The sequence below is a fragment of the Lysobacter sp. 2RAF19 genome (genome assembly GCF_052115395.1).
GTDB lineage: Bacteria > Pseudomonadota > Gammaproteobacteria > Xanthomonadales > Xanthomonadaceae > Noviluteimonas.
The window spans coordinates 167,201-221,811 of the sequence record NZ_JBFRGO010000001.1 but is presented as its reverse complement, the minus strand read 5'-3'; the positions used below and the strand labels follow the sequence as shown (position 1 = coordinate 221,811).

Sequence of the window (54,611 nt, the reverse complement as noted above, 5' to 3'; positions counted from 1 at the left end):
TGCCAATCGCGTCATGACCTCGACCGGCGGCGGATCCCTGAATTACAACCTCTACACCGCCGCAACGCTCGGCACGGTGTGGGGCGACGGGATCGCGGCAGGCACCGGCTCGGTCCAATGCACGACGGGCAACGACGGTCCCGGTGAATGCACGGGGAAACCCGGCATGTATTTCACGGCGACCTACCCCGTGTACGGCCGGATCAACGCCACGCAACCCAACGCCGCCGTCGGGTCTTACACCGACGACGTCGTGGTCACGATGACCTTCTAGCGAGGGTCACGGACCCTCGTACCACGCCCCCGCTTCGGCGTAGCCCGCAGGCAGCGCCTTCAGCGCACGCGTGTTCGCATCGATCATGCGCAAGGCGAAGATCGGCTGCGTCAGGCTGTCGTCGGTATACGTCCGGCGATTGACCAGCACGTGCACGTTGTCGCGCGACCACTGCGCAGCGGTGTACGCATGGTCGGCCACGCGCGAATCGGTGATCCGGCGCACGCCCGAGCCGTCGGCATTCATCACGTACAACGGTTCGTAGTAGCGCGTCTGCGGGCCCACTTCGTAGATCTCGCCGGTGAAGGCGATGCGGCGGCCGTCGGGCGAGAACAAGGGCGCGTGGCCGCGCATCGGCAACGTCTTCGCCGCGCCGTTGCGGAAGTCCACCATCGTCATGTCGTTGGCGACGATGTCGGCATAGATGCCGCGATTGCCGTCCGGGGAAATCGTGAGATCCAGCGGCTGCTCCATCACGATGTCGCTGAGCAGCTTCGTCGATCCGGTCGCCACTTCGATGCGATAGGCCTGCGCGTGCCACACCGGTTCCAGGCGCCCTTCATACGCGCCTGCACCGACGAACAGGCGCGTGCCGTCCGACGACCACTTGGGCTGCGCGAATTCGGCCGGTGCCGAAACGCAGAACAGGTCGCGACGATTGCGCCCGGTGACATCGACGATCGACACGCACTGCCCGCTCGAGTTCTGCGAAACGAACGCGACGCGGTTGCCGGGCCCGTACGCGGGCTTGGAGAACTGCCCTACCCCGTGGATCAACGCGTGCGGACGCTGGTTGGTGGTGGTGGAAACCACTTGCAGAGTATGGCGCTGGCCGTCGCGCACCAGGTCCACGCCGCGCTCGAAGACCAGGGTCGAGCCGTCCGGCGACCACGTCACCGACATGTCGTACACGCGGTCGGTCGCCGTCGTGAGCGCGCGCACCTGCCCGCTGCCGACATCCAGCAGCCACAGGCTGCGGCTTGCGGGCGTGCTCGTCGGGGTCTGCGTCGAGCGCGAAAACACGATCTTGCCGGTGGGCGTGGCGGCCTGCGCCGACAAGGCCGACGCGACCGAAGCGGTGGCGACCACGGCGGCCACGGCCGCGCGGCGGATGGGTTGCGTATTCATTCGACCCCCTGATTTCGACGACTGCGGAATGCAACTTCACAGTGGGCGAACACTTCTCAAGGGCAGGTGAAAAACGCGCGCGTTCAGCCACGCCCACACGAACTGATCAATGCGCGTTGTCGCGGATGGCTTCGATCTCCGATTGCATCAGCTCGTGGCGCTCGGACAGGTTCAGCATTTCCAGCAGGAGTTCGGCACCGACCGATTGCGCGCGGACGAGCGAATCGCGCGCATGCGACATGCGCCGCGCGACCTCCGCGGGGCTCATTCGGTCGTTCTGCGCGAGGAGCACGTCGAGGTCGTCGACGGCGTCGGCGATGTGCTCCATCACGTCCAGTGCAGCGGGGGACGGTCGGGCCATGGTCGGGATTCCGTATGCGGCGTATGACCCGACCCTGCGCGTTGCGCGATCAACGTCAGGTCAACTCGCGCGCCGGCTGTTCATCTCCCGCCACGCGCCGGTCGCGAAATGAACGAGCAGCACGATCAGCCAACTGACCCAGATCGACCACAGCGTGTGCGACAGGAAATGCGCCCCGCGCATCTGCTGGACCCAGCCCAGGCCGAAGGCCCATGCCAGCGTGAACAGCCCGATGCCCACGCTCAGGCGCCGTCGCTCGGGAAACCAGAGCCAGGCGAAGGACAGCATCCACGAACCGCTCGCGACGAAGGCGGCGGGAAAGCAGCGCCCCGCGCGCATGTTCGGCGGCGCGGCCTGGAACAGATCGAAATAGGGCGCGTAACCACCGAAGTCGACCACGTCCCACGGACAGTGCATCGGACTGAAGCGACGCAGCGCCGCGATGATGATCGGCACGAACACGAACGACAGCGCCACGCACCACAGGCGCCGGCGATGCGTCGCGAAGAACCCGTTGCGCGCGCGCAATGCATACAACGCGGCCAGGCACATGCACACGCCCAGCACGATCTGCGCAACCTTCAGGTGGCGATGGATCGCGTACTTGGTGATCCACGCATAACGCCACGGGAAGGTGTGGTTGACCGAGTCGTACCACGGCGCGGCGAGCCGCAGGTCCAGCGTCGTGAAATGGAACAGCACGGCGAGCACGAGCGCGCTGAAAGCGAGCATCGCCAGGTGCGGTGCGTAAAGTCGGGCGGCGGGGTTCACGCCTTGGAGGTTAGCGTGCCGCGCGCTGGGGGAACAAGGCGACGCAGGCCGCGATCGCCACGCAGATCACCGCCGAGGCGACATAGCGGCTCAAGTTCAGGCCGCCGTGGTCGAAGGGTTTGTCGAGGAAATCGCCGACCACCGCGCCGAGCGGACGGGTGAGGATGAAGGCCGCCCAGAACAGCGCCACGTGCGAGACCCGCGACTTCCAGTACAGCAGGGCGATCAGGACCAACAGGCTGCCGAACACCGCGATGCCGCCCAGATACCCGATGCCCGCCGTATCGGCGACCCAATCGCCGAGCGCCGTGCCGAGGGTCTGCGACAGCATGATCGTGAGCCAATAGAAGCCTTCGGATTTCGCATCGCCCACGCTGTCCACGGCGATCGTGCCCAGCGTGCGGTACCAGGCATACAACGATGCGATCACCAGACAGGCGAGCAAGGTCGCGCCGCCGGTGTACCCGATCCCGAGCGAGCGGTCGGCGAAGTCGGCGAGCGTCGTGCCGACCGTGGTGCTCGCCACGATCGTGGTCCAGTAGACGGCCGGGTGGAACTTGCGGGCACGGATCTGCACGAGCACCATCGCGATGAAGATCGCCGCGAAGATCAGCGTGCCGGTCAGATAGCCCAGGCCCATCGACATCGTCACCGCATCGCCGCCGGTTTCGCCCAGCGTGGTGGCGAGGATCTTGATCAACCAGAACGATGCCGTCACCGCCGGCACCTTGCTCGACACGCGTCCGTTCATGCCTTGCGCCTGTGTTCGATGAAGAGCAGCGCGCCGTTCACGGCAGCCGCGACGAGAAGACCCGCGCACGCGGCCGCGAGCACGTCGGTCGGCCAGTGCACGCCGAGGACCAGGCGCGACAGCGCCACGGCCACCACCCACGCGATGGCCAGCGAAACAACGGCGGTGTGCCAAGCGGGCCGCACGCGCGCGACGATCAGGCACGCGGCGGTCGCGATCGCCGCCGCGCTCAGCGTGTGTCCGCTGGGAAAGCTCGAGCCCCAATACCACTGCGTGTCCCACAGATCCGGGCGCGCGCGGCCGAAGGCCGTCTTCGACCAATACACGACCAGCGAGGCCAGCCCCGCGGATACGGCGAGCAACAGGGCTTCATGGCGGCGCCGCGCCAACGCCAGCGCGATCGACACCAACGCGACTGCGGGCAACAACACCTTGACCGATGCGCTCAGCGTGGCCAGGTCGAACACGCGCACCCAACTCGACGGAACGCCATCGTGGATATCCACGAGCAAGGTGCGGTCGACCAGGGCACTTTCGTTGCCCAGGACTTCCTCGGTCACCTGCGCCAGGACGACCGCGGCCGCGAGGCACAGCCACGCGAATCGGCGGCGGATCATCCCGCCGCCCGCGGGCGTTGCTGCGGGTCGGGCACCTGCACGGTGGGGGTTGCGTCGTCGGGGCGTGCTTCGCGCGGCTCGGGTGCAGCGCGCTCGAGCTTGCGCATCGCGCCATCGCGGAATGCATGCGCCGCCGTCTCGTAGTAACTCACCGCCTGCAGGGTCGAACCCGGATCGTCGGCCATCTCCGGTTGCACGAGGTCGGCACGCATCGCCGGTTTCAGCGAGGCGACGCGACGATGCGGCGCAAGCTGCACGAGGCGATCGTCGCGCAGGTAGCCGAGCAACTGGTAGGTGCCGAGGAAGGCGCGGTTGGGCGCGTGCTCGAACACGTCGACGCCGTAGAAGCGACTGTCGTAATCCATGCCGAGCAGGCCGAGCACCGTCGGCGCGATGTCGATCTGCCCCATCAGCCCGTCGAAGGTGCCCGGTGCCACGTGCCCAGGCGCGTACACCCACAGGGGAATGCGATAGCGGAACGCCGGCAGCGCCGCCTTGCCCGCGCTCATCGCGCAATGGTCGGCGGTGAAGACGAACACCGTGTCCTTGAACCAGGCGTGCTTGCGCGCGCGCGCCAGGAAATCGCCGATGGCCCAGTCGGTGTACAGCACTGCGCTCTGGCGTTTCTTCTGCGGCCACGGCCCGCGGTTGGCCGGGAAGGTATACGGCCGATGGTTCGACGTGGTCATCAGGTGCGCGAAGAACGGCTTGCCCGCCGCGTGCGCACGGTCGAAACGATCCAGCGCGAGCGTGTACAGATCTTCGTCGGCCACGCCCCACACGTTTTCGTGGTGGATGTCCTTGGCGGCGATTTCGGTGCGGTCGTGCACGCCGTATCCGTTGCCGGCGAAGAAGGCGTTCATGTCGTCGAAGGCGCCGTAGCCGCCGTACAGGAACTCCGAGTCGTAACCCTTCGCGTTGAACACTTCGGCCAGGCTGAAAAGGCCGGTATTGCCCGGGCGCTTGACGATGGATTCACCCGGCGTCGGCGGCACCGACAGCGACAGGGCTTCGAGCCCGCGCACGGTGCGCGTGCCCGATGCGTACAGACGGGTAAAAACCAGGCTGTCCTTCGACAAGGCATCCAGCTGCGGCGTCAGCGACGGCCCTTGCGTATAGGTCCCGCTGTAATCGGCCGACAGGCTTTCCACGCTCACCAGCACGACGTTGAGCCGACGTTCCGGGCGCGCGTTGTGGATGTGGCGGTCGATGCCGGTCGCCGACAGGAAGGTGGCGTCGGGCGTGGCGAGCGAGCGACGCACCTGCGCCACCGCTTCCTCGGCCGGCACCGTGCGATAGAAACGGTCGTAGTCCAGCGAGGCGTTGCGATAGGCGGCGAAGAATTGATAGATGCCGTTGCCCGCCAGTTCGTCGGCGTAGGTGTTGGTCCCGCGATCCTTCATTTCGCTGTCGACGAACCACGTTCCCGCGAGCGTGAGCAGCAACCATCCGGCGACGAAAGCGCTGCGCCATGCGAAGGGCATCGCGTCGCCCGTCGCACGCCGGCCGCGCCGGGTGAACCACGCGATCGAAACCGCGACGACCGCCAGGCCCGCGAGGATCTTGCCGACCGGATAGGACTGCCGGATGTTGCCGAGGACTTCGGTGGTGTAGACCAGATAGTCGACCGCGATGAAGTTGAAGCGCGTCTGGAACTCGTCCCAGAACGTCCACTCGGCCACCGCGACGAACAGCAGTACGCAGAGCAACGCGAAGCACAGTGCTTCGACCGGCCAGCGCCCGCGCCGTTTCTCCAGCCAGCCCTTGGGGAACAGCCACAGCAACAACACCAGCGGCCAGGCGAAATACAGGAAGGTCAGCAGGTCGTAGCCCAGGCCGAGTGCGAAGACCCGCACCTCGCCCGGAACGCCGTCGAAGGCGGCCGCGCCGGCGTGCAGCCGCAACGCCAGCCGCGTCAGCGTGGAAACGAACAGGAAGCACGCACCGAGCCACGCAAGCGGCCGCAGGCGGGCGGGAATCGAAGACCGGAACGACAAGGCAGCTCCACGCGGGGCACGGACAGCCCGCAGGGTGCGGGGTCGAAATGTAATGGCTGCTCAGCCGTGGCTCAGCCATTCGTTAACCCACCGGCGCGCGCCCATGGCACGCTTCGCACATGCCTTCCCCACCCGCCGCCGGCATGCGCGTGCTCCTGATCGAGGACCAGCACGACATCGCGGCCAACATCTGGGATTTCCTGGAACGGCGCGGGCACGAAGTGGACCATTGCGGCGACGGTGCGACCGGCCTGGCACGCGCGCGGCAGGGCGGATTCGATGCGATCGTCCTGGACCTGGGCCTGCCGCGGCTCGACGGCCTGGACCTGTGCCGGATCCTGCGCGAAGCGGGCCACGGCGTGCCCGTGCTCATGCTCACCGCCCGCGACACGCTCGACGACATCGTGCGGGGCTTCCAACACGGTGCCGACGATTACATGGTCAAGCCCTTCGCCTTGCGCGAGCTCGAAGCCCGCCTGCGCGCCCTGCACCGACGCATCGCGCCCGCGGTGCAGAAGACCGGCGGCGCCCTGCTCGCCTACGACGCCGGCACGATGACGGCGACCCGGGGAGGCCAGCAGATCCCGCTGACCCGCTTGCAGGGTCGGTTGCTCGAAACCCTGTTGTCCGAATCCCCGCGCATCGTTCCGCACGATAAACTGCTGCGCGCCGCGTGGGGCAGCGACGCCACCGACATGGGCGCGCTGCACACGCAGATGTACGAGCTGCGCGCGCTGCTCGACAAACCCTTCGGCACGGCGCTGATCCGGTCGGTGCGCGGCGTGGGCTACCAGGTTCCCGCCGCATGAGCGCCTCGCCTGCCTCGCTGCGCCGACGCGTCACCTTCGCCTGCGCGATGCTCGGGCTGGTGATGACGCTGCTGTTCTCCGCCGCGGTGATCGCGATCACCGAGGATTACGAGCACATCATCGCCAAGGAGGTGCTCCGCGGCCAGGCCGAGGACTACAGCCTGCGCATCGCCAACCGGCTGCGTGTCGAATTGCCGCGCACGCAACGCCTGAGTGGTTACCTCACGCGGCCGCCGGCGGACCTGGCGCGCTTCGGCCCGGGCGTACACGAGGACGATCGCCACGAAGGCATCCACGTCGGCGTGTTCGACACCGCGGCCGGCCGCATGTGGTTCTCCATCGACCTGGGCGACATCGAAACGCTCGAAGTGCACCTGCGCATCCTCCTCGCCGGGATGGTGCTGGCCGGCGTGGCGCTCGGCGGCGGCCTGGGCTGGATCTTCGCCGGGCGCGCACTGGCGCCGGTCAAGGCTTTGTCCAACGCCGTCGATGCACTTCCTGTCGCACCCTCGCCCACGCGCCTGGGCGAAAGCGCGCCCAACGACGAACTGGGCCATCTGGCGCGTGCGATCGACGCCTACCAGGCGCGCCTGGTCGATGCCGACGCCCGCCAGCTCGCGTTCTTCGCCGATGCCAGCCATGCCTTGCGCACGCCGATCGCCGTCGTGCAGGGCGTCGCCGAAGTGCTGCTCGACGAACCGAACCAGGACCCGGCGAACATCGCGCGCCTGCAACGCCTGGACCGCGGCACGCAGGAATTGGCCGAGCTGATCGAATTGTTGTTCGGGGCCGCGCGGCGCGCGCCCGTGCAACGCGAAACGATGGAAACCGCCGCGTTGCTCGCCGAAAGCCTCGCGCCGTGGTCGGACATCACGACCATCGACGCCAGCGGTTCGTTCAACGTCGCGCGACGCGAAACCGCGCTGTTGCTGCGTGCACTCGTGCGCAAGCATCTGCGCGAGGCGACGCGCATCCTCGCCACGCGGAACAACGGGCAATTGAGCGTCGTCGATGCCGATGCCGTGCGTGATCCGTCGGCGCGACGCAGCGACGCAGGCGCGCTGTCACCGCTGCTCGCGCACGCCGCCGACCGCGCCGGCTGGATGCTGGAAGCCGAGCCCGGGCGCATCGTGCTCACGCATACGGATTGATCACCGGCGCGCCAGGCGCGCGAACTCGTCACGGGTGAGCAGTTCGATGCCGTCGGCGAGCCGCACTTCTTCCGCCGACAAGGTGCGCGCCGCATGCGCGAGCGTGTTGTACGCGTCCAGGTCGGCGGCATCGCGGAACACCGGGCCCCGCGCGTCGAAGGCCATCGCATCGGCATGCGACGACAGGAACACGACGATCTCGCCCAGGGCAACGGCCTGCGCACGCTGGTTTTCGCGCATGCGCTGCGCGTGCGCGTCGATGCGTTCGAGTGCTTCGCGCACGTCGTGCGTGGAGGCGCCGCCGCCGGGGATCGCATCGATCTGCTGCAACAGCGTCATGTCCGAGGCGTTGCGTGCGGCATCGAATTCGGCGCAGGCCAGGCGGAAGTGGTCGATCGCCTCGCGCGCCTGCGCCGCGCCGTCGGGCGCGATGATGCGCTCGGGATCCATCGCAGCCGAGTAGGCCGCGACCTTGCCGCGATAGGTCCGCAAGGCCTGGCGATCGCGTTCGGCCGCCGCCCACAACGCGGAGGCCACGCGCGAGGATGCGACGGCCTGCGCGGCTTCTTCGTTGCTGCGTGCCTCGCGCATCGAGGCCGACTTCGCCGCCAGGGCGAGGATCGCCAGCCCGACCACGAACACCATGACGCTCCAGGCCGCCTTGCGGGCGACCCCCGACTCACTCCCTGTCACCGCCATCCCTGCGCCCTCCCCCAAGGTCGTGCGGCGATCCTAAGCGGCCATTGGGCGAAAGGCCAATTGCCCGGTGCCGGGGCGGCTGGTCTGCTGCCCGCTCCCGGGCGAGTGGAGGCAGATCATGGCCGTGCAAGTGAAGACAATCGCGGTCCTCCTGGTCCTGGCGAGCGCGCCGCTGGCCGCCCAGCAGATCGCGACCACCGCCGCCGAGCGCTTCTCGCGCCTGGACGTGAACCACGATGGCGGGCTGAGCAAGTACGAAGTGGATGCGCAGGTCCTGATCGGCGCGCTCGACACCGACGGCGACCAACACCTGAGCGCCGCCGAACTCGCACCGCTGCTGGGCCCGAGCGTGACCCCCGACGATGCGCTCGACCGCGTGCGCGTGGCCGACCGCAACGCCGACGAACTATTGGACGCCGACGAACTCGATCGCGCCTCGGAGATGCGCTTCAAGTGGATGGACGTCAACGGCGACGGGAACATCGACCAGCAGGAGCTGACCGACCGTTTCGGCGTCAAGATGGTGCGTTGAACGCACGCCGCGCGCGGTCACGGACGTGAACATGGCGACGATTTGGCCTGTGCCAGACTTCCGCCGCATGCGCTACAAGAGCGGACAATCCGTCCTTCCCGGCGATCGCGTCGACGCCGATGGACTCAAGGGAAAAGTGGTCGCCGTCATCGACGACGGCCTCTACGCGCCCGATTACCCCGAAGCCGAGTGGTCCTACCTCGGCGCGGGCCTGGTCATCGAAACCGACGAAATCGGCGTGCTGCACCTGCCGACGATGGGCGAAGACATCGCGCTCATCGCGCGCCTGATGGAAGGCCCCTCAAGCGCCCGCTGATCGATCCAGGCGTTCGATCACGCGTTCCAGGGCTTCCACGCGCGCTTCGAGTTCGGCGACGCGCTCACCCAGCGATGCACCGCCACTCGCACTCTCCGCGCTGGCGGCAGGACGCAAGGCTTCGACATCGACCGGCCCGCACAGCAGATGCATGTAGCGATCTTCGCGCTGCCCGCCGGACCTGGGAACGCGCACGATCATCGGCGCGTCCTTCTGCTGCAGCCGATCCAGCGCGTGTTGCAAGTCGTCCTGGTCGGCGAAGGTCGCCATGCGATTGGTGCGCGTTCGGATTTCGCTCGGCGTCTGCGGCCCGCGCAACAACAGGATCGCGATGATCGCCAGTTGCTGCGGCGTCAGGCTGTAAACCTGCGCGGCCTTGTGTTCGAAACGCAATGCGCGCGCCGATTGCGTGTTGCGGACCAGACGGCGCTCTTCCATGCGCCGCACCGCATGCGCGACGTCGCCGGGCGAGACCTCCATGATCGGCTCGCGGTTGGTCTTCTGGTTGCACGCCAGCTGGATCGCGTTCTCGGTGAGCGGATATTGCTCGGGCGTGGTGGCCTGCTTTTCGATCAGGCAGCCGAGGATGCGCGCTTCGAGCGCATTGAGGACGGGGAACGGCGATGCCGAAGGTTCGGTGCTCATTGCATCCAGTCTAGCGCGGGTCTGGCTCATCCTCGCGCAGCCACAGGGGCACCAGGCCGACGACGAGCGCCGTGCCGATGCCCACCATCGTTTCCCATGCGCGGTCGAAAGCGTACAGCCACACATCGCCGCCGTGCGCGAACATCGTGATCGCGCAAACGTAGCCGGCCACGCGCGCGGCGGGCGTCTCGAAGCGACAGGCGTAGGCGGTCGCCATCGACACCAGGATCGCGAAGCCGAGCGCAATCGGGCCGCTGGGAAGGAAATGGACGAACAACGCACCGGCGCCTGCGCCGATCAGCGTGCCGGCCATGCGCTGGATCGCGAGCCGTCGTGTCGTCTTGGGAGACAAATCGGTGACGATCACCGCGCCGACCAACGCATAGATCGCGTAGTGCGCACCGAGCAGCGACGCGATCCAGAACGCGAGCCCCGCGGCGACCGCGGCGCGCAAGGACAGTTGAAGCGCGGTCGTGCGAAGGATCGGCATGTGGCCCCTTGCGCGTTGGTGCCCGGAGTGGGGATCGAACCCACATGACCTTGCGATCGAGGGATTTTAAGTCCCTTGCGTCTACCAGTTTCGCCATCCGGGCGGCGGCGCGGCGCAGCATAGCGTGAACTGCGATAACCTCGCCGCGGGCCGGCGGGGAGCCGGCGTGGAGACGTCAATGAACGAAACGATCGTTGCCCGCGCACCGAATACCGCGGGCAAGGCGGCATGGATTTGCCTGGGCATCGCGTGGCTCGCATTCCTCCTGCCCTTCCCCGGCCTGGGGCTGCTGGGCTGGTCGCTGAACCTGGTCGCCTTCATCCTCGCGATCGTCGCGATGTCCAAGCTCGGGGCGATGGCGGGGATCTTCCAATTGCTCTCGTCCCTGCTCATCTCGCCGTTCGTGTACGCGATCGGTTTGATCATCTTCTTCGGCTCGGTGAACGGCGCGCCGGATTGGGTGCAGTGGACGCACGGGCATGAAAGCTTCCAGCATTCGGGCAACGATCCGGCCGAAGAAGCCAACCAGGCCGCCGCCAACGACGCGCACATCGCGCGGATCGAAGCGCTGGCCGACGCCGCATCGGGCGCGCCGCCGGCGCAGGCATCGGTGGTCGCGCCCGCGGCGGCCTCCACGCGCTGAGCCGCGCTTGCTTCAACGGGCCCCTGACGCGGCCGTCCGCTAGAATGCGCGGCCGTTCCAGGGATTCACATGGAAGCCTTCCTCGTATCGACCGGCGTCGTCGCGCTTGCGGAAATCGGCGACAAGACGCAGTTGCTCGCCTTCGTCCTCGCTGCGCGCTTCCGCAAGCCGTGGCCGATCATCGCCGGCATCTTCGCCGCGACGATCTTCAACCACACCCTCGCCGGCGCGCTCGGCGCGTGGCTGATGCGCGTGGTCGGGCCCGAACCGCTGCGCTGGATCCTCGGCCTGTCGTTCCTCGCCATGGCCGCGTGGACATTGATCCCCGACAAGCTCGACGAGAAGGACGCCGATGCGAAGAAGCATTGGGGCGTCTTCGGCACCACGCTGGTCGCCTTCTTCCTTGCCGAGATGGGCGACAAGACGCAGTTCGCCACGATCGCCCTGGCCGCGAAGTACGCCGCGCCGGTGGAGGTCGTGCTCGGCACGACGCTGGGCATGATGATCGCCAACGTCCCGGCCGTGTTCCTCGGCGACAAGCTGCTCTCGCGCGTGCCGATGCGGCTGGTGCATCTCGTGGCGGCCGGGTTGTTCGCGGTGCTGGGCGCGTTGACGCTGTTCGGCGCGGGCGCACGCTTCGGGTTCTGAACACGCCGCCCGCCTGCGGCCGAGCTTGCCATCCGGCTCAGTAATTTTGCTGTCCCCCGTCGGTTGTTTTGCTGTGGCGCGGGCCGGGCATGGCGAACAGACTGCAAGCTCCCGTCGGGAGGCCTGCCATGTCGATGCGATGGATGCTGCCGGTCGTCGTTGTCCTCGCTTGCGCGTCGTGCAAGAAGGAGGAGGCGAAGGCGCCTGCTACACCGACACCCGCGACCGCAGCCGCCCCCGCGGCGCCTGCGCCCGCGGCCACCACCGCCGCGGCACCGGCCGCACCGGCTGCGCGCGATCGTGTGTTCACGCAGGAAGAGCTTGCGCAGATGCTCGCGCCCATCGCGCTGTATCCCGACCCCTTGCTCGCGCAGGTGCTGATGGCGGCGACCTACCCGGGCGATGTCGCCGATGCGGCCGCATGGTCGAAAGCCAATCCGACTGCCAAGGGCGACGCCGCGGTGCGGCAAGTCGCCGATCAACCCTGGGACCCGAGCGTGCAATCGCTCGTCGCATTCCCGCAGGCGCTGGCGACGCTCGGGCAGGATCCGGCATGGGTACAACGCCTGGGCGATGCCTTCCTCGCGCAGCCGGACAACGTGATGGATGCCGTGCAGCAGTTGCGCCACAAGGCGCAGGACGCGGGGAACCTGGCCAGCAACGAATACCAGAAGATCAGCACGCAACCCGCGCCCCCGCCTTCCGAGCCGGCGCCGGTCTATGACGAAAGCGGCAGCGGCGCAGTCACGACGGCCGCACCGGCTGCCTCGACCGATGTCATCGTCATCCAGTCCGCCGATCCGCAGACGGTCTACGTGCCCAGCTACAACCCGACCACCGCTTACGGCACGTGGGCCTATCCCTCGTATCCACCGCCCTACTATCCGCCGCCGTCGGCGTATTACCCGGTCGGCAGCGCGCTCGCGCGCGGCCTGGCGTGGGGCACGGGCGTGGCGATCGCCGATTCGCTGTGGGGCGACATGGATTGGGGCGGCAACGACGTGAACATCAACGTCAACCGCTACAACAGCATCAACACCAACCGGCAGATCAGCAACGGCAACTGGCAGCACAACAGCCTGCATCGCGACGGCGTGCCGTATCGCGACCAGGTCAACCGCGACAAGTTCTCCAATCGCCTGCCCGATTCGGCCTCGCGTGATCGCATGCGTGGCGATGATGCGCGGCGTGCGGAAGCGCGACAGTCGATGGAACGTCGCGGCATGGAGTCGCCGGCGCGCAACAATCGCGAAGCGCAGCAACGCGCGCAGACAGCGCGGCGCGATGTCGAGCAACGCGGTGGTGCCGATCGCGCGCGCGCCGATGCACGGGATCGCACGGCGGCGGGCGGAAATCGCGATGCGCAGCGCAATCGCGCGGCAGCCAGCGCGAATCGCGCAGGTGCCGGCGATCGTGCGAACGCAGGCAATCGCGCCAACGCAGGAAATCGACAGAACGCCGGCAACCGCCAGGCCGGTCAAAACCGGCAACCCACGCAACATCGCCAACAAGGCGCGAACAACCACGCCTCGCGCGATGCGGCGCGGCAACAGGCGAATCGCCAGCAACGCCCGCACAACGATGCCTTCTCGGGCGCGCGCCAACCACAGCAGTCGCACGCCGCCGCGCAACGCGGCCGCGCGAGCCAGAGCCAGTCGCGCCAGGGCGGTGGTCGACAACAAGCCTCCCACCAGGTCAACCGACAACCGCGCGGCGGTGGCGGCGGACAACAACGCCAGGCATCGCATCAACCGCAACGCGCCGCTTCCGGTGGCGCCCATGGTGGAGGACGTCGTCGATGAACAGGCTGCTTCCGATCGCAACGTTCGCCGCGCTCGCCTTCGCGATGCCCGCCTTCGCGCAGCAAGCCTTCCCGACGCCCGACGCCGCAGGCGACGCGCTCGTCAAGGCGCTCGGCACCACGCAGGCCGACGCGACGCAACTGGCCGCGTTGCTCGGCAAGGATTGGCGCACCTACATCCCGACCGGCAGCGTCGACCGCAGCGATGTCGATGCATTCCTGGCCAAGTATCGCGATCGCCATTCGTGGACCGACACCGGCACGGGCAGCAAGATGCTCGCGGTGGGCGCGGATGCGTGGACCCTTCCCGTGCCCCTGAAGAAGGACGCGAAAGGCTGGCACTACGACCTCGTCGCGGGCGCCGATGAAATCCGCGCACGCCGCATCGGCCGCAACGAGATCGACGTGATCGATGCCTTGCGCACCTACCACGACGCGCAGAACGACTACGCCGACGAAGATCGCGACGGCGACGGCGTGCTGGAATACGCGCGCAAGTTCATCAGCACCGACGGGCAACACGACGGCCTGTATTGGGCCGACGACGACAGCGGCGAAATCAGCCCGCTCGGCCCGCTGTTCGGCGACGACACGCCGAAGGGCGAATACCTCGGCTACCGCTACCGCATCCTCGAATCGCAAGGCCCTTCGGCGCCCGGCGGCGCGTACAAATACGTGCTCGGCGACAACATGAGCCGCGGGTTCGCCCTCATCGCCTGGCCGGCGAAATACGGCGATACCGGGTTGAAGTCCTTCATGATCAGCCACGACGGCGGCGTGTTCGAACGCGACCTGGGCAAGGACACCGATCGCGCGGTCGCGAAGATCAAGAGCTTCGATCCTGACAGCGGCTGGCAGGCGATCGACGAACCCAAGCCCTAGGCGGGCGCCGTGCAATGTCGGACGAATACGCGGTCAGCAAGGTGCTGCTCGATCGCCTCAATGCGCGCCTGCCGCGCATGCTGGAACTGCAGCAGCGCGTGGATGCCGGCACGAAGCTCGACGACGGCGAGTTCGAATTCCTCAAGGACCTGGTCGAAGACGCCAACCTGAGCCACCAGTACGTCGCGCGCCACCCGGAGCTGCAGCCGCTCGCGAGCCGCCTGGTGTCCCTGTACGGGCAGATCGTCGAGAAGGCGATGGAGAACGAATCCAGGGGGACATGACCCCAGCTTGTGGCACTGTCCGCGCCGCCCTGCCGATGGCCTGATCGCCCGTCCACCAGACGCCGACCCGGACCTTCGCATGCGCCTTCCGCTGACCCTGCTCCTCGCGCTCACCTGCGCGCCGGCCTTCGCCCAGACCGCGCCGCACGCCGAACCGCCGGCCAACCCGGTGGTCACGCCCATCCCGCCCGCGAAGGACGCCGACGTCGCCACGCTCGACGGCATCATCGCCGCGCTCTACGACGTGATCTCCGGCCCGCCCGGCCAGGCGCGCGACTGGAACCGCATGCGCTCGCTGTTCGTGCCCGGCGCGCGGATGATGCCGGTCGGCGGCAAGAGCAAAGACGCCATCGGCATCCGCCTGCTCAGCGTCAACGACTACATCGCCTCCTCCGGCCCCTTGCTGCTGGAGAAAGGTTTCCACGAACACGAACTGGCGCGGACCACCGATCAGTTCGGCAACATCGCCCACGTCTTCACGACCTACGAGGCGAAGATCGAAAAAGACGATCACACGATGCGCGGCATCAACACGCTGCAGCTGATGAACGACGGCAAGCGTTGGTGGATCGTGTCGTTGATGTGGCAGGGCGAATCGCCGGACTTGCCCTTGCCGAAGCAATTCCTGCCGAAGGGCAAGTAATCGCGAATCGCGCGCCGCCTCGCACGGAGGCGGCGCGTCGGTTATTTCGCTTTCTTTTTCGTGTTGTGCGCCGCCGCCGCGCGGATCAACGCACCCAGCGCCTTCTCATCGATCTGCTCGCCTTCCTGGAGGTCGATCGCGCGGCGCACGTTGCCCTCCAGGCTCGAGTTGAACAACCCTTTCGGATCGGCGATCGACGCGCCGTTGGCGAAAGTCAGCTTGACGTGTTTCTTGTACGCCTCGCCGGTGCAAATGATGCCGGCGTGCGACCACACGGGCACGCCCCACTTCCATTCCTCCACGACCTCCGGATCCGCGGCGAGGATGATCGAGCGCACCTGCGCGAGCGTCTTGCCGCGCCAGTCGTCCAACTCCGCGATGCGCGCGTCGATGTGGGCCGATGCGTCGCCGTTGCCTGCCTGCCGACTTGCCTTCTTCATGCACGCTCCTGTGCGCTCATTGCATCCATCCGGGCTGCTTGGCCGCCTGCGCGATCCATTGCGCGAGCCGGTGCTCGTCGAACGCATCGCCTTCGTGGATGTGGAAGTAACGCGTCTTCGGATCCTTCGAACCGATCGGCGGCTCGGGGTCCAGTGACGCGCCGTTGAAAAACGAAAGCTTGACGTACCGGGTGAAGCAGTGGACGCCGAGGAACCAGCCCTGCCCCTCCACGCCATACAGCGGCGAGTTCCACTTCACCGCCTTGCGCAGGTTGGGCACGGTGCGTTCGACCAGGGCATCGAGCCGGCGCCCGACCTCGCGTTTCCACTCGGGCATCGCGGCGATGTAAGCCTGCACGGGGCCGTCGCCATCGCCCTTGGCGATCTGCGGATTGCCGCCGGAAAGCAGGACGACCTGGGCTGCGGTCTTCGACAAGTCAGTGGGCCGATGCGTCGCGAAGCGCGAGCTTACGACGCCGCCCGCCGCGCAGTCGATCCGCTGCGATGCAGCACGCACGTCGGCCCACGGCGGTGACCAGCGTTCACCCGAGCGGGGGTTGCGCCATTCAGCGCGCGTGCGAACTCTGCGGTAATGCACGCGTGATTGCTTTGCACACCGTGCACACAGCGCCGAACGCAGTTTCCGCCCCCGCACTCACTCGAGTGCCGGGAGGGAGGAAGCCAATGTCCACGCAATCCATCGTGCGCGGGCTCGCGATCGCGGGCGCCGCGCTTTGCACGTTCGGCGTCTGGGCGCTGGGCACCGCGCAACGCGAGGCAACGCCGCGCACCGCACATGCATCGGTCGCGCCCCATGCGACAAGCGCGACGCACGCATCCAACGCCGAGCGCGCGCAACGCATCAACCTGTTCGCCGCTTCACTCCTGCCATCGGCGGCCGGCGCCGACCCGCTGCAGGTCGAACCCCGCGTGCCGCGCGCGTCGGGCACGCCGTGCGTGCAGACGATCTCCACCGAACGCGGGATTTTCCGCTTCGCCGAGACCGAACCCACGCTGATTCCCGCGACCACCTGTCCGGGCCCGTATTCGAAGATCACCCTGGTGGTCGAACTCACCGGCCCGCGCGAGAACGCCGATCCGGCCGGCAGCATCCAGTTGTATTACACCGACTTCGCGGGTCATGACGGCGGCACGCTGTGGGCGGGGTCGACGCAGATCTCCGACGACATCCCGGTGTGGCGTTTCGAACGCGACGTCACCGAGCTGCAGAATTACTTCACGCGCCCGGAGGGCTTCGTTTTCCCGGGCAGCTTCGACAACGACTATCTCGTTTTCGAAGGGCTGCAAGCACGCGTTTCAGCCGTGCGCCTGTTGTTCTATCGCGCCAACACCACCACGCCCGCGCAGCGCGTGGCCGATGCCGTCTTCCCGATCGCCTTCCCCGATGCCGCCGGCAACAACGCGTACTTCGAAGGCACGCTGCCGCGCAACACCATCCAGGCCTTCGTGGATGTGTATGCGCAGGTGCTCGGCACCGACCGTCGCATCTGGCCGCAATGCGCACCCGATGCCTCGTTCATTGCGTTCCCGTTGCTGCACACGCCCTTCGCGATGGGCGACAGCCATTCGATCTTCGGCGATCCGCCGCACGGTTGCCGCGGCGGCAGTTTCCGCGAAGTGGAAGTGCTGATCGACGGCACGCGTGCGGGCTTGGCGCCGGTGTTCCCGTGGTTGCCCAGCAACATGACCAACGCGTTGCGCAACACGGTGAACCTGCCGGCACCCGGCGTGCAGGCGAACAACTTCATTCCCTTCCGCGTGGATCTGACGCCCTTCGCGGGCCGGCTCAACAACGGCGCGACGCACACGATCATCCTGCAGGTGCTCAACGAGCCCGATAACCAGGTCTTCGTGGGCGGACAGTTGATCCTCTACACCGACCATGGCCGCGCGATCGTGCCCGGTGCGGTGACCGCCAACACGTTGGGGCCGGCGAGCCCCACGGAAACCAACACGCTCGCGCAAACCGACTTCACGCCGCCGGGCATGGGCCTGACCCATCACCTCACCGGCACGGTGACCACGCGCGCGCGGCGCGACTTCCACATCGACGGCTATGTCGATACCTCGCGCGGGCGCATCCGCAGCACCGTGATCCAGAGCAATCGCTTCACCGACGCGGTGACCTGGGACGTGACCGCGCCGGAAGACCGGACCGACGACTATTTCGGTTCCTTCCTGCAGAAGGTGCGCCTGGCCAGCAACGTCGACCGCACCAGCCGCCGCACGCTGGGCACGACCTTGTTGAGCGAAGACAAGCTGGCGACGAGCTACCCGTTGCTCATCGATTACTTCCAGGACGGGGAGTGGCGGAGTGTCGACGAGCAATCGGGCATCGTCGCGAACAACATCCAGATGACCGTGCACCAGGCGCGCAGCATCCGCACCTCGCAATTCCATCGCGGCACGGCGCGCTACGAGACCAGGTTGGCCGATGTGTTCGATGCCACGCGGCAGTACGTCGGCGAACCGACGAACGCGGAAACCGAATGGAATTCGAGCCGCGACTACCTGTTCACCGACAACCGCGGTGGCTGCTACGGCGCGGGCCTGACGACCTCCTTCGGCGTGCTGCAGACGCGCACGCGTGGCGACGGTTGCCCGGGTGGCGTCAGCGGCCTGCGGTGGTGGTCGCACCCGGATGGGTCGCCGGATTCGATGGGTTGGGCGCCGGCGCCGTAGTTGCGCGCTGTGTGAAGGGCCCCGATGGGCGCGGTTGGAGGCCGCGCCCATCGCGCATGGGCCGTTGCCGCCGGGGGATGACGTAGTAAGCAAGACAACCCCGGGGAAAGCCGATGCCTGCGCCCCTCTTTGAAAAGGTTTGGCCGCGCATGCTGATCGACGTGTACGTGCGCGTCGGGCTGGTGGTGATCCTCGCTGTCTGCTGCTACACCGTCTTCCGGCCGTTCCTGAACCTGATGGTGTGGTCTGTGATCCTCGCGGTCACGCTCTATCCGCTGCAGAGCAGGTTGCAAGGCCGATTGCATTGGAAGGACGGTCATCTGTCGGCGGCGATCCTCCTCGTGCTCATCGCGGTGCTGCTCGTTCCGCTGTATCTGATGGCCGCGTCGATCGCCGATTCGGCGGCCTACGCATTGGAGATGGCGCGCAGCGGACGCTTCCAGATTCCGCCGCCCTCCGATTCGGTCAAGACCTGGCCGATCATCGGCGAGCGCCTGCATGCGGTCTGGATGCAAGCCTCGACGCACCTGACCGACCTGGCGATGAAATTCGCGCCGCAGTTGCGCACGTTCACCTTCGCCGTCCTGGGAAAGACGGCCGGCGCCGCGGTCGGCCTGTTGATGTTCCTCGCCGCGCTCGCGATCGCCGCTATCTGGATGGCGTATGCGCAAGCCGCAACAAACGCGTCGCATCGCATCGCCGCACGCCTGTTCGGCGAGCAACGCGGCCTTCGCTTCGCAGAACTGTGCACGGCCACCATCCGCGCGGTGGCGCAGGGCGTGGTGGGCATCGCCTTCATCCAGATGCTGCTGATCGGGCTGGGCTTCGTGCTGATGGGCGTGCCGGCCGCGGGCGTGCTTGCGCTGCTGGTGTTGATGCTGGGTATCGTGCAGATCCCCGTCAGCCTGGTCACGATTCCCGTGATCGTCTACGTGTTCTCGACGCGTGGCTTCGACGCGGCGACGATCGTCTTCGGCGTGTACGTCTTCCTTGCGGGTCTCGTCGACAACGTGCTCAAACCCCTGCTGCTCGGACGCGGCGTCTCGGTGCCGATGCCGGTGGTGCTCATCGGCGCGCTGGGCGGCATGGTGTCGATGGGCGTCGTCGGTTTGTTCATCGGGCCCGTGCTGCTCGCCGTCGGCTACCGGATCTTCTGGGCGTGGGTGGACTCACCGCCCGAACTGCCGATGCAGCCGGAGCCGGTACCGGAGAGTCCACCGCCCGAGGCGTGAGCTATCGCTCGTACGCGCCGATGTCCGCACGTCCGTTCACCACGCGCGGAAATCCTTTCGCTGAGCACTACGGCGTGGTGCGACAACTGACGATGGACACATGCCTGCCCTCGGCACGCCACGCCGGCGCGAGGACATGCGCGCGCTTCAACGCGAGCGCGCTCGCGTTCGCACGGCGCGCACCGACCGTCGTCCTCGGCGGCTTCTGGCTCGACCGCCTGCCGCGACAGGATGGCCGCGACGATTTCCGTTCCGTGCTCGCGGCGCGGCCGACGAAGTGGCGCAATGCAAGATGTCACGCGCCGAGTTCGAACGCCGCGCCGCACCCGTGCGCGCGTTCATGCGCGCTGAAATCGCGATGCACCCGAATGTTCAGTACATCGAACCCGCAGACTACTTCTGCACGCCTGCCGTGTGCCCGATGACGAAGGACGGGAACTCGCTGTATTTCGATGATGACCACATCACGGTGAGTGCGGCGCGCGGGTTTTCGGAGACCGTGTTCCGCAGGTGACGTCAGGTGATCGGCGGGCTTGTCAGCTTCAACGCACTGCGCCCCGTTTCATCGAACTGCACATGCTCGACCGGAATGCATCCGACTGCGGGGAGTGCTGTGGGATCGGCTGCATGCCGTTCGAAGCGCTCGGTCGCTTCAGCCAAAACGCGCCCGGCATCATGGATCGTGTAGATGGTGGCGTGCGCGTCGTCGAAACCTGCATCCAGGATCCAGAAGGCGTCTTCGGTGGCATTGGTCGCGAGCAGGAAGCGCGGAACATCGCGGACGTCCCGGTACGCCACGATGCGGTACCACTCAAGCCAGTTCATGGGGCGGCTCCTCAAAGAAAAAGGGCTGCGCTTTCGCGCAACCCTTTGTCGTGATCTGGAGGCCGAGGTCGGAATTGAACCGGCGTACGCGGATTTGCAGTCCGCTGCATAACCACTCTGCCACCCGGCCGGATGACGTATCGGATTCAACCACATCCGACTGAAACAACGAAGCCCCGCGAACGGGGCTTCGACCTGGACAATCGAGTCCAAAACTTGGAGCGGGAAACGAGACTCGAACTCGCGACCCCGACCTTGGCAAGGTCGTGCTCTACCAACTGAGCTATTCCCGCATTGAGCCCGCCATTTTACGGGCGAATCATGGACTGTCAACACCTGCATGCGCTTGCTCACGCAATGCCGGCCAGGCCGCACGCAGATACTCGAATCCGCTCCACAGCGTCAGCAGCGCCGCGGCCGCCAGCATCCATTCGCCGATCGTGAACACGCGGATCCCCAGCAGCGGCTCGTGGTACAGCAGCAGCGTCACCGCCACCATCTGCACGATGGTCTTGATCTTGCCGATGCTGGCCACGGCCACTTTCTTGCGCTGGCCGATTTCGGCCATCCATTCGCGCAGCGCGGAAACCGCGATCTCGCGGCCGACGATCACCGCCGCCCACAGGGCCATCCAGCGCGTGGGGTGGCTCTGCACGATGAGGAACAGGGCCGTGGCGACCATCAGCTTGTCGGCCACCGGGTCCAGGAACGCGCCGAAGGCCGAATACTGGTTCCAGCGGCGCGCGATCCAGCCGTCCAGCCAGTCGGTCAACGAGGCGAAGGCGAAGACGAAGGCCGCCGCGAAATTGGTCCACTTGTAAGGGAGGTAGAACACCAGGACCAGCACGGGGATCATCACGATCCGGGCGATGGTGAGCCAGGTCGGTACCGTCATCTTCATCCGTCGCGTCCTGCCTGTGTTCCCGCCGCCGGCATCGGCAGCCCGTGCAGCGTGGCATAGATTCGTTCGGCGAGCGCGGCATTGACCCCTTCCACGCGCGCGATCTCCTCGGCGCCGGCCTGCTTCAGTCCGCCCAGGCCACCGAAATGCTTGAGCAGGCTCGCGCGGCGGCGCGGGCCGATGCCGGGGATGTCCTCCAGCCGGCTGGTGCTGCGCGCCTTCTGGCGCTTGCCGCGATGGCCGGTGATGGCGAAGCGGTGGGCCTCGTCGCGCACTTGCTGGACCAGTTGCAGCGCGGGGGATTCGGGCCCGGGGCGCAGTTCGCGCCCGTCGGGAAGGATCAGCGTCTCGTGCCCCGGGCGGCGTTCCTCGCCTTTGGCGACGCCGACCACGTACACCGACGAGACGCCGAGATCCTTCAACACCGCATTGGCCTGCGCGAGCTGGCCCTTGCCGCCATCGATCAGCAGGACATCGGGCAGCACCCCGCCCTCCTCGATCGCGCGGCGGAAGCGGCGCTCGAGCGCCTGGTGCATCGCCGCGTAGTCGTCCCCGGGTTCGATGCCGGTGATGTTGTAGCGGCGGTATTGCGCGCGCACGGCGCCGTTTTCGTCGAAGACGACCTGCGAGGCCACCGTCGCCTCGCCCATCGTGTGGCTGATGTCGAAGCATTCGATGCGCTTTGGCGCTTCGGCCAGGCCGAACATCTCGCGCAAGGCTTCGGCACGCGCGCTCTGTGCGGCGTGGCTCGCCAGTTCCGTCGCCAGCGTGAGTTCGGCGTTGCGCTTGACCAGGTCGACATAACCGGCGCGTTCGCCGCGCACGTTGCACTTGAGCTGGATCTTGCGGCCGGCGGTTTCCCACAGCGCGACTTCGATCAGCTCGCGATCGGGCACGTCGCGATCGAGCACGATTTCGCGCGGCGGCGGTTGTTCGGCGTAGTACTGCGAGACGAATGCGGACAACACTTCGTCCGGCGGCGCGCCGTTGGTCTTGGGGAAGAACGCGCGCGTGCCGAGGTTGCGCCCGTCGCGGAAGGCGAGCAGCAACACGCACGCCGACGCGCCCTGCATCGCGACGGCCAGCACGTCCAGGTCGGCGGCCTGGCCGTCGACGTATTGGCGCGCCTGCATCTTGCGGATGGTGGCCACCAGGTCGCGCAGGCGCGCGGCCTCTTCGAAATCCAGACGCTGGCTCGCCGCTTCCATCGCCGAGGTCAATTCGTTGCCGAGTTCCTCGCTGCGGCCGTCGAGGAACAGCGAGGCGCGCCGCGTGGCGTCGGCGTAATCGCGCGCGGGCGCAAGCCCGACGCAGGGCGCGCTGCATCGCCCGATCTGGTATTGCAGGCACGGCCGCGAGCGGTTGCGGAAGACGCTGTCCTCGCAACTGCGCAACTTGAACAGCTTGTGCATCGAGTTGAGCGTTTCGCGCACGGCCGCGGCGCTCGGATATGGGCCGAAGTAACGCCCGGCGATCGCGCGCGGGCCGCGATGGAAGGCCAGGCGCGGCCACGGTTCCTGCGTGAGCAGGACGTAGGGATAGCTCTTGTCGTCGCGCAGCAGCACGTTGTAGCGCGGCTGCAGGGATTTGATCAGCTGGTTTTCGAGCAGCAACGCTTCGGCGTCGGTGCGCGTGACGGTGGTTTCCATGCGCACGACCTGCGCGAGCATGGCCATCGTGCGCGCCGCCTTGGGCGTGGCGTTGAAGTAACTGCCGACGCGGTTCTTCAGCGCGCGCGCCTTGCCGACGTACAGCACGGCATCGTCCTTGCCGTACATGCGGTACACGCCGGGCTGCGTGCCCAGCCCGCGGGCGAAGGCCTTGCCGTCGAAGGGTGCTTGTTGCGGGGCTTGCGTCGTCACCGGGACATTATCGGGGCGGCCGCGTCATTCCCCAATCGGCACATGCTGAACCGCACCGGTTTTCGGGTCCACGCGCAGCACCGCGTGCGCGTCGGTGTCGGCGATCCACACCGCGCCGGCGCCCACCGCCAGGCCCGAGGGGCCGTGCAGCGGTTGCGGGAGCATGTGCGTGGTCATCTCGCCGCCGCCCAGGCGCAGGCTGCGCAGGCGGTCGTTGCCGGAGTCGCAGATCCACAGCAGCGGCAGGTCGGGGTCGAGCGCGATCGCCTGCGGCTCCTGCAGCTGCGCGATGTTGCGCGGCCCATCGACATGCCCGAAGGCCCAGGGCCCCTGCCCCAGCAAGGTCTGCACCGAATGGTCGCCGAGCTTGAGCGCGCGGATCGCCGAGCCCGCGCTGTCGCACACGTAGAGGTTCTGCTGCACGGCCGCGAGCGCCACCGGTTGCGCGAAGGCCGCCGCCGAGCCGATGCCGTCCTTCACCGCAAGCTCGCCCGAGCCCGCTCGGAACGTGAGCAGGTCGCGGCCCAGGTCGTAGGTCCACAGCTTGTTGTCGCCGGTGAGCGCGATGTGCAACTGGTCGTTCGACACCGCGACCGCACGCGGCGCGTCGAGCCGCACGGAGGAAGATTCGCGCACGGGCCCTTCGGTCGGCGTGCCGCGCTTGCCGTTGCCGCACAGCGTTTTGGTGTCGCCGCTGCGCAGGTTGATCTGGCGCACCGCGTGGTTGCCCGTGTCGGCGACGTAGAGCATGTCGCGCTGCAAGGCCAGGCCGTGCGGGCAATGGAAGGACGCGTGGGCCGGGTCGCCGTCGATCAGGTTCGCGTCGCCCGTGCCGAACACGCGCAGGATGCGGCCGGCGTGGCTGCATTCGAGCACGCGGTTGTGGCCGCTGTCGGCGATGTAGATGTATTGCGGCGTGACCGCCAGGCCCGTGGGGAACATCAGCGGCATCGCGGGCTCGCGCACCTTGCGCGACTGCGTGTCGTCTTCGATCGTCGGCGTGCCCGCGAGGGCCTGCAGGCGTTTGTCGAGATCGCCGAGGGCATCGCCGCCTTCCAGCCGCCCCTGCACGTCGCCGTTGCCGTCGATCAGCACGACGGTCGGCCAGGAGCGCACGCCCCACTGTTGCCACGCGACCCAATCGGCATCCATCGCCAGCGGCAAGGTGATGCCGTGGCGGTTGGCGCGCTTGAGGGTGCGGCGCGGATCGCGTTCGTGGTCGAAGCGCGGCACGTGCACGGCGAAGGCACGCAGGCGACCGGGATGGCGAAGGCGCAGCGCCTGCAGGTCGTGCATCGCCTGGATCGACCAGGCCGAACCGATGTTGACGAAGGCCACCGCCGTCAGCCAGCCACGCAAATGCGCCGACGCCGGCGGTGCCGCGTTCAACCAATGCAACGACGAAGGAAACCCCGGCACCAGCGTACGTCCCATCCCCACCTGCTCCGAACTTCCGGCCATTCCCGTCGCGCCCGATTCTAGGGATGGGTGCGATGCAGCATGCGTGATTTGGGTCGAAGGTTCACGTGCCTGACGAAAGTCGCGCTTCGGCGCGCGCCAGGTCTTCGGGCGTGTCGACGCCGGGCGGGAACGGTTCGGGCGACAGCGCGACCGCGATGCGGAAGCCGGCTTCGAGCACGCGCAGTTGTTCCAGCGATTCGATGCGCTCCAGGCGCCCGGGCGGGAGCGCGGCGAAGCGTTGCAGGAAACCGGCGCGATACGCGTACAGGCCGATGTGGCGCAGCCAATGGCCGCCCTCGGGCAGCGTGCCGCGATCCGCGGCGAACGCATCGCGCGGCCACGGAATGGGCGCGCGGCTGAAATACAGCGCGTTGCCGTCGGCGCCGCGCACGAGCTTCACGGCGTTGGGATCGAACAACGTCTCGACGTCTTCGATCGGCGTGGCGAGCGTGGCCATCTCCGCATCGGACCCGGCCAGCGCCATGGCGGCGGCCTGGAGGCCGGCGGCCGGCGCGAAGGGTTCATCGCCCTGCAGGTTCACGACGATGGTGTCGGCCGACCAACCCGCGATGCGCGCGCATTCGGCGAGGCGATCGGTGCCCGAGGCGTGATCGGGCGAGGTCATCGCGATGCGCACGCCGCTGTTGGCGAGGGCGTCGGCGATGCGCTGGTCGTCGGCGGCGACCCACACTTCGCGCGCACCGGCGGCGAGCGCGCGGCGCGCGACGTGCAGCACGAGCGGTTCACCGGCGAGCGCGCGCAGCGGTTTGCCCGGCAGGCGCGAGGCGGCATAACGCGCGGGAATGGCGACGACGAATTCGCTGGATGGCGCGGCGATCATGCGGCGGCAGGCCCCTTCGGCGGCAGTTTGTCGAACAAGGCGATCCAGAACGCTTCCGGCAATTCGGCGCGCACCGGCACGGAGTAAAACGCACTGTCGGCGAAGGCGCGGCATTTCACCGCGTCCTTTTCGGTCATCAGCACCGGCAGGCGGCTGCCGAATTCGAAATCCGCCGGCACGTAGGCATGGTGGTCGGCGAAGGCATGCGGCACCACCGCGATGCCGTGCGCGCGCAGCATGTTGAAGAAGCGATCGGGATTGCCGATGCCGGCGACCGCATGCACGCGCTGGCCCGAGAACGCGGACAGCGGTTTCGGGCGCCCGCCTTCGATCGGCTGCACGCCGCCCGGCACCAGGCGCATCGGCCACTCGCCGAAACCGGCGGGCACGTCGTCGCCGCCCACGTTGACCACGCGGAAGTCGCATTGCTCGGCGCGCTGCACCGGTTCGCGCAAGGGGCCGGCGGGCAGCAGGCGATTGTTGCCGTGGCGGCGCAGGTCGACGACATCGATCTCGACATCGCGCGCGAGCCGGTAATGCTGCAGGCCGTCGTCGCACACGACGATGTCGCAGCCGGCCTGCGCGAGCGCGCGCGCGGCGGCGACGCGGTCGCGGTCCACGCGCACCTTCGCGCCGGTGCGCAATGCGATGAGCACGGGTTCATCGCCACCATCGGCCGGCGCGGTTTTCGCATCGACCCAACGCGCGGCCTTGGGATCGGCGCGACCGTAACCGCGGCTGGCGACACCGGGGTTCCAGCCGGCCTCGCGCAGGCGCTCGATCAGCGCGATGGACAGCGGCGTCTTGCCGGTACCGCCGACCGCGACATTGCCCACGACGATGACGGGCACGCCGGCCTTCTGTTGTTTCAGCCAACCGCGGCCGTACCATTTGCGGCGCATGCCGACGAGGCCGCCGTACACGCCGCTCAGCGCGCGGGCGCCCAGCGGCACCGGGCCATCGGAATACCACCAGCCCGGCGTGTCGCCCTTCTTCATGCCTCGGCCGGTTGCTCGCGGAACTGCATGCGATGCAGGTGCGCGTACACGCCGTCCTTCGCGATGAGTTGCGCATGCGTGCCCCGCTCCACCAGGCGGCCTTCGTCCAGGACGAGCACCTGGTCGGCGTGTTCGATGGTCGAGAGGCGATGCGCGATGACGATCGTCGTGCGATCGGGCATCAAATGATTGAGCGCATCCTGCACGAGGCGTTCGGATTCGTTGTCGAGCGCGGCGGTGGCTTCGTCGAGGATCAGCAGCGGCGCATCCTTCAACAGCGCGCGTGCGATCGCCAAGCGCTGGCGCTGGCCGCCGGACAGGCGCCCGCCGTGTTCGCCGATGCGCGTGTCCATGCCATCGGGCAGGCGTTCGACGAATTCCATCGCGTTGGCGCCGCGCACGGCCTGCGCGAGTTTCTGCGCATCGGCGCCTTCCATTTCGCCGTAGGCCACGTTGTTGCCGACGCTGGCGTCGAACAGGATCACGCGCTGGCTCACCATCGCGACCTGGCGGCGCAGGTCGGCCAGTGCGTAATCTTCGAGCGGGCGGCCGTCGAGCAGCACCTGGCCGGATTCGGGTTCGTAGAAACGTGGGATCAGCTTGATCAGCGTGCTCTTGCCGCTGCCCGAACGGCCGACGATCGCGGTCACCGTGCCGGGCTTGGCGATGAAACTGATGTCGTCGATCGCCGGGCGCACCTGGTTCGGATACCGCGCGGTGACGTGGCGGAATTCCAGTTCGCCCTTCGCCCGCTTGAGCGGTGCGTTGCCGGTGTCGCGCTCATCGGGCGCATCGAGCACGGAGAACAGGCGCTCGGCGGAATTCACGCCGCGCTGGAGCATCGCCTGCACGTTGGTGAGCTGGCGCAGCGGCGGGATGATCGCGACCATCGCCGTCATCAGCACGGTGAAGTCGCCAGCGGTCAGGCGGCCGGCGGCGGCTTCGCGCGCGGCGAGGAACAGCAGCACCGCCATGCCGATCGCGCCGAGCACCTGCACGAAGAAGGAAATCGAACCGCGCGTGACTTCCACCTTCAGGGCCAGGCGCAGGTTCTTGTTGGTCTGGTCGGCGTAACGCCCGATCTCGCTTTCCTGCGCGCCGTAGATCTTCACTTCCTGGTGGCCGTGCAGCGCCTGGTCGGCGGACTGCAGCATGTCGGCGGCGTTTTCCAGGATGCGGTGGTTGATGTTGCGATAGCGCCCGCCCACCTTGTTCATCGCCCACACCAGGAACGGCGCGAGCAACAACAGGGCGATGGTGACGCGCCAGCTGGTGGACAACATCGCCCACATCATCGCGACGGTGGTCAGGCTCGCGCTGATCATCACCTTCAACGCATCGACGGCGGCGCCGGCGACTTGTTCGGTGTCGCCGCCCAGGCGCGTGAGCATCGAGGCGACGGGCTCGGCGTCGAAGCGCTCGCCCGGCAGGCGGAAATACTTGCGCATCAGCATCAGGCGCAGGTCGCGCGCGACGCCGCGGCCCGAGCGGGCCATCGTGTAATCGCCCGCCAGGCCGAACAGGCCACGCGCGACGAACAGGCCGACCAGCGCGGCCGGCAACCACAGCTGGAAACTCTTCGGATCGGCGAGACCGTCGACGATGGGCTTGAGCAGGCGCGTGACGCCATAGCTGGTGAGGGCTTCGAGCGCCATCGCCAGCGCGGCGCCACCGAGCCAGGCGCGATACGGCTTGGCGAACCCGAGCAGGCGGCGGTAGGTCTGCGTCGGGGTCGCGGTGGCGGATTCGGTCATGGGGCCTTGGCCTGCGCTGTCTGCACCGGCGGCGCGGTGGCGATCGACACGCGCGAGAAGCCGAGCTGGGCGAGCGCGTCGAGCGCGGTGACCACGGCCTGGTGCGGCGTGCGGCCATCGGCGCGCAGCAACACCGGTCGCGTGCGGTCGGTGCCGGCGACGTCGACGAGGGTTTGCTTGAGGGATTCGACGTCGGTGCGCAGCGCTTCGCGATCGTCGATGAAGTAACGGCCGTCGGCGTTCACCAGCACGCTCAGCGCCTTGGACTGCGATTCGGCCGGCTGGCCGTTGGCCTGCGGCAATTGCAGCTTGAGCACCGAGCGCGCGTCGAAGGTGGTGGTGACGACGAAAAAGATGATCAGGCAGAGGACGACATCGATCAGCGGGATCAGGTTGATCTCGGGCGTGTCGTCTTCGCGATGGTCGCGGATGCGCATGGGTCAGTCGACGCTTGCGCTCGCGCGGGCGGGCGGCACGGCGGGCGCCTGGCCGGCGGCGGCGCGCTGCGCGGCGGCGGCGCGCGGGTCGAGCGCGTCCATCAGGCCGATGGCTTCGTGCTCCATGTCGACGATGTACGCGGCGATGCGGCCGCGGAAGTAACGATGGAAGCACAGCGCCGGGATGGCGACGATCATGCCGGCCGCGGTGCACACCAGTGCCTTGCCGATGCCGCCTGCGAGCTGGTTCACGTCGCCGATGCCCTGGTCGAGGATGCCGAGGAACATCTGGATCATGCCCACCACGGTGCCGAACAGGCCGAGCAGCGGGCCCGCGGCGGCGATGGTGCCGAGCGTGTTGAGGAAGCGCTCCATCTTGTGGACCTGGTGGCGGCCCACGTCTTCGGTGCGCTCGCGGATTTCCTCGCGCGTGCGATGGCGGACGTCGAGCACCGACGCCAGCAAGGCGCCGAGGGGCGAGTTGCGACGCAGCGAATCGATGTGGGTGGGGTCCAGCCGACCCTTGGCGGCCCAGGCCCGCACCTCGGGGCCGAGGCCCGGCGGCAGGACGACCTTGCGCCGCAAACTCCAGAAACGCTCGACGATGATCGCCAGGGCGATTACCGAGAGCAGCAACAACGGGATCATCGGCCAGCCGCCCGCGCGCACCAGTTCCAGCACGTCTCACTCCTCCGGGCCAGGCCCGTCATTCGGCCGATAGCATAGCCCAGCGCCGCGGGCGGACCGGGGCGTTGCGTCCCAAAGCCGTGCGTGGGTTTCGCGACGTGCGGCCGTTTTCACGCCCTCCGGGCCCACATCCACGCGCAGGGCGCCGCCGGCGGCGGTGTCCAGGACGCGGGCGCCCGCCCCGCACCAGCGTGCGACGACCTCCGCGCGTGGGTGCCCGAAGCGATTGTTCGCGCCGCTGGCGACAAGGGCGACGCGGGCGCCGGTCGCGCGGATGAACGCGGGATCGGACGACCCTTCGCTGCCGTGATGCGGAACCAGCACGACATCGGCGCGCAATCGCGCGGGATCGCGACGGGCGAGCGTGCGTTCGACGACCTCGCCGATGTCGCCGGTGATCAACGCGCTGCCGTGCGCGCCGTCGATGCGCAATACGCAACCGGCGTCGTTGCCGAGGTAGGGGAAGTGTTGCGTGGGATGGAGGTACGTGAAGCGGACACCGTCGCGTTGCCAGGCTCGACCGGCGGTGCAGCGCGATGCGACCGGCGTCGGGCTGCCCTCCGGCGCGTGGCTGTCGCGGATCGGCAGCGCACGCCGCACGGCTTGCCAACCGCCGGCGTGATCGCTGTCGGCGTGGCTGACGACGGCGACATCCAGTGCGCGCACGCCCAGCGCACGCAGCGCGGGGACCACGGCGCGTTCGCCGGCGTCGTAACCATCGTGCGACGCCGGGCCCATGTCGAACAGGAGCGTGTGCGATTGCGTGCGCACCAGGGCCGATAGCCCTTGCCCCACATCGAGCACGTCGATGCGGAACGCGCCGTGCGCCGGAAGCGCGCGCGACGGCCAGAGCAAGGGAAGCCACATGACCAAGGCCAGCGGCTTGCCCGGAACTCCGCGCGGCAGCAGGCACCAGAAGGCCGCGAACGCCGCCATCGGCAACGCGAACCAGCGTGCTTCGGGCAACCACGCGAACGCGAACGGACTTCCGCCGAGCGCTTCGAACGCGGGCCACGTCGCATCGAATGCAAACGCTGCCGCGCGCCACGCAAGCGTGCCCAGACCCGCGTGCATGGCCTCCAGGCCGATGCCCAGCAATGCGAGCGGAACGACGAGCAGACTCCACCAAGGGATCGCAACGAGGTTCGCGATAGGTCCGGCGAACGAGGCCTGCCCGAACAACGCCACCGTCAACGGCAACAACCCCACCGTCGCGACCGCCTGCGCGGCAGCGAAACTGCGCACCACGCCGCCCTCCCCGTTCGGCAGGCACCACAGCAACCACGCCACGCCACCGACGCTGAGCCAGAACCCCGCGCCGAGCAGGGACAAGGGATCGACCAGCACCATCGCGATGACCGCGAGCGACAATGCGTCGAACGAGGAATGGGCGCGACGTCCGCAGCGCACCGCAGCGACCACCGAGATCATCAGCGTGGTGCGCACGGTAGGCAACGCGAACCCGGCGACGGCGGTGTACAGCACGGCACCGGCCACTGCCGCGATGGCCATCGCGATCGGCCTGGGCACGCGGTGCGCCAGCACGGGAACGACCCGCCACGCGAGCGAAACCGCCAGCGCGAAGAAGCCCGCGACCAGGCCGACATGGAAACCGGAAATCGCGATCAGGTGCGTCAGGCCCGTGGCGCGCAGCGTCGCCCAATCGGCGTCGTCGAGGCCTCGCGTGTCGCCGAGGGCGAGTGCGCGGATGAAACGCGAGACCGGCGCCTGGATCGCGGCGTCGATGCGATCGGCCATGCGTGCGCGCCACGCGTGGAGGCCCGCCGGCGCGGCGATTTCGCGCGCGCTGGCCGCATTGCGAAGATAACCCGTCGCCGTGAGCCGATTGGCCAGCGTATGGCGTTCGGCATCGAACCACCCGGGATTGCGCAGCCCGCGCGGCGCACGCAGGCGCGCGTCGAACGCCCAGCGGCTGCCGGCGGTGACGGGTTTGGTCGGCGCCCCGGCGTCGTACCAGGCGATCCGCAGCAGCCGTCCCCGCAAGGCCTGCGCCTGCGATACATCGTCGTCGACGCGCAGCAGGAAATGCACGCGCCGCGCATCGCGATCGGGCAAGTCCACGACGTGGCCACGAACGCGGATGTCCTTGCGCTCGAGCGACGAGGGCAATCGAAGTTCGAAGGCATGGGCTGCATGCGCCGCGGCGAGGGCGAACCCGAACACCGCCATCGCCGACAGACGCCAGGGCCTGCGCGATCGAAGCGATGCGAAAACGATGTGGAACGCCACGGTCGCGACGCCGATCGCGGCCGAAGCCCACAACGGAAGGACGAACGGCATCCAGAGCGCAACGAAGGCGCCGCCGACGAAGGCTGCGGCCGTGGCCCACTTTCCGAGCGGGTGTTCGGATGATGGAAACAATGCGCTTTGCATCGTCGTATCTCGCCACGTTCGAAGCGTCGTGTGTAAGCGCGGCGCTCGGGGCGATCTTCACTAGGTGGCGAGGAATTGTCTCGCCTTGGGCGCTCAGGAAAATCCGACGCCCTCGTGCGGCATTCGATGACATACGACGGACAAGTGTCGCGTTAGGGTGCAGTCTCCACTGACGACACGGACGTCACCGATGCATTCCACGTCGCGCCGCGCTTCCCCGGGATGTCGCCTGACGTGGCGACCCTCCCGTTTCGTCGTCGCCGTGTTGTTTGCGCTGGGGCCGCTCGGTGCTTTGGCCATCCACGCGTCCGATGTGCCCGGCGCCTTACGCGCGCCCCTCGCTGTCGGCGCGTGCGTGATGGCCTTGTTCAGCGCATATCGGGAACATCGCCGTCCGCCGCGGGTCTTCCTCCTCCGGTCCGACGCAAGCGCCATCCTCGACGACATGCCCATCCCGAATCCTCACGTCCATTGGCGCGGCACGCTCGCATTCCTGCGTGCCCGGGACCACGAAGGCCGCGTCCATCGCCTTGCGTTCTGGCCCGACACCCTGGGCGCGAATGAACGACGGGCACTGCGCCTGGCCAGTCCTTCGCCCGCCCATCTCGCCGCGGCCCCCCACGGGATGCGAGGATAGGCGGCTTATGTTCAAACCCATCCCCGTCGCCATCGGCCTGCGCTACCTCCGCGCCAAGCGCCGCAATGGTTTCATCTCCTTCATTTCGCTGGCGTCGATCCTCGGGATCGCGCTCGGCGTGACCGCGCTGATCACCACGCTTGCGGTGATGAGCGGCTTCCAGCGCGAGATCCGCGATCGCATGTTGCAGATGGCCGCGCACGCGACCGTCAGCGGCTACGGCGACCCGCTGACCGACTGGCCGCACGCGGTCAAGCTTGCGATGCAGGACAAGCGCATCGCCGGCGCGGCGCCCTACATCGAAACTCAGGGCCTGCTGCGCGGTGCGCGCAACCAGCCCGCGATCGTGCGCGGCGTGGTGCCCGACCAGGAGCGCAACGTTTCGGTGCTCGGCGAGAAGATGGTCGTCGGCAAGCTCGATGCGCTGACGCCCGGCTGCTTCAACATCGTGCTGGGGCGCGAACTCGCGCTGTGGCTGGGCGTCAACGTCGGCGACTACGTCGTGCTGACCACCGACCTGCAGGCCACGCCGATGGGCGCGATGCCGCAGTTCAAGCGCTTCAAGGTGAGCGGCCTGTTCGAAGCCGGCTACAACGAATTCGACAAGGGCCTTGCGGTGGTGAATCTGCAGGACGCGCAACGCCTGATGCGCATGGGCAACGGCGTCACCGGCGTGCGCCTGCGCCTGTACGACATGGACAAGGCCTTCGATGTCGCACGCGACCTGGCGCTCAAGTTGCCCGGCCCCTACAGCGTCAGCGACTGGACGCGCGAGAACGCGAACATGTTCCGCGCGCTCAAGATGGAAAAGACGGTCATGGCGATCCTGCTCTCGCTGCTGATCGCGATGGGCGCGTTCAACCTGGTGTCCTCGCAGGTCATGCTGGTCACCGACAAGCAAGCTGACATCGCGATCCTGCGCACCCTGGGCCTCACGCCGCGCGGCGTGATGCAGGTGTTCATGGTCCAGGGCACCTTGATCGGCATCATCGGCACCGTGCTGGGCGTGGTCGGCGGTGTCCTGCTGACGCTCAACCTCGACCACATCCTCAATGGGCTCGAAGCGGTCCTCGGCGTGCAGTTGCTGCCCGAGGACGTCTACTACATCACCGGATTGCCGACCGAATTGAAAGCCGACGACGTCACGATCATCGCGCTGGTCGCCCTCGGCATGGCGTTCGTCGCCACGCTGTATCCCGCGTGGCGCGCCGCGCGCACGGCCCCGGCGGAGGCGCTGCGTTATGAGTGAAGTCCTGCGCGCCGAACGCCTGGCCAAGACCTACGCCGAAGGCAACCTCAAGACGCACGTCTTCCACGACCTGCAACTGCACGTGGTCGAAGGCGAGACCGTCGCGATCCTCGGCGCCTCGGGCGCCGGCAAGAGCACGTTGCTGCACCTGCTCGGCGGGCTCGATGTCCCGACCGCGGGCGAAGTCTGGGTCGCGGGCCAGCGCATGAGCGACCTGTCGGACGCCGAGCGCGGCAAGCTGCGCAACAAGGCGCTGGGCTTCGTGTACCAGTTCCATCACTTGTTGCCCGAATTCACCGCGCTCGAAAACGTGATGTTGCCCGTGCTGCTCAACGGCACGCACATCCCGGAGGCACGCCAGCGCGCCAGGGAATTGCTGGAATCGGTCGGCCTGGGCCATCGCCTGGAACACAAGCCCGGCGAACTCTCCGGCGGCGAACGCCAACGCACCGCCGTCGCGCGCGCGCTGGTCAACAAACCCGCGTGCGTGCTGGGCGACGAACCCACGGGCAATCTCGACGAAAAGACCGCGGCCCATGTCTTCGCGCAGATGCTCGATCTCAACCGCGCGCAACGCACGAGCCTGGTGCTGGTGACGCACGACCGGAGCCTGGCGCGTCGGCTGGATCGCGTACTTGAGTTGCACGAAGGCAAGCTCCGGGAGCTCGCGCCCAGCGAGGTGTGATTCCATTCCGGGCGGGCGCCGAGCACCCGCCCACCGCATACAATCGCCCGATGCCTCTCTCGCCCCGATGGCCGCAATATCTGCTCGGAACCTCCGCCCTGTTGATGGCGGCGCTCACGGCATTCGCCGCGCGCGTGTTGTTCGCGGCGCATCCGGAAACCGAAGGGGGCAGCACGCTGTTCGCGATCGCGATCTTCGCCTACCCGGCGACCTTGATCATGCAGGCCGTTGCGATCGTCGGCCTCGTCCGCCTGGCGAAGGCGGGTGCGGACGAACCCACCAAGCGGACGCAAGGCCTCATCGGACTGGCTTTCCTTTCGCTGGCCGGGCCGGTCCTGGTGTTTTTGGCCTTCGCCCTGATCAACCGCTGAAGTCGCTCAGCCCAGGCGCCACCACAGCCCGCCGAGCAACACGGCTGCCCAGAACAGCACGCCGGCCAAGGCCGCCTGCCCATCGGTGAATTTGCTGCGCGTGGGCACCAGCCAGCCGATCCCGTGGCCGATTCCGACGATCACGAGTTCGAAGAAGGCTTCGGCCAGGATTTCGAGCAGTGCGCCCATCACGCGCACCGAAGGCGGCGCGAGCGTCGCAGGGGCATCAATCGTTGCGGGAAACCACGTCCGTCACCATGGCCACCGTGGCCGCATGCGAGGCGCGCGACTGCAGGACGAAGCGGCGGGCGATCTCGATGCCAACGGTCACCAGCGTGTACAGCCCGGCGGCGACGCCCAGGAACAGTACGAATTGCAGCGTGCGGTCATCCATGGCGCGTCCCCCTTTCCCCTGATCGAGGCGCAAGCATCGCGCCAGCCCCGAATGTGAAAGTGAGCACAAAGTCACATTTTTGAAACGTGGGGCGCGTCCTGTCCACCGGGGGTCACCTGGGCACCCTCGGGTGTGAAGATGCCCTGCCCGAAGGCGATCAGGTCCCCATCGGGCACCTTCACGAGCAACTCCCGCTGGCCATAGGGCTTGTCGGCCGGCCCGTGGACATCTTCCTTCGGCAGGGTGTCGAGCCTGGGCTTGAGCTCGGCGTAGAGCCCGTCGACGTCGCGGACATCGACGTAATAACGAAAACGCCGGTTCCCGGCGATCAGCGGATTGCCCTCTCCCGCCTCCATGATCCGGATGCCGCAGCCCTCGCGCTCGATGTAGGCGTAGCCGGGCTGGCGATAGAGCGTCCTGAAGCCAAGGATGTCCGCGAAGAACCGCGTCGTGGCCTCCACGTCCGCCACGTGCATGAACGGGGTGATCTGGAGGAAGTTGGCCATGGGGGCGGAGTATGCGCCGGCCCCCGCATCGGGTCGCTACAGGTGGCTGAGACTGTCGCTGATGGCGTTGCCGCCCATGCCGATCGGCGCGTAGACGGTGTCGACGCCGGGAACGTGGATCTCGCCATGCGGCGAGTAAGGCACCATGCCGCCCACGATGCAGCAGGCGTAGTAGTTCGGGGGATCGGACCAGTCGGTGCGTTCGCCATTGAGCGGACCACCGAGGAACAGCACGACCATCAGGAATCGATCTCGACCGAAGTGTCGGGGTTCATCAGGCAGCATCCTCAAGGCAAAAAAAAGAAGGCCCGATCTCACGGACCTTTTTCAAGGGTCTGGAGGGGATCGAGCCTTCCGCTCGTCGTGGTCGTCTTCGAGTGCCATTCCCTCGAACCTTTCGTTCCTGGGTTGGCGGATTCTTGGACGTCCTCGACGGTTGCGAAGGTATCGGATGCACCGTCAACGTACTGTCAAACACAACGGCCGCTTCACGGCCACGGCCACCAGTCGCGGCCGGTCAATGCGTAACGATCGGCCGCGCGTTCGAAGCGATTGCGCACGCTGACGCCACCGCACGCCAGGTACAGCGGAAGGAAGAAGGGGCCGAGCGCCATGTATTGGAAGACATGCGCGCGCTCATGATCGGCGTAAGTGATCGACGCTTCCTGCGCATGCCCCGCGCGATGCGCATACGTCACGCATTGAGCATCCAGCGAATCCCCCGTATGGAGGATGGTGTTCCCGAGCGTGATCGCCCCGCCCGGCCCCCACGGGAAGCGATGGAACACGATCGCGCATTCGCGCACGCGGACGTGCGCATGCGCGCCGAAGGCCATGCCCGCGGCGCCTGCGATCAATCCGATCAAGGTATTCGGCACGGTCCACGCCATGCCGATGGCGCGCGCGACCGCAAGCGGAAGCGCGCGCATCATCGCCTCAGCGGGCGAGCAGCCAATCGTGGATGGTCTGCGGCACTTCCTTCTGCGCGCGGCCCGACACGTAGATGCCGATGTGGCCGCCCTTGAAGGAGAGCTCGGTGTAGTCCTTCGTACCGACCACGTTGCGCAAAGCCTTCGACGCGCCCGGCGGCACCAGGTGATCCTGCTCGGCGAAGATGTTCAGCACCGGCATTTCCACCATGCCCAGGTGCACTTCGCGATCGCCGATGGTGATGCCGCCGTTGATGAAGCCATTGGCCTGGTAGAACTGCTTCACGAACTGGCGGAACGCCTCGCCCGCCTGGTCCGGCGAATCGAAGATCCACTTTTCCATGCGCAGGAAATCCTCGATCGCCTTCTTGTCGTCGAGGATGTCGACCAGCCCGACGTACTTCTGCACGAACAGGCGCGCCGGCTTCAGCGTGAGGTAGCACCAGTTCATCAGGTCGGCCGGCACGTTGCCGAGCGTGTCGACGAACAGGTCGACGTCCATCGCGCGCGTCCAGCTCGACAGCATGTTGTCGTCGGTGTGGAAATCCACCGGCGTCACCATCGTGATGAGGTTGCGGATCTTTTCCGGATGCAGCGAGGCGTAGCACAGCGAGAACGCGCCGCCCTGGCAGATGCCGAGCAGGTTGATCGCAGCCAGGCCATGTTCGCGACGCAGATATTCCACCGCGCCGCCGAGGAAACGTTCGACGTAATCCTCGAGCGTGAGATAGCGATCCGAGCGATCCGGATAGCCCCAGTCGATGATGTACACGTCTTCGCCGCGCGCGAGCAGGCCGCGCACGATCGAGCGATCCGATTGCAGGTCGACCATGTAGGGGCGGTTGACCAGCGCGTAGCTGATCAGCAGCGGGACCTTCGCCGTCGGCGCCTGCTCGCCGCGATAGCGATACAGCACCACCTTGCCGTCGGACCACACCGCTTCCTTCTTCGTCGCGCCGTACTGCACGTCGTCGACTTCGCGCAGCGTGTTCAAGCCCGCGCCGAGTTTCTGCTGCATCCGCAGCGCTTCGTCGGCGAGCGCTTCGGGGCTGATGTCCAGCGGACCCTGGTTTCCGAGGCTCATGCGCGCTTCCCCTTGCCCTTGGTGCCGTTCTTGTTGGCGTTCTTGTTGGGGCTGTTCTTCGGCTTGTTGTCGCCGAGGATCTTGTCGCCCTGCACTTTCAGCGAAGCCTCGCCACTGCGTGCGGCGGCAGGTGCGGCCTGCGGCGAAGTGGGCTGCGGCGACGCGGGCTGCGGCGCTGCCTGCGGTTTCACCGACGCCATCGCCTGCATCGCATCGCGCAACTTGCGCACTTCGCGTTCCAGCTGCGTGATCTTGCGATGCGCGGCGTCGATCTCGGTGCGCGTGGGCATGCCGAGCTGGCCGGTCGCGTTTTCCACTTCGCGTTGCACGCCACCGCGCACGCGCATCTGCGCATCGACCAGGCGCCCGTACACCTTGCGGAATTCATCCGACAGCGCGATTTCGGCATACGCCTCTTCGGCCGAGTCGATCCACAGATCGAACATGGCGCGCGCGGATTTCAGCTGCTGGCCGTCGCTGGCGCGCGCGGCGAGCTTCTTTTCGAACACTTCGTACGCACGCTGACCCGACTTCACCATCAATGCGTTGTAGGCGCTGTTTTCCTGCTGCAGGTCCAGTTGCGCCTGCACGAGCTTCTGCCAACGCTCCTGGTGCTCGCGCGCGAAGCCGAAGGCCGGCATGCCGAGCCACGAGCTGGTTTCGCGACGCCAGGCATCCAGGAAGGGCGAGGCATCTTCGATCCACTGGTCCAGGCCCTGCTGGCCCTGGCCGCGCATGGAGCGGAACAATTCCGGGAACGGGTTTTCGCCGACCGCGCCGAGCGCCTGCTTCCACGCATTGGTGATGTCGCGCGCCGAGGCGTCCTGGCCGGCGAACTGCGCCGCCACCTGCTGCATCGAGCCATACCAGCTACGCGCCTGGCCGTTGAAACGGTCGACCGCCGCGTTGACCTCCGAGCGCTGGCCGTGCGCGAGCTGGGTCCACCAGTCCACGGCGTCGTGCCATTGCTTCATCGGGTCCGGGGTGGCGGGCTGGGCCGCCGGGACCGCCCCGCGGAGCATGTCGCCCCAGGCGCTCCAGTACTGCCGCGCCATCTTCTCGAAATCCTGCCCTGCGTCCATCCGTGCCTCCCACGCGAATCAAGGCGGCATCATATCGCCCGAATTGTTGCAGTGCCGCATTCCTCAGAATTTGGGGATCCTGAGGGTCTTGCTGATCATCAGCGAGCCCGACAGCGCGAAGACCAGCACCAGCGGATGGAGCTGCCACGGGCCGAGATGGACCACCCCGAACCACAGATTCGTCCCGATGCGGTCCTGGACGGCCGCTACCGCCAGCAGCACCACGATCAGCAGGCTCGTGGGAATCGGCGTGCCCTCGAAGAACTTCACCTTGTCGTCTTCGCCCGACAGGGCCTCGGCCGTCACGTTGTAACGCGCCAGGCGGCTGACGCCGCAGCCCACGAAATACGAGAGCACCACCCAGTCCCACCCGCCCTGCAGGCCGCAGGCATAGCCCAGCGCGGCGGGTGCGACGCCGAAAGAGATGACGTCGGCCAGTGAATCGAGTTCGCGGCCCAGGGTGGACGCCGACTTGCGCCACCGCGCCACGCGGCCATCCAGGGCATCGAAGATGAAGGCCAGCGGGATCAGCGCCATGCCGACCAGCAGGTCGCGCACGATGCCTTCCTGCAGGAAGCGCATGGCCGCGAAGACCGCGCCGGTCCCGCAGAAGGCGTTGGCCAGCGTGAACCAATCCGCCAGGTGGAAGTCGCGCAACATCGAGAAATGGCGGGGTCGCGACATCGCTGGACTCCTAATGCGAAGGCGCAGGGTGCCAAAGGGGGTGTGAACGTCGCAACCTCCCTCTTCGGAAGGACGCCTCGGCACGTGACGTGGTGTTCCAGGAGCGGCAGGGGAACCACAACACGTCACGTGCCGAGGCGTCCATCCGAAGCGACGCGCTTACTCTCGCCGCCAATCGTCACCGAACGCATCGCGCATCCGCTCATACGCTTCGCGCTGCTCGTTGGAATGCGCGCGCGGCGCGAGGATTTCCAACTCGACGATTTCATCGCCCGGCGGTTGACCCGGCAACCCACGCCCGCGCAAACGCAGCTTCCGACCCGATTCGGAATCCGCGGGAATCTTGAGTTCCACCGGACCGCCGAGCGTCGGCACGCTCACCGTCGCACCTAGGGCCGCTTCCCATGGCGCCAGCGGCAACACATGCAGGATGTTGCGCCCGTCGACTTCGAACTGCGGATGCGCGGCGTACTCGATCTCCAGATACAGATCGCCGCCGTTGTTGCCCTGCCTGCCCAGGCGGATCGATTGCCCCGGCTTGATGCCCTTGGGCACCTTGATGTCGAGCGTGCGCCCGTTGACGCCGATGCGCACGTTGCCGCCGCTGTACACCGACTCCAACGGCACGGCGAGTTTCGCGCGCGTATCGCCACGCGCCTGCGGACGCGGGCCCGCGCCGCCGCCAGGGCCACCGCGCTGCCGGCCGAACAACGATTCGAAGAAATCGGAGAATCCGCCGCCCGCGCCGCCGCCGGCGAAGATCTCGTCGAAATCGAAATCGCCCTGCCCGCCATGGAAACCACCGGGCGGCGGTTGCACATCGTCGCCGGGCCGGTAACCGCGCGTGCGCAACTGATCGTAGGCGGCGCGCTTCTGCGGATCGCGCAGGGCTTCGTACGCCTCGTTGATCGACTTGAACTTGTCTTCGGCCCCCGCTTCCTTGCTCACGTCCGGGTGGTACTTGCGCGCGAGCCGGCGATAGGCCGTCTTGATCTCCGAGTCGCCGGCGCCGGGCTCGACGCCGAGGATCTGGTAGTAGTCCTTGAATTCCATGCGCGAAAGCCTACCGCAACACCGTGGAGGCCGGATCATCGCCTAAACTCGGCGGCCTGCCCCCCATCGAGGAGTCCCCCAATGTCGATCCAGTCCGGCGACCGCATTCCCGAAGTCAACCTCAAGCGCATCCGCGACGGGGGCGTGGAGACGGTCGACACGCGCACGCTGTTCGACGGCAAGAAGGTCCTGTTGTTCTCGGTGCCCGGTGCGTTCACGCCGACGTGTTCGGAGCGCCACCTGCCCGGCTTCGTGGAGCGTTATGCCGACTTCCGCGCGCGCGGCATCGAAGTGTTGTGCATGTCGGTCAACGATCCCTTCGTCATGAAGGCCTGGGGCGAAGCGCACCAGGTGCCGCAAGGATTCGAAATGCTGGCCGACGGCAACGGCGACTTCGCGCGCGCGCTCGGCCTGGAGATGGACGCGACCGCTTATGGCATGGGCACGCGCTCCAAGCGCTTCGCCCTGTACGCCGAGGATGGCGTGGTCAAGCAGTTGCACGTCGAAGCCCCGGGCGAGTTCCGCGTCTCGGCGGCCGACTACGTGCTCGAACAGTTGGGCTGAGCGCCCTACTCCATCACGCGGAATCCGATCGCCGCCCACGCACCGGTTTCGGCCAGCGCGGTGAGCGTGTGCGCGCCGGCGTCGGCGAAGGCGAAATCGAAGGGCGCCGCGCCGCGCGATTCACCGACCATGCGGCCATCGATGAGCCAACGGATGCGCGCTTCGCTGCCGAGCGCGCGCACGGAGAGTCGTAGCGGCGCGGTGCTGTTCGAAGGGCGCGCGAGCGTCGCGCGGTCGACGAGGCCGTCGATGCGCAGCGATTGCGTAGCGTCGCGGTTGTCGGGTTCGCAATCGGCGGCACGCGGAGGCAAGGTCGCCGCCGCGCGCGTTTCGGTGGAGAGCCACGGGGATGCGAGCGCGGGCCAGCGCGCGAGTTGCGCGGGTTTGCGATCGTGCGCGCCGCTGCATTCGGCGGTGAGGCGTTGCCCCGTGCGTGCATCCACGTCGAAGCGCTCGACGCCGGCGTTCCACAAACGCGCATCGCGTTCGGCGAAGGTCGGCGGCACGTTGCCGTCGAGTGTCCACGCCTCGCGCTTCTTGCGGCACAGCTCGGGCGCCGCGGGATCCGGCGGCAGGCCGAGCGGCCAGCACACCTCGATGGCTTCCACGCCGGCCGGCGGCGGACGCGGCGCGCTGTCGACCGCGGCGGTCGGCAAGCCGTCGATGGTTTCAAACAACAGGGGCAACGCCGTCATCGCGCCGTATTGCCCCGGCAAAGGCGTGCCATCGGGGCGCCCCACCCACACACCAACGGTGTAACGCCGCGTGCTGCCAAGCGCCCATGCGTCGCGATAGCCGTAGCTGGTTCCGGTTTTCCACGCCACGCGCATGCGCGAACGCGGATCGAAGGTGTCGGCGACGCTGCCCGGCCGCGGATGTGCTTCGAGGATCTCGCGCACGATCCACGCCGCACCCGGCGACAACAATCGCCGATCCACACGCGGCGCATCGGGGCGATAGCGCACGCGACCGGCGATGCCATCGCGATTGAGCGCCGCATACGCACCGACGAGATCCTCCAGGCGCGCACCGGTACCACCGAGGATCATCGCGAGATTCGGCGCGCCACCCTCCGGCCACTTCAGCGCGATGCCTGCATTTTCCAGGCGTGCGGCGAATCGCGCCGGCCCGACGCGATCGAGCAGGTCCACCGCGGGCACGTTCAAGGACAGGCGCAAGGCTTCGGACGCCGCGACCGGCCCGTTGAAGGCCATGTCGAAATTGCCGGGCCGATAATCGCCGAAGGATTGCGGCGCATCGACCAGCAGACTCTCCGAGTGGATCAAGCCATCGTCGAATGCCAGGCCGTAGAGAAACGGCTTGAGCGTCGAACCCGGCGAGCGCCAGGCCTTCACCATGTCGACGTGGCCCAGGCGTTGCGGGTCGCCGAACTCGACCGAACCGACATAAGCCCGCGCTTCCAGCGTCGCGTTGTCGACGACCAGCAAGGCGGCGGACGTGCGCGGCGGCAGATCGGAGAAGTACGCGGCAACGCGATCTTCGAGCATGCGCTGCAGGTCGGTGTCGATCGTCGAACGGATGCGCGCGGTGTCCGGCGTTTCATCGCGCAGGCGTTGTGCGAGCAGTTGTGCATGGCGCGGCGGCTCGAGCGCGCGTGCGACCACCGGTTCGATGCGCGCCTCGCGCACGTCGTCGGCCGACCACACGCCTTCGCTCGCCATGCGCGCCAGCACCTTGTCGCGTGCGACGCGCGCGCGTTCGGGTTCGCGATCCGGCCGCAAACGACTGGGCGATTGCGGCAACACGACGAGCAAGGCCGCTTCGGCATGCGACAAACGCGAGGCCGGCTTGCCGAGATAGGCCCAGCTCGCCGCTTCGACGCCTTCGATCGTGCCGCCGAACGGCGCGCGATCCAGATACAGCGCAAGGATCTGACGCTTCGACAGATGCACTTCCAGTTGCAGCGCGCGCGCCATCTGCCGCGCCTTGTCGAACACGCTGCGACGTCCGGGCTTGGGCGGATCGAGGATGCGCGCCACCTGCATCGTCAAGGTCGAACCGCCCGAGACCACGCGCCCATGTCGCGCCCACTGCCCCGCCGCGCGCGCCAGCGCGATGGGGTTGATGCCGGGATGCTTGTAGAACCAGCGATCTTCGTAGCCGATCAAGGCCTGCACGTACAAGGGCGACACGCCATCCACCGAGGCCGGATAGCGCCACACGCCATCGCGATCGGCGAAGGCGCGCAGCGGCGTTCCGTCGCGCGCGAGCACGACCGCCCCCGCACCGCGCCCATCGGGCAGCGGTACGGGGAACGCGAGATCCGCCAACAACGCGAGGACCAGCAGCACTTCCGCCGCCAACAGTCCCCGCCACCACCACCGCCTTCGACTGCGCACGGTCATTGGCCAGGTTGGGTCACCGTGATCGTCGCGGGCGTGCGCGCGCCCGTGCCGCGCAACTCGGGGCGATACATGTCCTCCGCCTGCGGCGGCGGCACCGCGTACGTGCCCGGCGTCACCGCGCGCACGAGGTAGAACAAACGCGCGGTGTCGTAGCGATCGAGCTTGAGCGCGGCGGCGTAGCGGTCGTCGCGGAACTCTTCGTGGCGAATCTCGCTCGCGCGGTCGCGGTTGGCGATTTCGATGCCGTCGATCACCACGCCCGCCCACTGCTTCGCATCGCCGAGGTTGAAGTTCTCGATTTCCAGGCCCGCGGGCAACAGATCGGTCACCAGCGCATCAGGCATCGGTTGCGAGGTCTTCACCGTGAGCAACACGATCAGGCTGTCGCCCTCGGCGAGTTTGTTGCCCTCCCAAGGTTTGCCGTCGGTGGTGTAGTAGGTGCGCACGATGTCGATCGCGGACTTGTCGACCGGCGGCGCTTCGCGCGGGATGCCGGCGACTTCCATGCTCACGTAGTACGGCGGCGGCGTGGTGGGCACGAAGTGCAGGTCGAGCGCGGCCGAATCGACGAGGCGGCCGGTCATCGGCACGTCCGCGACATCGCTGCGTTCCTTGGCGCCGATCCACTGGCCCGCGACCACCTTGCCCTTGCCGCGCATCAGCGCCTTGCCCATGCGGGCGATCGACACCTGTTCCTGCGTGCTGAGCCAGAACCAGCGTTCCTTGCGGCGCGCGTCGAGCTCGCGACCGAGCTTGATCGTGCGCGCGTCGTACTCCGGCTTCGCCAGGCCGCGTTCATGCACCAGCGCGATCATCATCGCATCGTCGCGGATGCGCGTGCCGTAGTCGCCGAGCCATTCGGGGCGCTGTGCATCGTCGAACGCGAAGCCCTCGGCGATCGCCTTCGCGCCACGACGTCGATCGCCCTGCAGCGACAGCGCGATACCCAGGCGAACCAGCGGCAACCCGGTTTCGGCCTTGCTGCGTTCATCGTCGTACAGCGCACGCAGCGTCCCGAGCGGTGCGCGATTGACGCGGGCCAGCGCGTAACCGGCGTGCGCGCGATACGCGAACATCAGGTGCGCGCGATGATCGTAGTTGTAGAACTGCGGCCCACCGGAGAGCAGGTCTTCGTTGAGCGCCTTCAGCGTTTTCTGCAGCATGGCCTCCGGCACGGCGAAACCGGCTTCACGCGCGTCGAGCAGAAACTCGGCGATGTAGGGCGTGAGCGAGGGATCGACCATGTCTTCGCCGCCCCACAACGAGAAGTGGCCCGAAGCGACCTGCATGCCCGCCAGGCGCGCGAGCGCACCGGCGATGCGATCGCGCCGTACGCGATCGCCGAGCGGCGGCACGCCGAGCAACCTCGCGGTGGCATCGTCGAGCACGAGCGTGGCGAAGCCCTTGCTCGTCGTCTGTTCGGCGCAGCCGTAGGGATACTTCAGGACGTCTTCGAGCGCAGCGGCGAAGGGAATCGGCGGGAATGCGCTGACGACCAGGCGCCCGCGCACCGAATCGGCCATCAGGCCCGCGGCCAGTTCGGGATCCAGCGCGATCGGGCCAGCGCCCTGCACGGTCACGCTGCGCGTGCGCATCACCTGCGGCCACGCCGCGCGCACCGGCAGATCGTATTTGCGATCGACCGAATGCCCGTTGCCATCGACGCGCACGCGCACCTGCGCGGTGGAGAAGCCTTCCTTCGCCTGCAGCGGAAAGGTGAGCGTCGTGCGTTCTTCCTTCGCGAGCTTCACCGTGCGCGCGCCGTTGGCGACCGACAGCGGACCGATGCCGTCGACCTGCACCTTGAACGTCCCCGGTTGACCCGAGAAGTTCTGCACGTCCAGCGTGACGTTGCTCTTGTCGCCCGGTGCGAGCACGCGCGGCATGCTCGCTTCGGCCAGCACCGGCGCGCGCACGAGCGTTTCGTTCGCGCGACTGCCGTACTTGCCGCCGGACCACACCAGCGCGGAGACGCGCAGCGTGCCGTTGAAGTCGGGGACGTCGAGCTTCACGCGCGCGATGCCCTTCGCATCCAATTGCACCGGACCACTGAACAGGTCGACCGTCTGCACGCGCGAGGTGGGCCTGCGCGCCTGCGGCAGGGCCAGGGGCGGTGCCATGTCGCCGCCGAAGCGGATCTTCGCGGTCTCGCCGTCGAAGCTTTCGATCACGCGCCCATAGAGGTCGTACGCATCCACGCCCAGGCGACGCTGCGCGAAGAAATGCTCGGCCGCATTCGGCACAGGGAAGCGCGTGATGTTGAGGATGCCGACGTCGACCGCCGACACGGACACGAAGGCCATCTGACCCGCAAGCTGCGGCGCGCTGACGACGACGGGCAATTTCTGCTGCGGGCGCATCGCCTTCGGAACGGCGACGCCGACGGCGACGGTGCGATCGCGGCGATCCATTTCCACATGCGCCACGCCGACGGCGCGCGCCGGCGTGATCTTGCTCTTCGCGCTGCCGCCGCGGAACACCAGCGCGGTGACATAAACGTCGTGGCGCTCGAACTCCTTCGTCACCGGAATTTCGAACGTGCTGCCCGCCTTCGCCGTGATGCCCTGGACGAAGAGCATGCGGTCGCTCTCGACCATCAGCAGGCCTTCGCCTTCGTGCGGCGGCGTCACCGTGACTTTCATCGTGTCGCCGGCGCGGTAATGCGTCTTGTCGAGCGCGAGCTTGACCTTGTCGGGCCGCGCATCGAGGCCGCGGTTTTCGTCGTCCCAACTCCAGCCGGCGGTGAAGGGATAGCGCGTGGTGAGTTTGGTCGTCGGGTCGTAGACCTCGACGCGATAGTTGCCCCACTCCACCGGGAAGGCCATGCGCACGGCGCTCGTGCCCAGGTCGACGTTGCGCGTTTCGATCGCCGACCAGCGGCTGCTGTAGTCGTAATCCCAGCCGCTCTCGTCGCCCCAGGCCCAGTGGTAGTCGCGCTGTTCGCGCAGCAACGTGACGCGCGCGCCCTGCACGGCACGCATCGTGCCGTCGGCGGAGTAACGCGCCAATTCGAAACCGGCGTTGGCGTTCGCGCCCGGCCCTTCCTTGTCGTCGAACAATGGGCGCACGCCGACCAACGTTTCGGCCGGCCACACCACGCGCGTGATCGAACGGTTGACGCTGCGCCCACCGGTTTCGAACACGCTGCCGGTGACGATGGCGGCGATCGGCGTGACGGGCCTGGCTTCCTTCGGCAGTTCGATCGGCTGCACGAGCGTGCCGTTCTCGCCGAACTGGGTGTCGACGATGTCCTTGGCTTCCTTCGGCAAGGGCAGCGTCGGGTCGCCGAAGAACCAGCCCTTCAGCGCTTCGATCGGATGTTGTTCGACGGCGACGGCAAGCTTGGCCGTGAAGCGGTTGCCCGACGCGGGCGCGCCGTACAGATACGCACCGGTGGCCTTCAATTGCAGCGGTTGCCCGAACGCGAGGCGCGCCGGCGCGTCGAGGTCGAGCTTCATGCGCTCGGGCAGGAATTCTTCGATGCGCAGCGTCATGCCCTGCACCGCTTCCTTGCTCGACGGATCGGTGCGGAATTCCACGCGCCAGCGGCCGGTCGCGGCATCGGCGGGGATCGCTTGCGCGTGGCGGACGTAGCCTTGCGCGTCGGGTTGCAGCGGCGTTTCGAGCAGCGCCTTGCCGTCGGGTTGTACGTAGCGCACGAAGATCGGTTGCGGCGCTTTGCCCTTGGTGTCGATCGGCTGGCCGTCCTGGTCGCGCAACAAGGCGGAGATGCGCACCGTTTCGCCGGGGCGATACAGATCGCGCCCCGACCAGGCGAACACATCGAACCACGCCTGTTCCCGGCCGGAGACCGCGAATTCCGACAGATCCAGCGCAGGCTGGTTGAACGGCAGCATCGACACATCGGTGCCGTGCGTGGCGACGAGCACGTGGCTCGCATCCAGCTTGTAGGGCAGCAGCGCGTTGCCGTTGCGGTCGGTACTTCCCTTCAGGATGGTCTCGCCGCCGGCGTCCAGGATCTTGAGTTCGACGGTCGCCTGCGCACTGCCGGTCTGCAGGGACGCGGCGTGCACGAACAAGCGATCCTTGTAGGCGCGCGTGTGCAGGCCCAGGTCGCTGACGGTGAAGAACGCGGTGTCGAACTGATCGCTGAACTGGCCGGCGCGCTTCATCACCGCGAAGTACAGGCCGGGCTTCTGCAGCTCGGTGATGTCCTGCAGCGGCAGGTAGGTCAGCACGCGTTCGTTGGTGCGCCCGCCGAGCGTGAAGCGATTGACGTAGACCGGTTCGGCGAGCTTCGACAGCGGCGTGCGGCTGTGCGTGTCGCCGGAATCGTCGTCCCAGGAATAGTCGCGCTCCAGGTCCCAGGTCCCGCGGCGCCCGCCGCGCTGGAATTGCGCGAAGAAACGCGGGAGTTCGCTGTCCTTGATGCGCAGGAATTCGACGTCGACTTCCGGCACGTTGATCGACACCACCGGCAGGCCGCGGCTCTCGCGCGCCGGCAGCACGCTGCCCTGCGAAGCGAACCCGACCACCGGATCGAGCGGACCGGTGTGCACCGTGCGGCGAATGTCTTCTTTCAGCGTGCGGCCGTCGGCGGCCGTGAGTTTGGCGGGAATCGAGACGATGTAATCGCGCCCGGCGTCCACGTGCGGGAAGCGCAGTACGCGGCCTTCGTCGTCGCCCTTGTCGTCGAGGACCCAACCGCCCTTCACGGGCGCGCCGTCCTTGTCGGTCACCGACAGCAGGTCTTCGAAATCCTGGGTGCCCACCAGCGGCTTGCTGAATTCCAATGCCAGCGCGAGCGTGTCTCCCTGCTGGTCGGGATACGCGGCGACCAGGCCGAAGCCGGCGACCTGCGCCTTCTTCGCGGCGATCTTCTCGCCGCTGACTTCCGGCAATTCGCCGGTCGGCCGCGGTTTGCACCCGGCCGCCAACCCCAACGCCAAAGCGGCGACCGCCGCCCACCCCACCGCCTTCCGGAACGCACCCCCGACTCCGTTCGGACGCGCAGACGACTGCATGATCGACCCCTGGTTGTGTTGTGCGGCGACAGGCTGTCGCCTTGCGATTCACGAATCATGCGCCGGATACGACGACGCCGCCCGGAGGCGGCGTCGTCGAATGCGTTTGCGCACTCGCGCGATCACTCCGGAATACGGCCCTCGGCGTCGCCGGCGGACACGTCGGCAGTCGTGTCGACCCCCTCCGTTGTCGCGCCTTCAGCTTCCGACACCACGGCCTCGTCGTCCAGCGACGCGTCCACGCGTTCGACCGCCTGCAAGGTCTCGTCCGCCGCCAGGCGGATCAGCGTCACGCCCTGCGTGTTGCGGCCGACCTGCGAGATCTCCGCCGCGCGCGTGCGCACCAGCGTGCCGCCATCGGAGATCAGCAACACCTCGTGGTGGTCGCTGAGCTGGATGGCGCCGACCAGCTTGCCGTTGCGGGCGGTGGTCTGCAGCGCGATGACGCCCTGCGTGCCGCGGCCCTTGCGCGGGTAGTCCGCCGCCGGGGTGCGCTTGCCGTAGCCGCGTTCGCTGGCGGTCAGGATGTCGCCGTCGCCTTCGATCACGATCAGGCTGCGCACCTCTTCGCCTTCGGCCAGGCGCATGCCGCGCACGCCGGTGGCGGTGCGGCCCATCGAACGCACTTCGCCCTCGGCGAAGCGCACGGCCTTGCCGTTGGACGCGAACAGCATGACTTCGCTCTCGCCGCAGGTCAGCGCGACGCCGATCAGCGCGTCGTCGTCGTCGAGGTTGATCGCGATCTTGCCGCGCTGCAGGCGGAAGGCGAACTCGGTCAGCGGGGTCTTCTTCACCGTGCCGTGCCGGGTGGCGAAGAACACGAAGCGATCCTCGCGGTACTCGCGCACCGGGAGGACGGCCTGGACCTGTTCGCCCGGTTCCAGCGGGATCCAGTTGACGATCGGACGGCCGCGCGCGTGCGGGCCGGCGTCGGGCAACTGGTACACCGGCAGCCAGAACACGCGGCCGGAGCTGGTGAAGGTGAGCAGCGTGTCGTGCGTGTTCACCAACCACAGCTGGTCGATGAAGTCCTCGTCCTTGGTCATCGCCGCGTTGCGGCCACGGCCGCCGCGGCGCTGCGCGCGATACGAATTGGCCGGCTGGCGCTTGGCGTAACCCGAATGCGACAACGTCACCACCACGTCTTCCGGCGCGATGAGGTCGAGGATGTCGAGGTCTTCTTCGCTGGCGCGGATTTCCGAACGACGCGCGTCGCCGAATTCTTCCTTGAGGTTGCGCAGCTCGGTGCGGATGACGTCGAGCAGCACGTCGGGGTTTTCGAGGATGCGGATCAGGCCGGCGATCGTCTCGAGCAACTGCTTGTATTCGTCGGTGAGCTTTTCCTGCTCCAGCCCGGTCAGGCGGTGCAGGCGCATCTCGAGGATCTGCTGCGCCTGGACTTCGGTGAGCTGGTAGCCCTCGTCGGACAAGCCCACGCCCGCCGGCAGGTCTTCCGGACGCGAGGCATCGGCGCCGGCCGCGGCCAGCAGCGCGCCCACCAGGCCCGGCTGCCAACGGCGCGCGAGCATGCGCTCGCGGGCTTCGTTCGGGTTGGCCGAGGTCTTGATCAGCTCGATCATCTCGTCGATGTTGGCGAGCGCGACGGTGAGGCCTTCGAGCACGTGGGCGCGTTGGCGGGCCTTGCGCAGTTCGAAGATGGTGCGGCGGGTGACGACTTCGCGGCGGTGGCGCACGAAGGCTTCCAGCATCTGCTTGAGATTGAGCAGCTGCGGGCGCCCGTCGACCAGCGCGACCATGTTGATCGCGAACACCGACTCCATCTGCGTCTGCGCGTAGAGGTTGTTCAGCACGACCTCGGCCGACTCGCCGCGCTTGACCTCGATGTAGATGCGCATGCCGTCCTTGTCGGACTCGTCGCGCAGCTCGCTGATGCCTTCGAGGCGTTTTTCCTTCACCAGCTCGGCGATCTTCTCGATCAGCCGCGCCTTGTTCACCTGGTACGGGATTTCCGACACCGCGATCGCTTCGCGGCCGTTGTCTTCGTTGACTTCGATCTCGGCGCGCGCGCGCATGCGCACGCGGCCGCGGCCGGTGCGGTAGGCGAGCTGGATGCCGGCGGTGCCGTTGATGATGCCCGCGGTCGGGAAATCCGGGCCGGGGATGTACTGCATCAGGCCTTCGACGTCGAGCAGCGGATCGTCGATCAGCGCGATCGTCGCATCGATGACTTCGTTGAGGTTGTGCGGCGGGATGTTCGTCGCCATGCCGACCGCGATGCCCGCCGAACCGTTGACCAGCAGGTTCGGCACACGCGTCGGCATGACGGTGGGCTCGAGTTCCTTTTCGTCGTAGTTGGGCTGGAAGTCGACGGTTTCCTTGTCGATGTCCGCCATCAACTCATGCGCCAGGCGCGACATGCGCGCCTCGGTGTATCGCATGGCCGCCGGGGAGTCGCCGTCGATCGAACCGAAGTTGCCCTGCCCGTCGACGAGCATGTAACGCAGCGAGAAGGGCTGCGCCATGCGCACCAGCGTGTCGTACACCGCGGTGTCGCCATGCGGGTGGTACTTACCGATGACGTCACCGACGATGCGCGCCGACTTGTAGTACGGCTTGTTGCTGTGGGCGCCGAGCTCGTTCATCGCGAACAGCACGCGGCGATGCACCGGCTTGAGGCCATCCCGGACGTCGGGGAGCGCGCGCCCCACGATCACGCTCATCGCGTAATCGAGGTAGCTGCGGCGCATCTCGTCTTCGAGGTTGACCGGGATGATTTCCTTGGCGAGTTCTGCCATTCGGTGGGCTTTTTCTAAGGAGTGCGCAAGACGGGAATTCTAGCACGGAAACGGCCCCGTCGAGGGGCCGATTCTTGGGTAAAAACAGGAACTTAGGGGCGCTTCACGGCACCCCGAAGGCATCGCGCATCGAAGCCGCGTCGGGATGGCGGATCACCCCCCGCTCCGTGACGATGGCATCGATCAGATCGTGGGGCGTGACATCGAAGACCGGATTCCACGCGCCGATGCCCTCGGCCACGGTGCGGCTGCCGCCGACGACGTGCAATTCGGCCGCGTCGCGCTCCTCGATTTCGATCATCTCGCCGCTGGGCGTGGCCATGTCGACGGTCGAGGACGGCGCCACCACCATGAATCCGACGCCGTGGTGGCGGGCGGCGATGGCGAGCTGGTAGGTGCCGATCTTGTTGGCGGTATCGCCGTTGGCGCAGATGCGGTCGGCGCCGACCACCACCCACTGCACCTTGCCGGTCTTCATCAGGTGCGAGGCGGCCGAATCGGCGATGAGCGTGGCGTCGATCCCGTCCTGCTGCAATTCCCACACGGTCAGGCGCGCGCCCTGCAACCACGGGCGCGTTTCGCCGGCGAAGACCTGGTCGATGCGGCCCTGCGCGACGCCGGCGCGGATCACGCCGAGCGCGGTGCCGAAACCGGCGGTCGCGAGCGAACCGGTGTTGCAATGCGTGAGCACGCCGCTGCCTGGTTCGATGAGCGAAGCGCCGAGCGCGCCCATGCGACGGTTGGCGGCGAGGTCTTCGGTATCGATGGCCTGCGCCTCGCGTTCGAGCGCGCCACGCCAATCGTGGTCGGCGCGCGCGAGCGCGGCGCGCATGCGGGCCAGGGCCCAGGCGAGATTCACCGCGGTCGGGCGTGCGGCGTTGAGGCGTTGCAATGCCGGTTCGAGCTTGGCGGCGGCGTCGCGCGCATCGGTCGCTTCGACGGCCCGTTCGGCCAGCACGACGCCCCAGGCGGCCGCGATGCCGATCGCCGGCGCGCCGCGCACGGCAAGTGCGTGGATCGCGGCGGCGACGTCGTCGCTGGTGCGGCAGGTCAGGTATTCGGTGTCGAAGGGAAGCTTGCGTTGGTCGAGCAGTTCCAGCGCCTCGCCGGTCCAGCGGATGGGGCGGATGCGGTCGTAGCGGGCGTAGTCGAAATCGTCCATCCCGGTAGTTTAAGGCACTACCAGACGGTGAATTCGGCCCTGCAGCCGCGGCTGACCCACACGCCGCGCTGGTCCCAACCCCAGCTGTGGTTCTGCACGCACGGCGACTTCGACAACTGTCGGGTCAGGCGCGCGCCCTGCCAAACACCGACTTCGCAACGACGCTCGCGCCCGCGGTCGGACTCGCAACGCACCTGTTGCGGGCCGAGCTTTTCCGCCGCCGCATGCCCCTCGCCGATCTGGAACTCCGCGCGACAGCCCTGCGACACCCACACGCTGTTGCGGTCGTAGCCCCAGGTGCTGTGCTGGATGCATTGCGACTTCGACAACTGCCGGATCAACTGCACGCCGCCGATCGTCAGGGCCGGGCAATGCCGGCGCGACACGGTGTTGGACGCTTCGCACTTGAGGAATTGCGGGCCCGGCGCGACCGCCTTCGTATCGCCGAGGCCGAAGTCGGCGCGGCATCCGGCCCGCACCCAGATCTCGCCCTCGCGCACGCCCCAGGTTTCGCCCTCGACGCACGGACTGCGCGACAACTGCCGCACCAGGCGCGCGCCACCGCGGACATCGGCCTGGCAGGACGTGGATCGGCCCTTCGCCGATTCGCAACGCACGATGTCGGGCCGGTTGCCCGGATACGGTTCGGCGGTGCGGAATTGTTGCGCCCACGCAGGCGCGACGACCATCAGGCCGGCGAGCAGAACACGGGAGGCGCTGGTTGGCATCGACGAAGTCCTCGATTTCCTTCGCGCACTGTCCCGGATCGCTGAATGCGGGGTCAAGACGCACGTTGAACTCAGGCGCGTCACGCCCGCGCGAAATCGAAAGCCAGCACGTGTGCGATCCGGTCGGTCCCCAACAGGGCCATCATCAAGCGGTCCACGCCCAACGCCACGCCCGCACAGGGCGGCAAACCGCGCTCCAGCGCGGCCAGCAGCGCTTCATCGATGGGCGGCGCGGCCTGTCCGCGCGCCCTGCGCACGGCCTGGTCGCGTTCGAAACGCGCCCGTTGTTCGCCCGCATCCAGCAGCTCGTGATACCCGTTGGCGAGTTCCAGGGGACCGAGGAACACTTCGAAGCGTTCGGCGACCGGCGGATCGCCGGGGCGGATCTTCGCCAGCGCGCATTGCGACGCCGGGTAGTCGCGCACGATGTGGATGGTGTCGGCATCGAAGGCCGGCTGCAGCCGATGCGTTATCAGCAAATCGAGCCAGTCGTCGTGCACCAGGCCTTCGGGATCGATGACGACATCGCCCAGTGCGTTGCGCAAATGCGCCGCGTCCTCGGTGAAGGGATCGATGTCCAGGCGATCGCGGAACAGATCGCGATACGCGATGTCGACCACGCGCACTTCGCGACCGACCAGAGCGAGCGCCGCGCGGATCACTTCGACCGTTTCGTTCGCCAGCCAACGATGATCGCGCCCGACGCGATACCACTCGAGCATCGTGAATTCGGGATTGTGGCGCCCGCCGGCTTCGCCATCGCGAAACACGCGCCCGAGCTCGTAGCAATCGCCGATCCCGTCGGCCAGCAAGCGCTTGAGCGGGAATTCCGGGGACGTGCGCAACCAGCGCGTGCGCGGGTCGCCGTCGGTGCGCCCCGAGAATTCCAGCGAGAACGAGGCGATGTTCGGGTCGGTGTTGCCCGCGCGCGAGAGCACCGGCGTCTCGACTTCGAGCACGCCGCGCTCCGCGAAGAACGCGCGCAAGGTGGCGTACAAGCGGGCTCGGAGGCGGAGCGCGTCGTGGGTCATCGCGAGGGGCTCAAGCCTGCTGCGCGAGGTAGGCGAGCAGCCGCCCTTCGTCCCACACCTCGACGCCGAGCTCCTGCGCCTTGGCCAGCTTGCTGCCGGCCGCCTCGCCTGCGACGACGAAACTGGTCTTCTTCGAGACGCTGCCGGACACCTTCGCGCCCAGGGCTTCGAGCTTTGCGCCGGCTTCGTCGCGCGACATCGAAGACAGACCGCCGGTCAGCACCACCGTCTGCCCCGCGAGCGGGCCGTCGGCCGCGCGTTGCGGCGCGCCTTCCGGCCAGTGCACGCCGTTGGCGCGCAAGGCAGCGATGACCTCGCGGTTGTGCGATTCGGCGAAGAAGTGCGCGATCCGCGCGGCGACCACGGGG

General features: G+C 67.6%; 55 protein-coding genes and 3 tRNA genes (2 of these 58 running past the window's edge). 18 read left to right on the top strand and 40 right to left on the bottom strand.

Annotation, left to right across the window (positions count from 1 at the left end; all coding sequences use genetic code 11):
• Positions 1-274 carry the 3' portion of a spore coat protein U domain-containing protein gene (locus AB4059_RS01200; protein ID WP_498975844.1) on the top strand. 227 nt of this gene lie to the left of the window's left edge, so only the last 274 of its 501 coding nucleotides appear in the window; its start codon lies beyond the left edge, outside the window; its stop codon occupies positions 272-274.
• Positions 275-280: 6 nt separating this feature from the next.
• On the opposite strand, the gene AB4059_RS01195 is transcribed toward AB4059_RS01200, so the two are convergent.
• From AB4059_RS01195 to AB4059_RS01170, 6 genes are all read right to left on the bottom strand, one after another.
• On the bottom strand, positions 281-1,402 hold the full coding sequence (locus AB4059_RS01195) for a TolB family protein (RefSeq protein ID WP_498975842.1): 1,122 nt from the start codon (positions 1,400-1,402) through the stop codon (positions 281-283).
• Between the two features lie 106 nt (positions 1,403-1,508).
• Positions 1,509-1,763: a hypothetical protein gene (locus tag AB4059_RS01190; RefSeq protein WP_498975840.1), complete on the bottom strand. Its 255-nt coding sequence runs from the start codon at positions 1,761-1,763 to the stop codon at positions 1,509-1,511.
• A 60-nt stretch (positions 1,764-1,823) separates the two neighbouring features.
• Positions 1,824-2,534 carry a phosphatase PAP2 family protein gene (locus AB4059_RS01185; RefSeq protein WP_498975838.1) on the bottom strand — a complete coding sequence of 237 codons (711 nt, stop codon included), beginning with the start codon at positions 2,532-2,534 and terminating at the stop codon, positions 1,824-1,826.
• 10 nt (positions 2,535-2,544) lie between these two features.
• A complete protein-coding gene (locus AB4059_RS01180) occupies positions 2,545-3,285 on the bottom strand; it encodes a COG4705 family protein (RefSeq protein ID WP_498975836.1) in 741 nt (246 codons plus the stop codon).
• Entirely contained in the window at positions 3,282-3,902 is a 621-nt protein-coding gene (locus AB4059_RS01175; RefSeq protein ID WP_498975834.1) for a phosphatase PAP2 family protein, read from the bottom strand. Before AB4059_RS01175 ends, AB4059_RS01180 begins: the two co-directional genes overlap by 4 nt.
• Positions 3,899-5,899, bottom strand: coding sequence for an LTA synthase family protein (locus AB4059_RS01170; RefSeq protein WP_498975832.1), 2,001 nt, complete (start codon positions 5,897-5,899; stop codon positions 3,899-3,901). The genes AB4059_RS01175 and AB4059_RS01170 overlap by 4 nt, the downstream gene beginning before the upstream one ends.
• Positions 5,900-6,018: 119 nt before the next feature.
• On the opposite strand from AB4059_RS01170, the gene AB4059_RS01165 reads away from it, so the two are divergent.
• Both AB4059_RS01165 and AB4059_RS01160 read left to right on the top strand, forming a co-directional pair.
• Entirely contained in the window at positions 6,019-6,708 is a 690-nt protein-coding gene (locus tag AB4059_RS01165) for a response regulator transcription factor (RefSeq protein ID WP_498975830.1), read from the top strand.
• Positions 6,705-7,859: a sensor histidine kinase gene (locus AB4059_RS01160; protein WP_498975828.1), complete on the top strand. Its 1,155-nt coding sequence runs from the start codon at positions 6,705-6,707 to the stop codon at positions 7,857-7,859. Before AB4059_RS01165 ends, AB4059_RS01160 begins: the two co-directional genes overlap by 4 nt.
• On the opposite strand, the gene AB4059_RS01155 is transcribed toward AB4059_RS01160, so the two are convergent.
• Positions 7,860-8,504 (bottom strand): hypothetical protein, encoded by a 645-nt coding sequence (locus AB4059_RS01155; RefSeq protein WP_498975826.1) that lies wholly within the window; start codon positions 8,502-8,504, stop codon positions 7,860-7,862. It abuts the gene before it with no gap.
• Positions 8,505-8,676: 172 nt separating this feature from the next.
• On the opposite strand from AB4059_RS01155, the gene AB4059_RS01150 reads away from it, so the two are divergent.
• The gene (locus tag AB4059_RS01150) at positions 8,677-9,090 is read left to right on the top strand and encodes an EF-hand domain-containing protein (protein WP_498975824.1); all 414 of its coding nucleotides are present in this window, start codon (positions 8,677-8,679) and stop codon (positions 9,088-9,090) included.
• 67 nt (positions 9,091-9,157) lie between these two features.
• A complete protein-coding gene (locus AB4059_RS01145; RefSeq protein WP_498975822.1) occupies positions 9,158-9,406 on the top strand; it encodes a hypothetical protein in 249 nt (82 codons plus the stop codon).
• Here AB4059_RS01145 and AB4059_RS01140 read toward each other — a convergent pair.
• From AB4059_RS01140 to AB4059_RS01130, 3 genes are all read right to left on the bottom strand, one after another.
• Positions 9,392-10,051, bottom strand: a complete 660-nt coding sequence (locus AB4059_RS01140) for a YceH family protein (protein WP_498975820.1) — start codon at positions 10,049-10,051, stop codon at positions 9,392-9,394. The genes AB4059_RS01145 and AB4059_RS01140 overlap by 15 nt on opposite strands.
• A gap of 10 nt (positions 10,052-10,061) precedes the next feature.
• Positions 10,062-10,541: an FUSC family protein gene (locus AB4059_RS01135; protein ID WP_498975818.1), complete on the bottom strand. Its 480-nt coding sequence runs from the start codon at positions 10,539-10,541 to the stop codon at positions 10,062-10,064.
• A 16-nt stretch (positions 10,542-10,557) separates the two neighbouring features.
• Positions 10,558-10,644 (bottom strand) — tRNA-Leu (locus tag AB4059_RS01130).
• Positions 10,645-10,719: 75 nt separating this feature from the next.
• On the opposite strand from AB4059_RS01130, the gene AB4059_RS01125 reads away from it, so the two are divergent.
• The 6 genes from AB4059_RS01125 to AB4059_RS01100 all read left to right on the top strand — a co-directional run bounded on the left by AB4059_RS01125 (position 10,720) and on the right by AB4059_RS01100 (position 15,442).
• On the top strand, positions 10,720-11,184 hold the full coding sequence (locus AB4059_RS01125) for a hypothetical protein (RefSeq protein ID WP_498975816.1): 465 nt from the start codon (positions 10,720-10,722) through the stop codon (positions 11,182-11,184).
• A gap of 69 nt (positions 11,185-11,253) precedes the next feature.
• Positions 11,254-11,832 (top strand): TMEM165/GDT1 family protein, encoded by a 579-nt coding sequence (locus tag AB4059_RS01120; protein WP_498975814.1) that lies wholly within the window; start codon positions 11,254-11,256, stop codon positions 11,830-11,832.
• A gap of 128 nt (positions 11,833-11,960) precedes the next feature.
• The gene (locus AB4059_RS01115) at positions 11,961-13,634 is read left to right on the top strand and encodes a DUF3300 domain-containing protein (RefSeq protein ID WP_498975812.1); all 1,674 of its coding nucleotides are present in this window, start codon (positions 11,961-11,963) and stop codon (positions 13,632-13,634) included.
• Entirely contained in the window at positions 13,631-14,515 is an 885-nt protein-coding gene (locus AB4059_RS01110; RefSeq protein WP_498975810.1) for a DUF2950 domain-containing protein, read from the top strand. Before AB4059_RS01115 ends, AB4059_RS01110 begins: the two co-directional genes overlap by 4 nt.
• Positions 14,516-14,529: 14 nt before the next feature.
• Entirely contained in the window at positions 14,530-14,799 is a 270-nt protein-coding gene (locus AB4059_RS01105; RefSeq protein ID WP_498975808.1) for a hypothetical protein, read from the top strand.
• Positions 14,800-14,878: 79 nt separating this feature from the next.
• Positions 14,879-15,442 (top strand): hypothetical protein, encoded by a 564-nt coding sequence (locus tag AB4059_RS01100; protein WP_498975806.1) that lies wholly within the window; start codon positions 14,879-14,881, stop codon positions 15,440-15,442.
• A 41-nt stretch (positions 15,443-15,483) separates the two neighbouring features.
• On the opposite strand, the gene AB4059_RS01095 is transcribed toward AB4059_RS01100, so the two are convergent.
• Together AB4059_RS01095 and AB4059_RS01090 are read right to left on the bottom strand one after the other, a co-directional pair.
• Positions 15,484-15,882, bottom strand: a complete 399-nt coding sequence (locus AB4059_RS01095) for a DUF1801 domain-containing protein (RefSeq protein WP_498975804.1) — start codon at positions 15,880-15,882, stop codon at positions 15,484-15,486.
• A 16-nt stretch (positions 15,883-15,898) separates the two neighbouring features.
• Positions 15,899-16,318 carry a DUF1801 domain-containing protein gene (locus AB4059_RS01090; protein WP_498975802.1) on the bottom strand — a complete coding sequence of 140 codons (420 nt, stop codon included), beginning with the start codon at positions 16,316-16,318 and terminating at the stop codon, positions 15,899-15,901.
• 248 nt (positions 16,319-16,566) lie between these two features.
• Between AB4059_RS01090 and AB4059_RS01085 the strand changes: the two genes are divergently transcribed.
• The 3 genes from AB4059_RS01085 to AB4059_RS01075 all read left to right on the top strand — a co-directional run bounded on the left by AB4059_RS01085 (position 16,567) and on the right by AB4059_RS01075 (position 20,331).
• The gene (locus tag AB4059_RS01085) at positions 16,567-18,585 is read left to right on the top strand and encodes a peptide-N4-asparagine amidase (protein WP_498975800.1); all 2,019 of its coding nucleotides are present in this window, start codon (positions 16,567-16,569) and stop codon (positions 18,583-18,585) included.
• Between the two features lie 149 nt (positions 18,586-18,734).
• Positions 18,735-19,817, top strand: a complete 1,083-nt coding sequence (locus tag AB4059_RS01080) for an AI-2E family transporter (RefSeq protein ID WP_498975798.1) — start codon at positions 18,735-18,737, stop codon at positions 19,815-19,817.
• 100 nt (positions 19,818-19,917) lie between these two features.
• On the top strand, positions 19,918-20,331 hold the full coding sequence (locus AB4059_RS01075) for an SGNH hydrolase domain-containing protein (protein ID WP_498975796.1): 414 nt from the start codon (positions 19,918-19,920) through the stop codon (positions 20,329-20,331).
• 2 nt (positions 20,332-20,333) lie between these two features.
• Here the strand turns inward: AB4059_RS01075 and AB4059_RS01070 are convergent, their stop codons facing one another.
• The 12 genes from AB4059_RS01070 to AB4059_RS01015 all read right to left on the bottom strand — a co-directional run bounded on the left by AB4059_RS01070 (position 20,334) and on the right by AB4059_RS01015 (position 31,977).
• Positions 20,334-20,642: a hypothetical protein gene (locus AB4059_RS01070; protein ID WP_498975794.1), complete on the bottom strand. Its 309-nt coding sequence runs from the start codon at positions 20,640-20,642 to the stop codon at positions 20,334-20,336.
• Between the two features lie 56 nt (positions 20,643-20,698).
• A tRNA-Cys gene (locus AB4059_RS01065) sits at positions 20,699-20,772 on the bottom strand.
• An 87-nt stretch (positions 20,773-20,859) separates the two neighbouring features.
• Positions 20,860-20,935: transfer RNA gene (locus AB4059_RS01060), tRNA-Gly, on the bottom strand.
• 26 nt (positions 20,936-20,961) lie between these two features.
• Positions 20,962-21,543 (bottom strand): CDP-diacylglycerol--glycerol-3-phosphate 3-phosphatidyltransferase, encoded by a 582-nt coding sequence (gene pgsA / locus AB4059_RS01055; RefSeq protein WP_498964950.1) that lies wholly within the window; start codon positions 21,541-21,543, stop codon positions 20,962-20,964.
• Positions 21,540-23,405, bottom strand: a complete 1,866-nt coding sequence (gene uvrC, locus AB4059_RS01050) for an excinuclease ABC subunit UvrC (protein ID WP_498975792.1) — start codon at positions 23,403-23,405, stop codon at positions 21,540-21,542. The genes pgsA and uvrC overlap by 4 nt, the downstream gene beginning before the upstream one ends.
• 24 nt (positions 23,406-23,429) lie before the next feature.
• Complete coding sequence (locus AB4059_RS01045; protein WP_498975790.1) at positions 23,430-24,839, bottom strand: hypothetical protein; 1,410 nt, start codon at positions 24,837-24,839, stop codon at positions 23,430-23,432.
• Positions 24,840-24,927: 88 nt separating this feature from the next.
• On the bottom strand, positions 24,928-25,707 hold the full coding sequence (gene kdsB, locus AB4059_RS01040) for a 3-deoxy-manno-octulosonate cytidylyltransferase (RefSeq protein WP_498975788.1): 780 nt from the start codon (positions 25,705-25,707) through the stop codon (positions 24,928-24,930).
• On the bottom strand, positions 25,704-26,705 hold the full coding sequence (gene lpxK, locus AB4059_RS01035; protein ID WP_498975786.1) for a tetraacyldisaccharide 4'-kinase: 1,002 nt from the start codon (positions 26,703-26,705) through the stop codon (positions 25,704-25,706). Before lpxK ends, kdsB begins: the two co-directional genes overlap by 4 nt.
• Positions 26,702-28,459 carry a lipid A export permease/ATP-binding protein MsbA gene (gene msbA / locus AB4059_RS01030; protein WP_498975784.1) on the bottom strand — a complete coding sequence of 586 codons (1,758 nt, stop codon included), beginning with the start codon at positions 28,457-28,459 and terminating at the stop codon, positions 26,702-26,704. The genes lpxK and msbA overlap by 4 nt, the downstream gene beginning before the upstream one ends.
• A complete protein-coding gene (locus AB4059_RS01025; protein ID WP_498975782.1) occupies positions 28,456-28,896 on the bottom strand; it encodes an ExbD/TolR family protein in 441 nt (146 codons plus the stop codon). The genes msbA and AB4059_RS01025 overlap by 4 nt, the downstream gene beginning before the upstream one ends.
• 3 nt (positions 28,897-28,899) lie before the next feature.
• Positions 28,900-29,577, bottom strand: coding sequence for a MotA/TolQ/ExbB proton channel family protein (locus AB4059_RS01020; RefSeq protein ID WP_498975780.1), 678 nt, complete (start codon positions 29,575-29,577; stop codon positions 28,900-28,902).
• A gap of 3 nt (positions 29,578-29,580) precedes the next feature.
• The gene (locus AB4059_RS01015; RefSeq protein WP_498975778.1) at positions 29,581-31,977 is read right to left on the bottom strand and encodes a DNA internalization-related competence protein ComEC/Rec2; all 2,397 of its coding nucleotides are present in this window, start codon (positions 31,975-31,977) and stop codon (positions 29,581-29,583) included.
• Positions 31,978-32,621: 644 nt separating this feature from the next.
• Between AB4059_RS01015 and AB4059_RS01010 the strand changes: the two genes are divergently transcribed.
• From AB4059_RS01010 to AB4059_RS01000, 3 genes are read left to right on the top strand one after another with little or no spacing between them, the layout of a single operon-like run.
• Positions 32,622-33,863, top strand: coding sequence for a lipoprotein-releasing ABC transporter permease subunit (locus AB4059_RS01010; RefSeq protein ID WP_498975776.1), 1,242 nt, complete (start codon positions 32,622-32,624; stop codon positions 33,861-33,863).
• Entirely contained in the window at positions 33,856-34,548 is a 693-nt protein-coding gene (lolD, locus tag AB4059_RS01005) for a lipoprotein-releasing ABC transporter ATP-binding protein LolD (RefSeq protein ID WP_498975775.1), read from the top strand. Before AB4059_RS01010 ends, lolD begins: the two co-directional genes overlap by 8 nt.
• Positions 34,549-34,598: 50 nt before the next feature.
• Positions 34,599-34,919, top strand: coding sequence for a hypothetical protein (locus tag AB4059_RS01000; protein ID WP_498975773.1), 321 nt, complete (start codon positions 34,599-34,601; stop codon positions 34,917-34,919).
• Between the two features lie 6 nt (positions 34,920-34,925).
• Here AB4059_RS01000 and AB4059_RS00995 read toward each other — a convergent pair whose 3' ends face one another.
• From AB4059_RS00995 to AB4059_RS00955, 9 genes are all read right to left on the bottom strand, one after another.
• Positions 34,926-35,108, bottom strand: coding sequence for a hypothetical protein (locus AB4059_RS00995; protein ID WP_498975771.1), 183 nt, complete (start codon positions 35,106-35,108; stop codon positions 34,926-34,928).
• Between the two features lie 37 nt (positions 35,109-35,145).
• Positions 35,146-35,313, bottom strand: a complete 168-nt coding sequence (locus tag AB4059_RS00990) for a hypothetical protein (protein WP_498964644.1) — start codon at positions 35,311-35,313, stop codon at positions 35,146-35,148.
• 71 nt (positions 35,314-35,384) lie between these two features.
• Positions 35,385-35,819, bottom strand: coding sequence for a bleomycin resistance protein (locus AB4059_RS00985; RefSeq protein ID WP_498975769.1), 435 nt, complete (start codon positions 35,817-35,819; stop codon positions 35,385-35,387).
• A 36-nt stretch (positions 35,820-35,855) separates the two neighbouring features.
• The gene (locus AB4059_RS00980) at positions 35,856-36,059 is read right to left on the bottom strand and encodes a hypothetical protein (RefSeq protein WP_498975767.1); all 204 of its coding nucleotides are present in this window, start codon (positions 36,057-36,059) and stop codon (positions 35,856-35,858) included.
• Positions 36,060-36,307: 248 nt separating this feature from the next.
• Positions 36,308-36,748 (bottom strand): hypothetical protein, encoded by a 441-nt coding sequence (locus AB4059_RS00975; RefSeq protein WP_498977790.1) that lies wholly within the window; start codon positions 36,746-36,748, stop codon positions 36,308-36,310.
• Positions 36,749-36,755: 7 nt separating this feature from the next.
• Positions 36,756-37,832 (bottom strand): class III poly(R)-hydroxyalkanoic acid synthase subunit PhaC, encoded by a 1,077-nt coding sequence (locus tag AB4059_RS00970; protein WP_498975765.1) that lies wholly within the window; start codon positions 37,830-37,832, stop codon positions 36,756-36,758.
• Positions 37,829-38,914, bottom strand: coding sequence for a class III poly(R)-hydroxyalkanoic acid synthase subunit PhaE (gene phaE, locus AB4059_RS00965; RefSeq protein ID WP_498975763.1), 1,086 nt, complete (start codon positions 38,912-38,914; stop codon positions 37,829-37,831). Before phaE ends, AB4059_RS00970 begins: the two co-directional genes overlap by 4 nt.
• A gap of 63 nt (positions 38,915-38,977) precedes the next feature.
• Positions 38,978-39,598, bottom strand: a complete 621-nt coding sequence (locus AB4059_RS00960; protein WP_498975761.1) for a CDP-alcohol phosphatidyltransferase family protein — start codon at positions 39,596-39,598, stop codon at positions 38,978-38,980.
• A 159-nt stretch (positions 39,599-39,757) separates the two neighbouring features.
• A complete protein-coding gene (locus AB4059_RS00955) occupies positions 39,758-40,651 on the bottom strand; it encodes a DnaJ C-terminal domain-containing protein (RefSeq protein WP_498975759.1) in 894 nt (297 codons plus the stop codon).
• A gap of 81 nt (positions 40,652-40,732) precedes the next feature.
• Here AB4059_RS00955 and AB4059_RS00950 point away from each other — a divergent pair, with 81 nt between their 5' ends.
• On the top strand, positions 40,733-41,215 hold the full coding sequence (locus AB4059_RS00950) for a peroxiredoxin (RefSeq protein WP_498964629.1): 483 nt from the start codon (positions 40,733-40,735) through the stop codon (positions 41,213-41,215).
• Between the two features lie 5 nt (positions 41,216-41,220).
• On the opposite strand, the gene pbpC is transcribed toward AB4059_RS00950, so the two are convergent.
• The 7 genes from pbpC to ligA all read right to left on the bottom strand — a co-directional run.
• A complete protein-coding gene (gene pbpC / locus AB4059_RS00945) occupies positions 41,221-43,581 on the bottom strand; it encodes a penicillin-binding protein 1C (protein ID WP_498975757.1) in 2,361 nt (786 codons plus the stop codon).
• A complete protein-coding gene (locus AB4059_RS00940) occupies positions 43,578-48,566 on the bottom strand; it encodes an alpha-2-macroglobulin family protein (RefSeq protein ID WP_498975755.1) in 4,989 nt (1,662 codons plus the stop codon). Before AB4059_RS00940 ends, pbpC begins: the two co-directional genes overlap by 4 nt.
• A 122-nt stretch (positions 48,567-48,688) precedes the next feature.
• Entirely contained in the window at positions 48,689-51,322 is a 2,634-nt protein-coding gene (gene gyrA / locus AB4059_RS00935; RefSeq protein WP_498975753.1) for a DNA gyrase subunit A, read from the bottom strand.
• Between the two features lie 103 nt (positions 51,323-51,425).
• On the bottom strand, positions 51,426-52,484 hold the full coding sequence (gene mtnA, locus AB4059_RS00930) for an S-methyl-5-thioribose-1-phosphate isomerase (RefSeq protein ID WP_498975751.1): 1,059 nt from the start codon (positions 52,482-52,484) through the stop codon (positions 51,426-51,428).
• A 17-nt stretch (positions 52,485-52,501) separates the two neighbouring features.
• On the bottom strand, positions 52,502-53,212 hold the full coding sequence (locus AB4059_RS00925) for a DUF3011 domain-containing protein (protein WP_498975749.1): 711 nt from the start codon (positions 53,210-53,212) through the stop codon (positions 52,502-52,504).
• 80 nt (positions 53,213-53,292) lie between these two features.
• Positions 53,293-54,243, bottom strand: a complete 951-nt coding sequence (gene epmA / locus AB4059_RS00920) for an EF-P lysine aminoacylase EpmA (protein WP_498975747.1) — start codon at positions 54,241-54,243, stop codon at positions 53,293-53,295.
• 10 nt (positions 54,244-54,253) lie between these two features.
• Positions 54,254-54,611, bottom strand: the end of a protein-coding gene (ligA, locus tag AB4059_RS00915) for an NAD-dependent DNA ligase LigA (protein WP_498975745.1). It continues 1,730 nt past the right edge of the window; only the last 358 of its 2,088 coding nucleotides appear in the window; its start codon lies beyond the right edge, outside the window; the stop codon is at positions 54,254-54,256.

Excerpts from the sequence above, each read along its gene's own strand:
- mtnA (WP_498975751.1), bottom strand. The coding sequence starts at position 52,484 with ATGGACGATTTCGACTACGCCCGCTACGACCGCATCCGCCCCATCCGC.
- AB4059_RS01085 (WP_498975800.1), top strand. The coding sequence starts at position 16,567 with ATGTCCACGCAATCCATCGTGCGCGGGCTCGCGATCGCGGGCGCCGCG.
- AB4059_RS00940 (WP_498975755.1), bottom strand. The coding sequence starts at position 48,566 with ATGCAGTCGTCTGCGCGTCCGAACGGAGTCGGGGGTGCGTTCCGGAAG.
- AB4059_RS01135 (WP_498975818.1), bottom strand. The coding sequence starts at position 10,541 with ATGCCGATCCTTCGCACGACCGCGCTTCAACTGTCCTTGCGCGCCGCG.
- AB4059_RS01010 (WP_498975776.1), top strand. The coding sequence starts at position 32,622 with ATGTTCAAACCCATCCCCGTCGCCATCGGCCTGCGCTACCTCCGCGCC.
- pgsA (WP_498964950.1), bottom strand. The coding sequence starts at position 21,543 with ATGAAGATGACGGTACCGACCTGGCTCACCATCGCCCGGATCGTGATG.
- AB4059_RS01070 (WP_498975794.1), bottom strand. The coding sequence starts at position 20,642 with ATGAACTGGCTTGAGTGGTACCGCATCGTGGCGTACCGGGACGTCCGC.
- AB4059_RS00995 (WP_498975771.1), bottom strand. The coding sequence starts at position 35,108 with ATGGGCGCACTGCTCGAAATCCTGGCCGAAGCCTTCTTCGAACTCGTG.
- AB4059_RS01175 (WP_498975834.1), bottom strand. The coding sequence starts at position 3,902 with ATGATCCGCCGCCGATTCGCGTGGCTGTGCCTCGCGGCCGCGGTCGTC.
- AB4059_RS01000 (WP_498975773.1), top strand. The coding sequence starts at position 34,599 with ATGCCTCTCTCGCCCCGATGGCCGCAATATCTGCTCGGAACCTCCGCC.
- AB4059_RS01120 (WP_498975814.1), top strand. The coding sequence starts at position 11,254 with ATGGAAGCCTTCCTCGTATCGACCGGCGTCGTCGCGCTTGCGGAAATC.
- AB4059_RS00985 (WP_498975769.1), bottom strand. The coding sequence starts at position 35,819 with ATGGCCAACTTCCTCCAGATCACCCCGTTCATGCACGTGGCGGACGTG.
- msbA (WP_498975784.1), bottom strand. The coding sequence starts at position 28,459 with ATGACCGAATCCGCCACCGCGACCCCGACGCAGACCTACCGCCGCCTG.
- phaE (WP_498975763.1), bottom strand. The coding sequence starts at position 38,914 with ATGGACGCAGGGCAGGATTTCGAGAAGATGGCGCGGCAGTACTGGAGC.
- AB4059_RS00955 (WP_498975759.1), bottom strand. The coding sequence starts at position 40,651 with ATGGAATTCAAGGACTACTACCAGATCCTCGGCGTCGAGCCCGGCGCC.
- AB4059_RS01165 (WP_498975830.1), top strand. The coding sequence starts at position 6,019 with ATGCCTTCCCCACCCGCCGCCGGCATGCGCGTGCTCCTGATCGAGGAC.
- AB4059_RS01115 (WP_498975812.1), top strand. The coding sequence starts at position 11,961 with ATGTCGATGCGATGGATGCTGCCGGTCGTCGTTGTCCTCGCTTGCGCG.
- AB4059_RS01155 (WP_498975826.1), bottom strand. The coding sequence starts at position 8,504 with ATGGTGTTCGTGGTCGGGCTGGCGATCCTCGCCCTGGCGGCGAAGTCG.
- pbpC (WP_498975757.1), bottom strand. The coding sequence starts at position 43,581 with ATGACCGTGCGCAGTCGAAGGCGGTGGTGGTGGCGGGGACTGTTGGCG.
- AB4059_RS01145 (WP_498975822.1), top strand. The coding sequence starts at position 9,158 with ATGCGCTACAAGAGCGGACAATCCGTCCTTCCCGGCGATCGCGTCGAC.
- kdsB (WP_498975788.1), bottom strand. The coding sequence starts at position 25,707 with ATGATCGCCGCGCCATCCAGCGAATTCGTCGTCGCCATTCCCGCGCGT.
- AB4059_RS01195 (WP_498975842.1), bottom strand. The coding sequence starts at position 1,402 with ATGAATACGCAACCCATCCGCCGCGCGGCCGTGGCCGCCGTGGTCGCC.
- AB4059_RS00960 (WP_498975761.1), bottom strand. The coding sequence starts at position 39,598 with ATGTCGCGACCCCGCCATTTCTCGATGTTGCGCGACTTCCACCTGGCG.
- AB4059_RS00970 (WP_498975765.1), bottom strand. The coding sequence starts at position 37,832 with ATGAGCCTCGGAAACCAGGGTCCGCTGGACATCAGCCCCGAAGCGCTC.
- AB4059_RS01105 (WP_498975808.1), top strand. The coding sequence starts at position 14,530 with ATGTCGGACGAATACGCGGTCAGCAAGGTGCTGCTCGATCGCCTCAAT.
- AB4059_RS00980 (WP_498975767.1), bottom strand. The coding sequence starts at position 36,059 with ATGGTCGTGCTGTTCCTCGGTGGTCCGCTCAATGGCGAACGCACCGAC.
- AB4059_RS01015 (WP_498975778.1), bottom strand. The coding sequence starts at position 31,977 with ATGCAAAGCGCATTGTTTCCATCATCCGAACACCCGCTCGGAAAGTGG.
- lpxK (WP_498975786.1), bottom strand. The coding sequence starts at position 26,705 with ATGAAGAAGGGCGACACGCCGGGCTGGTGGTATTCCGATGGCCCGGTG.
- AB4059_RS01190 (WP_498975840.1), bottom strand. The coding sequence starts at position 1,763 with ATGGCCCGACCGTCCCCCGCTGCACTGGACGTGATGGAGCACATCGCC.
- AB4059_RS01045 (WP_498975790.1), bottom strand. The coding sequence starts at position 24,839 with ATGGGACGTACGCTGGTGCCGGGGTTTCCTTCGTCGTTGCATTGGTTG.
- AB4059_RS01140 (WP_498975820.1), bottom strand. The coding sequence starts at position 10,051 with ATGAGCACCGAACCTTCGGCATCGCCGTTCCCCGTCCTCAATGCGCTC.
- AB4059_RS00925 (WP_498975749.1), bottom strand. The coding sequence starts at position 53,212 with ATGCCAACCAGCGCCTCCCGTGTTCTGCTCGCCGGCCTGATGGTCGTC.
- AB4059_RS01025 (WP_498975782.1), bottom strand. The coding sequence starts at position 28,896 with ATGCGCATCCGCGACCATCGCGAAGACGACACGCCCGAGATCAACCTG.
- lolD (WP_498975775.1), top strand. The coding sequence starts at position 33,856 with ATGAGTGAAGTCCTGCGCGCCGAACGCCTGGCCAAGACCTACGCCGAA.
- AB4059_RS01080 (WP_498975798.1), top strand. The coding sequence starts at position 18,735 with ATGCTGATCGACGTGTACGTGCGCGTCGGGCTGGTGGTGATCCTCGCT.
- AB4059_RS00950 (WP_498964629.1), top strand. The coding sequence starts at position 40,733 with ATGTCGATCCAGTCCGGCGACCGCATTCCCGAAGTCAACCTCAAGCGC.
- AB4059_RS01150 (WP_498975824.1), top strand. The coding sequence starts at position 8,677 with ATGGCCGTGCAAGTGAAGACAATCGCGGTCCTCCTGGTCCTGGCGAGC.
- AB4059_RS01095 (WP_498975804.1), bottom strand. The coding sequence starts at position 15,882 with ATGAAGAAGGCAAGTCGGCAGGCAGGCAACGGCGACGCATCGGCCCAC.
- AB4059_RS01100 (WP_498975806.1), top strand. The coding sequence starts at position 14,879 with ATGCGCCTTCCGCTGACCCTGCTCCTCGCGCTCACCTGCGCGCCGGCC.
- AB4059_RS00975 (WP_498977790.1), bottom strand. The coding sequence starts at position 36,748 with ATGCGCGCGCTTCCGCTTGCGGTCGCGCGCGCCATCGGCATGGCGTGG.
- AB4059_RS01180 (WP_498975836.1), bottom strand. The coding sequence starts at position 3,285 with ATGAACGGACGCGTGTCGAGCAAGGTGCCGGCGGTGACGGCATCGTTC.
- AB4059_RS01160 (WP_498975828.1), top strand. The coding sequence starts at position 6,705 with ATGAGCGCCTCGCCTGCCTCGCTGCGCCGACGCGTCACCTTCGCCTGC.
- epmA (WP_498975747.1), bottom strand. The coding sequence starts at position 54,243 with ATGACCCACGACGCGCTCCGCCTCCGAGCCCGCTTGTACGCCACCTTG.
- AB4059_RS01075 (WP_498975796.1), top strand. The coding sequence starts at position 19,918 with ATGCCTGCCCTCGGCACGCCACGCCGGCGCGAGGACATGCGCGCGCTT.
- AB4059_RS01125 (WP_498975816.1), top strand. The coding sequence starts at position 10,720 with ATGAACGAAACGATCGTTGCCCGCGCACCGAATACCGCGGGCAAGGCG.
- AB4059_RS00990 (WP_498964644.1), bottom strand. The coding sequence starts at position 35,313 with ATGGATGACCGCACGCTGCAATTCGTACTGTTCCTGGGCGTCGCCGCC.
- gyrA (WP_498975753.1), bottom strand. The coding sequence starts at position 51,322 with ATGGCAGAACTCGCCAAGGAAATCATCCCGGTCAACCTCGAAGACGAG.
- AB4059_RS01110 (WP_498975810.1), top strand. The coding sequence starts at position 13,631 with ATGAACAGGCTGCTTCCGATCGCAACGTTCGCCGCGCTCGCCTTCGCG.